Below are 57,395 nucleotides of genomic sequence, written 5' to 3'. Positions count from 1 at the left end.
CGAGCAGGCGCCGCCAGCTGAGCGTCGACGCGATCGCGAACGCGACGAGCACGCAGAGGAGCTGGGCGACCATGCTCGCCAGGGTCGCCGCACGCCAGTGCGACCACGCGACGCTGAGCAGGCACCAGCCCAGGAACAACCAGAGCGAGCGCGGCGTGCGGGTGAGCGGCGGGCGGGCCCGCACCACGACCGCGATGCCCCAGCCGGCCAGGGCCGCCCAGACGGCGGCGGCGCCGTACCAGGTGATCGTGTTCGGCACGGCGTCGCCGGCGAACAGCACCCCGACGACCGCGGTGGCGAGCGCGAACGCCTCGCGCTCGGGCACGGTCCCGCGGGCCAGCGGCCAGGTGTTCGTCACGGCGACCAGGCTACCGCCGGTCAGCGTCCGAGCGAGTCGAGCGCGCGTGCGAGGTCCGCGCCGAGGTACGGCGCGAGCGTGGTGGCGAAGGTCGCGGTCAGGTGGGTCGGGTCACGGTGGACGAGCACGCCCCCGACCACGGCCGGGCAGCTCGTCGCGGTGCAGTACCAGTCGGTCAGGTCGACGAAGCGCGCGCGGTCGCCGAGTTCCCGGACCGCCTGCTCGGAACCGTCGAAGGAGGCCAGTGCCTCGCTGCGCGGGACGTCGCACGCCGTCGTCGTCGGGCCGGACATCCGACCGAGGCAGGTCATCACGTCGTCGCGGGCGACCGGGTTGTCCCGGATCGCGATCACCGGCACACCGACGTCGGTGGCCGACCGCCAGGCGCCGACGAGTCCGTCGACGGTGGCCTGCTCGGTGGTCGTCCCGGCCGGCGCGACGACCGGGGACTTCGTCGTCGCGTGGGTGACGACGACGGCGTCCAGGTCCGGGTGCGCCGCGATCCACGTCGTCGCCGACTGCTTCCACGCGTTGCAGGAGTCGGTGTACGCCTGCGACGGGGCCTCCTGCACGGCGGTCGTCAGGTAGCAGCCGATGTGCCCGGCGACGTCGATGCGCCAGTTCCGCTGTTCCGCGATAGCCGCGTAGGCGCTCAGCAGTGCGTTGTTGTGCGAGTCGCCGATCGCCGCGATGTGCTTCGTCCACCCGGTCCGCGGTCCGACCGTGCAGACGTTGAAGGCGGCGGTCGTGTTCGACCAGCACGCGTCGCGGTTGACGTCGTCCTCCGCCGCGGCGGCCGGTGGCGGCACCCGGACGTCGGCGAGCCGCGGATCCGTGCACGGGTCTGCCGAGCCGATGCGCGCGGCCGCTCCGAAGCAGGGGACGTCGCCGCGCTCGAGCGAGCGCTGGAACGCCGCTGCCTGCGCCTGCTGGACCTGCAGTGCCCCGAGCGTCGACCCGCCGAGGGCGACGACCAGGAGGGTGCTCACCGCGCCCCACACGGCGACCCTGCGGGGCCGGAGGGACCGGAAGCGGGCGGAGAAGCGGAGCGGTTCCTCGACCAGCAGCGTCGTGACCGTCGCGAGGACGGCGGTGCCGAGCAGGACGAGCAGCTTGTCGCGCGTGCCCAGGGGGTGCCCGGTCGCGATCGGCAGCAGGACGACCCCCGGCCAGTGCCAGAGGTAGACGGCGTAGGAGATCCGCCCGACGAAGGCCACCGGGGCGAGCCGACCGACGGCCTGCAGTCCGCTCCGGGCGCCGAGCAGCACGACGAGGGCCGCCCCCGCGACCGGCAGCAGCGCCGCGGTGCCGGGGAACGGGGTCGCCGGGGTGATGACGACGAGCGAGGCGACCAGCAGGGCGGCACCCAGCCACGCGCCTCCCGTCCGGATCGACCGGGCCGCGGGACGGACACGGGACGACAGGACGACCGTCGACGCCAGCCCGCCCAGGGCGAACTCCCACGCTCGCGTGGCCGTGGAGAAGTAGGCGATGCCCGGGGCCGAGCGCGTCTCGACGACGCTCCAGACGAGCGAGACGACGACCACCGCGCCGAGCAGCACCCGAGCGGTCCGCACCGGCGTCCACCACCGAGCGTGCCGGAGCAGGACCGCCAGGGCGACGAGCAGCACGGGGAGCGCGATGTAGAACTGCTCCTCGACCGAGAGCGACCAGAAGTGCTGGAACGGCGACGGTTGGTTGTCCGACGCCAGGTAGTCGACCGAGTCCGACGCCAGCTGCCAGTTCTGCACGTACAGCGTCGAGGCGATGAGCTCGCGACCGTACTGCCCCCAGAGGGTGCTCGGGACGAGCACGAGGACCGCGGCACCGGTCGCGAGCAGGGTGAGCGAGGCACCGGGCAGCAGCCGCTTCGCGCGTCGTGCCCAGAACCGACCGAGCGCGATCCGCCCGTTCGTGGCCTGCTCGCGCAGCAGGTGCCCGGTGATGAGGAAGCCGGAGATGACGAAGAACACGTCCACCCCGACGAACCCGCCCGGCAGGCGGTTCGGCCACAGGTGGTAGACGACGACCGCCAGGACGGCGAAGGCGCGGAGCCCCTGCACGTCCCACCGGGTGGCGTCGGACCGGCGCGGGCGCGTGGGCTGCTCGGACATCGCGACGAGTCTACGTATCGCGGATCGTGCGTCCCGCCCGTCGACGGTCGCCCGGGTGCCGTCGCGGCCCGCACGGGGCGGTCGGTGCGGGCCGGTACGCTCGGCCCATGTTCCTCGGCATCACGAACACCCCGCGCGACTACGCTTGGGGATCGGTCTCCGCGATCCCCGAACTCCTCGGCCGCACCGTCACCGGAGCACCGCAGGCCGAGCTCTGGCTCGGCGCGCACGCGGGCAGCCCGAGCGTGGTCGTCAACCCGGCGATGGTGGGCGGCGCCGACACCCTGCGCGACTGGATCGACGCCGAGCCCGAGGCCGCCCTCGGCCCGGACCGCACCGGGCTGCCGTTCCTGCTGAAGCTCCTCGCAGCGGCGGCACCCCTGTCGCTCCAGGCCCACCCCACGCCGGAGCAGGCCCGCGAGGGCTTCGCGCGCGAGGAGGCGGCGGGCATCCCGCTCGACGACCCCGCGCGCAACTACAAGGACCCCTTCCCGAAGCCCGAGCTCGTCGTCGCGCTCAGCGATCGCTTCGAGGCGCTCAGCGGCTTCCGCCCGGTCGCCGACACCGTGGCAGAGGTCGAGGCGCTCGACGCAGGGAGCGGCCGGCTCGGCCCCCTCCTGGCGCACCTGTCGCAGGGGCTCGAGGACACCGTGCGCTGGCTCGAGACCGCCGATGCGTCGGCGCTCGCCGTGGTGCAGGCGGCGTCCGACCTCGCCGTGGCGCTGCCGGAGGACGACCGCAGCCCGAACGTGCAGACCGTGGTCGACCTGGCGGACGCGTACCCGGGCGACCCCGGCGTCGTCGTGTCGCTGCTCATGCACCGCGTCACGCTCCGGACCGGCGAGGCGATGTACCTGCCCGCGGGCAACGTGCACGCCTACCTCGACGGGCTCGGCATCGAGCTGATGGCCCCCTCGGACAACGTGCTCCGGGGCGGCCTGACCGCGAAGCACGTCGACGTCCCCGAACTGCTGCGGGTGCTCGACTTCACCGCGTACCCGGCACCGGTCCTGACGCCGGAGCACCTCGACCAGGGCGTCGACCGGTTCGCGCCCGAGGGCGTCGGCTTCGCCCTCGTCCGCGTGACGGGGGACGGCCGCCCGGTCGGTCTCGGCACCGGCGGTGTCGCCCCGCTGCACGGTCCGAGCATCGCGGTCTGCACCACCGGGGCCGTGACCCTCGTCGGCGCGCACTCGGCGACCCTGCTCCGGCAGGGGGAGTCCTGCTACGTCACGCCGGACGAGGGCGACGTGACGGTCGAGGCCGACGCCGCGGCCGGGCTGACGTCGACGGTCTTCATCGCGACGGGTGCGTGAACACGCAGCACCCTGCGCCCCGACGGGACAGTACGGTCCGCTAGCGTGACGAGCATGAGTTGGCTGGTCACCGGCGGTGCCGGGTACATCGGGTCCCACGTCGTCCGCGCCCTGCGCGCAGCAGGGATCGACACCGTCGCGTTCGACGACCTGTCGAGCGGGTTCCGGGGGTTCGTGCCCGAGGACGTGCCGTTCGTCGAGGGCACGATCCTCGACGGCGAGCTGCTCACGACCGCCCTGCGCGAGCACGCCGTCACCGGTGTCGTGCACGTGGCCGGCTTCAAGTACGCCGGGGTCTCGGTCGAGCGCCCGCTGCACACCTACGAGCAGAACGTCACCGGTACCGCGACCCTGCTCCGGGCGATGGCGGAGAACGGCGTCACCAAGGCCGTGTTCTCGTCGAGCGCGGCGGTGTACGGCACGCCGGACGTCGACGTCGTGGTCGAGGACACCCCAAAGGCGCCGGAGTCGCCGTACGGCGAGTCGAAGCTCATCGGCGAGTGGCTGCTCCGCGACATGGAGGTCGCCGCCGGGTTCGCCACCACCTCGCTCCGCTACTTCAACGTCGTCGGGTCGGGGGAGCCGGACCTGTACGACGCGAGCCCGCACAACCTGTTCCCGCTCGTGTTCGACGCGCTGCTCGCCGGTCGTGTGCCGCGGATCAACGGCGACGACTACGACACCCCGGACGGCACCTGCGTCCGCGACTACATCCACGTCGCCGACCTCGCGCACTCGCACGCCGTCGCGGCGCGGAAGCTCGAGGCGGGCGAGCAGCTCGAGCGTGCCTACAACCTCGGCAGCGGCGACGGCGTCAGCGTCCGGCAGATCATGGACGCCATGGCGTCGGGCACCGGCATCGCGTTCGAGCCCGAGGTCGCCCCGCGCCGCCCGGGCGACCCCGCCCGGATCGTCGCGACCGGCGAGGCCGCGGCGCGCGACCTCGAGTGGGCGATGCGGCACTCGCTCGACGAGATGGTCACCAGCGCCTGGGAGGCCCGTCGCCGGGTCGGCTGAGGCCCGTGCTCGGCGATCGGGGAGCGCTCGCGTGTCCCCCGATCGCTGGACAGACGGCCTGCGACACGCCCGTACGGGGGACATGACACGCCGCGACGCTCGGCACCTCCTATGATCCGCGACTTGACGGAACGGAATCACACCGCTGTAATTACAGGCAGCGGCTTCGGTCGTTGCAGGCCGTCGTCGACATGTCAGGGGTGATCAGGGTGAACGGTTCCGACTTCCACGCCGGCGTGCCGGAGGACTGGCACGTCGATCCGGTGTCGCTCGGCGTCCCCGGCGTCCGCCGGCCCGAGGGCGACGAGGAGAACCCCCTCTCGTGGCAGGTCGACTCGCTCTGCGCGCAGACCGACCCCGAGGCCTTCTTCCCCGAGAAGGGCGGGTCCACCCGCGAGGCGAAGAAGATCTGCGGCTCGTGCGAGGTCCGGTCGCAGTGCCTCGAGTACGCGCTCGAGAACGACGAGCGCTTCGGCATCTGGGGCGGGCTCTCCGAGCGCGAGCGCCGGAAGCTCCGCCGCCGCGCCTGACGCGCTCGGTCGCGCGCAGCGCGACCGGTTGCGACCGGCCTGGAGGAGCGTCCCGCCTCCGCCACCCACCGACCGTTGATGGAGCGCACAGGTTGACGGCGCGCCGTTCCGGCGGGCCGGTCCCGCGCCTCCAGACCGTAGAGTGACGCGCGTCATGCAGCCCAGTCCCGCGCAGCCCCGGTCCGCCCAGCCCCGCGTCACCGCGGTCCTCGTGACCGCGAACGGCGGCGAGCACCTCGACCGGACACTGGACGCCCTCGTCGCCCAGACCCGGCACCCCGACAACCTGGTCGTCGTCGACGTCGGTTCCACCGACGGGTCGACCACCGAGCTCGCCCTGGGTGGCTCCGCCGGACTCGTGCGCCTGCCCGCCGGACGTCCCTTCGGCGAGGCCGTCGCGGCGGCGGAGCGCGAGGCGCCGACTGCGGACGCCGCACCGGACGCCGAGACGGCACCCGACGAGTGGCTCTGGCTGCTCGGACACGACAACGCGCCCGCGCCGACCGCGCTCGCCGACATGCTCTCCGCGGTGGAGATCGCGCCGTCCGTCGTGGTCGCCGGACCGAAGCTCGTCGACACCGACGACCCGTCGTACATCCGCGCCTTCGGCGAGAGCACGACGCGCGGCGGACGCTCGCTCGCGCTCGTGCAGGACGAGCTCGACCAGGGCCAGCACGACCGGCACACCGACGTGATGGGCGTCTCCGCGGCCGGCATGCTCGTGCGCCGCTCGGTCTGGCGGGAGCTGCGCGGCTTCGACCCCGCGCTGCCGGACGTCGACGCCGCCCTCGACCTCTGCATCCGCGCACGCCTCGCGGGGCACCGCGTCGCCGTGGTGCCGGAGGCCCGCGTGACGAGCGCGGGGCCGATCGAGGAGTTCGGCCGCAAGCGCGTCTCCGAGGGGCGACGCGTGCGCCTGCACCGCCAGGCCGAGCTGCACCGGCGGTTGACGTACGCGCCCGCCGGGCTGCTCTGGCTGCACTGGCTGCTGCTCGTCCCGACAGCCGTCGTGCGCGCCGTCGGGCACCTCGTCGCGAAGCACCCCGCCGCGGTGTCCGGCGAGCTCGCCGCCGCCCTCGCGGTGGCGTTCGGGGGCGGCGTCCGTCGAGCGCGGGCGAACGCAGCGCGGACCCGTCGGGTCGGCTGGGCCGCGGTCGAACCGCTGCGGGTCAGCTGGCGCCGGGTGCACGAGCACCGGACCACCTCGCGCGACGTCGAGCTCGCACGGGTCGAGGACGCCCCGATCGCGCGGGCGTCGTTCCTGGGCGACGGCGGCGTGTGGGTCGTGCTCGCCGCTGCCGTGCTCAGCGTCGTCACGCTGTACCCGCTGCTCGGCAGCCCCGCCGTCACCGGTGGCGGCCTCCTGCCGCTGAGCACCTCGGTCGGGCGGCTCTGGCAGAACGTCGGGTACGGCTGGCACTCGATCGGCACCGGCTCCACCGGACCGAGCGACCCCTTCGCAGCCGTGCTCGCCGTGCTCGGGTCGATCACCGCCTGGTCGCCGTCGACCTCGGTCGTGGTCGTGCTCCTGCTCGCGTTCCCGCTGTCGGCCCTCGGGGCGTGGTTCGCGGTGCGCAAGGTGACCACCCGCACCTGGGTGCCCGTCGTCGGCGCCGCGCTCTACACGATCGCGCCGGCCCTCGTCGGTGCCGTCACGACCGGACACCTCGGCGCCGTGATCGCCCACGTGCTGCTCCCGTGGCTCCTGCTCGCCGTGCTCGAGGCGCACCGCTCCTGGGCGTGGGCGTCCGGCTCGTCGCTGCTCTTCGCGGTCGTCGCGGCCTCGGCGCCGTCGCTGCTGCCGGTGCTCCTGGTCGGCTGGGTCGTGTCCCTCGTCGTCGGCTGGCGGCGCGCGCACCGTCGGGTCTTCATCCCGGTGCCCGCCGCCGTGCTCTTCCTGCCGCTCGTCCTGGCGCAGGTCGCGCGCGGCAACCCGCTCGCCGTGTTCGCGGACCCGGGCGTGCCGTCGGCCACGCGCGCCCCCTCCGCGCTGCAGCTCGCGATCGGGCAGCCGCTGCCGGACTGGAGCGGGTGGCTCCCCGCGACGTCGCCCCTCGGGCTCGCCGCGTCGGTCCTGCCCGTCGCCATGGCCGTCCTCGCGCTGCCGGTCGTCCTGCTCGCGGTCGGGGCACTCCTCGGGCACCGCTGGGCCGTGGCCGGTGCGGCGCTCCTGCTGGCGCTCCTCGGCTACGCGACGGCCTTCGGGGCGACGCACCTCACCGTCACCGGGGTCGGGTCGACCACGACGATCGTCTGGCCCGGCAGCGCGCTGTCCGTGATGGCCCTCGGCATCGTCGTCGCCGCCTCGATCGGCATCGACGTCCTGCCACGCACCGCTCCGGTCGCCGGACTCGTCGCAGCGGTCCTCGCCGGGATCGCGGTCGCGCCCGCCTTCGCCGCGTCCACCCTCGGCGACACGCTCCTGCGTCCGACGACGGGACGGGTCCTGAGCGCCTACGTGAACGCGGAGGCCCAGGCGAACCCGGACGTCGGCACGCTCGTGGTCGAGCCGCAGACCGACGGCTCGCTCGCGGTGTCGCTCGAGCGTGGCCAGGGGTCGACGCTCGACGACCAGACGACCCTCGACTCGACAGCGCTCCGTCTCAGCCGGTCGGGCGCGCAGCTGGCGACCCTGGCCGGCAACCTCGCGAGCCGCAGCGGCTACGACCCCGAACCGGCGCTGCGCCAGCTCGGCATCTCGTTCGTGCTGCTCGACGACGGGCCGGACGCCGACGGCGCGCAGGAGGTGCACGACCGGGCAGCCGGGGCGATCGGCCAGGACGCCCGCTTCACGAGCATCGGCGAGACCGCCTCCGGGAGGCTCTTCCACTACGAGGGCGACGTCGACCGGGTGTCCACCGGCTCGGCCGCGACACGGGCGACGCACGTGCTGTACCTCGTCGTGCTCGGCGTCGTGTTCGGGGCAGCGGCCCTGCTCGCCGTCCCCACCGCGCCGCGCCGACGCCGTGCCACCTCGAACGTCATCGAGGCCGAGGAACCCGCCACCACCTTCGACGAGGAGCGCGACGAATGAGCACCGAGCACCGGTCCGTCCGACGGTGGGTCGTCCGCGGCACCGCGACCGCGGTGGCCGTGGTCGTCGCTGCCGGGGCCGTGACGGCCGCCCACGCGATCGGCACCGAGAGTCCCGCCGTGCGACCGGCCGGCCGGCTCGTCACACCGGTGCCCGCCGACGCCGAGCGGGTGTGCGCCGGCAGCGCGCTGCGTCTGTCCGACGAGTCCGGGAACGACGCGACGACGGCCAGCACCGTCGGGTCGTCGGAGGTCGCCACCGGCACCACCGGCAGCACCGTCGACCGCTCGACGCTCCGCGCGTCCACCACCGGGGGCAGCGACCCGCAGCTCCTCACCGCACCCGCCGGCGACAGCACGCCACAGGTGGCGGGCAGCACCTCGCAGAGCGTGTCCTCCGGCGACCTGGTCGGCTTCGGCGCGGCGTCGTGCGACGACCCGACCCAGTCGACCTGGCTGGTGGGCGGTTCGACCGAGACCGGACGGACCAGCCTGATCACGCTGTCCAACCCGACCGACGTCAACGCCACGGTGGACCTCGACGTGTACGACGCCTCCGGCACCGTGCAGGCACCGGGGACGACCGGCATCGTCGTCGCACCGAACACGCAGAAGGTCGTGCCGCTGTCCGGCTTCGTGTCCGACCAGGGGTCGACGGTCGTGCACGTGACCTCGTCCGGCGGGCAGATCGTCGCGCACATGCAGGAGAGCATCGTGCGGACCCTCACCCCGGGTGGCTACGACGTCGTCTCCGGCGGGGCCGCGCCGTCCCGGACGCAGGTGATCCCCGCCGTCGTGCTGCAGGGCGCCGAGGAGGCACAGCGCGGCGACGACTCCGAGGACGCCGCTCCGGTGCTCCGCCTGTTCGTCCCCGGTGACCGTGCCGCGCGGGTGACCGTCGGGATCACGACCGCGGACGGCGGCGGCTCGACCGTCAACGCGACCGCCGAGGCCGGGGTCGTCACCGACGTCGCCCTCGACGACTTCCCGGACGGGCGCTACTCGTTCACGGTGACGTCGACCGAACCGCTCGTCGCCGGTGCCCGCACCACGAAGCCGACCGACGACGGCCGCAGCGACCTCGGCTGGTTCGCGTCGGCCGAGCCCCTCGGCGACCGCGTCGTGACGGCCGTGGCACCGGGCGGCGGTGCGCGGATGAACCTCGTCAACCCGACGCGCTCGGACGCGACCGTCACGATCACGTCCGGGGACCGCGAGCAGGAGGTCGACGTGGCCTCGGGCAGCACGGCGACCGTGCAGGTGCCGGTGTCGACGCAGCTCGTCATCGAGGGCGCCGAGGGGCTCGTCGCGGGCGTGAGCTACGACGCGGACGACGGCATCGGCGGGTTCCCAGTGCGTCCGGCGACCGAGGTCTCGACCCCGGTGCGCGTCTACCCCTGACGCCCCTCGGTCACCAGTGGCGGTAGCGGTCCGGCGCCAGGTCCCACGGGTCCTTGTCGATCAGCTCGCCGACCGCGCGGAACACCGCCGTCTCGACGATCACCCGGCGGTCGGTGTCGTCCTTCTCGGGACTCCGCGTGACCCGCTCGACGGGGACGCGGAACAGCGTCACCCGACGCCCGTCACGGTCGACCCGCCACCGGGGGAGCCGGTCCGGCAGTGCCTGGTCCGTCGGCATGTCGGCCACCTGGAACACCACGCCCGCGAGCTCGTCCGGCCACAGGCCGACCAGGTAGTGCGCGGTGTCGCCGACGATCCGGTCGAAGGTCTCGGCGCGGGTGATCACGGGCGCCAGGTCCGGTCCGGTCACGCTCGAGCGGCCACCGCGTCCGTGCCGGGAACGACCGCGGGCACGGTCGACGGGGGTGACGGTGGGGTGCTTCCGACGCATCCCGCCATCGTACGCGTCGGGTGCGCGGCGGACCGTGCCGCGGCCGGCAGGTGGTCCCGGTGCTCCGACCGGTAGGGTCGGTGCCGGTATGGAGGACGTACGGATCTGCAGCAAGGTCGCCTGTGGCGCGAGCGCGTCGGCGACCCTCACGTACGACTACGGCGACTCCATGGTCGTCGTCGGGCCCCTGTCCACGCGCGTCGAGCCGCACGGGTACGACCTCTGCGCCCGGCACGCTGCCGGCCTGCGCGTCCCGCGCGGCTGGGACGTCGTCCGGCGTGAGCCGATCCGGCGGGACGCAGCGCCCGCCGACTGAGGCGGCCCGCGGCGGTCCCGGTGGGGTGCGCCGCCGCCCGCCCACCCGACGCGATCCGGCCCGTCCGCCGTCTCCCGGTGCGGTCTGGAGGCCCACCCCGCGTCCGTGACGTCGTCTGACGATCCGCGCCTCCCGGCGTGCCAGACTGACGCCATGTCGACCGAGACCAGCACCGTCGCCCCGTTCCGCGTCGCCGACCTGACCCTCGCCGAGGCGGGTCGCCACCAGATCCGCCTGGCCGAGAACGAGATGCCGGGGTTGATGGCCCTGCGCGAGGAGTTCGGCGCGTCGCAGCCGCTCGCCGGCGCGCGCATCGCCGGCTCCCTGCACATGACGGTGCAGACCGCGGTCCTCATCGAGACCCTCGTCGCCCTCGGTGCGCAGGTCCGGTGGGCGAGCTGCAACATCTTCTCCACCCAGGACGAGGCGGCCGCCGCGGTCGCGGTCGGCCCGACGGGGACCCCGACGTCGCCCGCGGGCGTGCCGGTCTTCGCGTGGAAGGGCGAGACGCTCGACGAGTACTGGTGGTGCACCGACCGCGTCTTCGACTGGAGCGCCGAGGCCGCTGCCGCGGGGGAGTCGTGGACCGGACCGAACCTGGTCCTCGACGACGGCGGGGACGCGACGATGCTGCTGCACACCGGTGCGGACGCCGAGGCAGCGGGCCGCGCTCCGGAGCCCGGCGCCGACGCGAGTGCCGAGTGGCGGATCGTGCTCGCGACCGTGGCCGCGTCGCTCGAGCGGTCGCCCGACCGGTGGACCCGCATCGCGGCCGAGGTGCAGGGCGTCACCGAGGAGACGACCACGGGGGTGCACCGGCTGTACGAGCTCGCGCGGAAGGGTGAGCTGCGCTTCCCGGCGATCAACGTCAACGACTCGGTGACGAAGTCGAAGTTCGACAACAAGTACGGCATCCGCCACTCGCTGCCCGACGGGTTGAACCGTGCGACCGACGTGCTCATCGGTGGCAAGGTCGCGTTCGTCGTGGGCTACGGCGACGTCGGCAAGGGCGCGGCAGAGGCACTGCGCGGTCAGGGCGCCCGGGTGATCGTGTCCGAGGTCGACCCGATCTGCGCACTGCAGGCGGCGATGGACGGGTACCAGGTGGCGCGGCTCGCGGACGTCGCGGGCGAGGTCGACATCGTCGTGACGTGCACCGGCAACCTCGGCGTCGTCGGGGTCGAGGAGGTGCTCGCGCTGAAGCACCTTGCGGTGGTCGCGAACGTCGGGCACTTCGACAACGAGATCGACATGGCGGGGCTCGAGGGGCTCCCCGGGGTCGAGAAGGTCGAGATCAAGCCGCAGGTGCACGAGTGGCGGCTGCCGAACGGTCGCTCGGTCCTGGTGCTGAGCGAGGGGCGGTTGATGAACCTCGGCAACGCGACCGGGCACCCGTCCTTCGTGATGAGCAACTCGTTCACGAACCAGGTGCTCGCGCAGATCGAGCTGCACACGAAGCGCGAGGAGTACCCGACCGGGGTGTCCGTGCTGCCGAAGCACCTGGACGAGAAGGTCGCGCGCCTGCACCTCGACGCCCTCGGGGTGCGGCTGACCGAGCTCCGGCCGGAGCAGGCGGCGTACATCGGCGTGCCGGTCGAGGGGCCCTACAAGCCGGACCACTACCGGTACTGAGGCGCGGGCCGCGCTGCGGCGCGGCTCACGTCGGGGCGGACGCCGCGCCTCAGCGCGGGAAGCCCGGCGGCCGCGCCCCCGCGACCGCGGCGGCACCGTCGAGCAGCGCGGCCCGGGCGCGCAGCGCCCGCACGTCGCGCTCCCGCCGCACGGCGACCACGCCCGCCAGGAACACCTCGGGGTGGACGTCGGGCACCGGGGACGCGTACTCCGCGACCGCCGCAGCGAGCGTCCGCGCCGTCGTCTCGCGGGCCTCCGGCCGCAGGTCGGCGACGGAGCGGAAGAACGCGCCGAGTCGGTCCTCCAGCCGCTGCGGGAGCGCCGACACGTCAGCCACCGCCGCCCACGGCACGAGCTCCACCGGCAGCATGACCTGCACGTCCCGCCGCCGTGCCCCGCGCTCGTGCTGCACGAAGGTCCCGGCGAGCAGGTCACCGAGGCGTCGGGGCCGCGAACCGAACAGCGCCACGACGAACGCCACCGATCCCAGGGTCGACCAGAGCTCGAGCAGCCCGACCAGTGCGCGGGTGAACGCGTGCCGGAAGCCGATCGCGCCGCCGTCCACCCGGACCACACGGGTCCCGGCGGCGTACCGCCCGACGCTCTTGCCCCGTGTGACCGTCTCGACCCCGGCCGGGACGAGCACGAGCACGAATACGGCGGAGACGATCACGACGGGCATGACCCACGCCGGATCGGTGCCGTCCGGCCACACCCGCGCGAGCCCGAGGAGCAGCATGCCGAGCAGTGCCACGAGGCACACGCCGTCGAGCAGCGCCGCCGCCAGCCGCAGCGCGATGCCGGCCGGCTGGACGTCGAGCGCGACGGCCTCGCCGACGACGAGCTCGTCGGCGGTCTCGTCGAGCGTCCCGCCGAAGCGGGCGTCGGACAGGTCGCGTGGCACGCGCGTCTTCCCCATGGGATCATTCTGTCGTGAGCGCGTCCCGACGGGGGCGCGGGTGCACGATCGGGGGAGGCACGTGGACCTGGAGGCCTACAGCACGGTGCACGGCGACCGCTGGGACGAGGTCGACCGTCTGGCACGTGCCCGTCACGGATCCGGTGCCGACGCCGATCGGCTCGTCAGCGGCTACCAGGAGGTCGCGACCGACCTCGCGCGCATCCGCGGCGTCGCGCCGGGCTCGCCGACGGGGGACCGCCTGTCGCGCACCCTCTTCCGCGCACGCCTCCGCTTCACCGGGACACCGGTCGACCCGGTGACCGCCGTCACGACCTTCTTCACGAGGCACCTCCCGGCGGCGCTGTACCGCATCCGCTGGGTGACGATCTGGGTGGCAGCGGCGACCGTCGCGATCAGCGCGATCGTCGGCGTCTGGATCGGTTCGACCCCGGGGGCGGTCGCCACGTTCGGGAGCCCCGAGGCCCTGCGGCAGTACGCGACCGAGGACTTCCAGGCGTACTACTCGGACCACGGCCTCGGGACGTTCACCGCACAGGTCTGGTCGAACAACGCCTTCATCGCCGCCCGGATGGTGGCCTTCGGCATCACCGGACTGTACGTCCCGGTGTCGATCGTCCAGAACGCCGTGAGCCTCGGTGTCTCCGCCGCGATCATGCACTCGCAGGGGCGGCTGGGTGACTTCTTCCTCTGGATCGCCCCGCACGGCCAGCTCGAGCTGTACTCCGTGTTCCTCGCCGGCGCCGCCGGACTGATGATCTGCTGGTCGTGGATCGCCCCCGGTGTGCGCACACGGGCGCAGGCCCTGGCGGAGGACGGCCGGGCGCTCCTCACCGTGGCGGTCGGCCTCGTGCTCACCCTGCTGCTCTCCGGCCTCGTCGAGGGCGTGGTGACCCGCCAGGAGTGGCCGTGGCCGGTGAAGATCGGCATCGGCACGGTCGCACTGGCCGCGGTGCTCTGGTACCAGTGGGTGCTCGGCGGCCGTGCGTACCGCGCGGGGGAGCGCGGCGACGTCGAGGAGTTCGAACGCGGCGCGACGGCGCTCACCGCCGGCTGAGCCGCGGCCGCCTGCGGCTCAGAGCCGCCCGGCCGCCTTCGCGCAGATGTACGCGTCCGCGACGTCCGGTGGCACCGCAGCGGGGCCGCCGCGCACGACCTCGGCGCCCGCGCGGCGTGCCACGTCCCCGACGCCGTCGGCGTCGAGCAGGCTGCGCGCCGCGGCCGCCCGTCGGTACACGTCACGCTCGACACCGGACCCGGCCAGGAGGCTCGACACCGGCCCGCCCCGCTCCTCCGGTACCCCGTGCCCCGGCTCCGGGACACCGCTCGCCATCCGCTCGACGGCCGGGTCCGCGATGCTGGTGACGACGACGGCGTGCCGCCGGGTCAGCCGGGGGAGCACCGCGAGCAGGTCGGCAGAGGCACCGACCGAGTCCAGGCTCGACAGGAGCACGACGAACGCGCGCGAGGTCGTCACCTGATCGACGAGCGCCGGGAGGGCGGACCAGTCGGTCGCGGCGAGCCCGGGCTCGGCGAGCGCGAGCCGTTCGCCGAAGCGTCGGACGACGTCGGTCCGCGTCGCACCGTGCACCCGGTCGCGGACGGTGTCGTCGAGCACCACCAGGTCGACCCGGTCGCCGGCGGCCGTGGCGAGGGCGCCGAGCAGCAGCGCGGACTCGATGGAGGTGTCGAGCCGGGGTTCGTCGTCGACCCGTCCGGCACCGGCACGTCCCGCGTCGACGACGATGACGACGCGGCGGTCGCGCTCGGGTCGCCAGGTCCGGACGACCAGGTCCTGCCGCCGGGCGGTCGCCCGCCAGTCGATCGACCGGACGTCGTCGCCGCGGACGTAGTCGCGGAGCGAGTCGAACTCGGTGCCGTGCCCGCGGAGCTGCAGGGTGGTCTCCCCGTCGAGCTCGCGGAGCCTGGCGAGCCGCGAGGGCAGGTGCCGACGCGACCGGAAGGGCGGCGTGACGACCAGTTCGCCGGGGACCGCCAGCACGGACTGCCGGGCGGCGAGGCCGAGCGGACCGGCCGACCGGATCGCGACCCCCGCGCTGGCGCGGCGGCCACGGCGGAACGGTGTGAAGCGGACCCGGGCGGTCCGGCGCTCCCCGGCGGGGACGGTCGTCCGGATCCGGTGCGGCTCGTGGCCGGCGGAGGGCTCCCACATGTCGCGGACGGTGGCGCGCAGCGGCCGCTGCCCGTCGTTCGCCAGCACGAGGGTGCCGTCGGTGGTGCTGCCCCGGCGCGCCAGGTGCGGCATCCGGCGCTCGACGCGGACCGTGCGCGGATCGGCGGCGAGCAGCACGTCGAGTCCGGCGGCGAGCACCACGACGACCGCCCAGGCCACGCCGGCCCAGGCGCTGCCGAGCAGCACCGTGGGGACGATCGCGACCGCCAGGAGTGCGACGAACCGACCGGAGACCGCCACTAGAAGGGCACCCGGACCTGCTCGACGACCTGCTGCAGCACGCCGTCCGCCCCGACGCCCTCGAGCTCGGCGTCCGCGGCCACGCGCAGTCGGTGCCGCCAGACGGGCAGGAGCATCGCCTGCACGTGGTCGGGCGTGATCGCGTCGTAGCCGGTGAGCCAGGCCCACGCCTTCGCGGCGGCGAGGAGTGCCGTCGCGCCGCGGGGACTGACGCCGACGCGGACCGACGGAGCCTGCCGGGTGGCGCGGGCCAGGTCGACCACGTACGCCAGGACGTCGTCGCGCGCCCCGACCGAGCGGACGGCCCGCTGCGCCCGGAGGACCTCGTCGACGCCGAGCACCGGCCGGACCCCGGCGGACCGCACGTCCCGCGGGACGAACCCGTCCGCGTGCCGGCGGAGCACCTGCCACTCGACGTCCCGCGGCGGCACGTCGAGCGTCAGCTTCATGAGGAAGCGGTCGAGCTGCGCCTCCGGCAGCGTGTAGGTGCCCTCGAACTCGATCGGGTTCATCGTCGCGGCGACGAAGAACGGGTCGGGCAGCGGCCGTGCCGTACCGTCCACGCTGACCTGGCGTTCCTCCATGGCCTCGAGCAGTGCCGACTGCGTCTTCGGCGGCGTGCGGTTGACCTCGTCGGCGAGCAGCACGTTCGTGAAGACCGGGCCCTCGCGGAACGGGAACGTGCCGGTGGACGCGTCGTACACGAGCGAGCCGGTGACGTCGCCGGGCATCAGGTCGGGCGTGAACTGGATTCGCTTCGTGTCGAGCGACATCGCCGCGGCGAGGCTGCGCACCAGCAGCGTCTTCGCGACGCCGGGGACGCCCTCGAGCAGTACGTGGCCCTGTGCGAGGATGCCGACGATCATCCCGGACACAGCGCCCTCCTGACCGACGACGGCCTTGCCGACCTCGGCGCGGAGCCGGCCGAAGGCGTCCCGGAGCGCGTCGGTGCCGGCCGGCGACGGCACCGCGCCGGCCGGCCCGGAGGCGGCCGACGTCGTGCCGGTCGGGGTCGTGCTCGTCGGGGTCGTGCCCGTCGGTTCCTGGGCGGGTGACGGATCGGTCACGGTCGTGCTCCTCGTCGGTTGCGGTGGGACGTGCGCGGGGTCGCGGAGTGCGGGGTGGTGGGGTGTGCGTCGGGGGCGCCGGTCGCGGTGCGGACGGCACGCTCCAGCTCGTCGAGTGCCGCAGCGCCGTCGACGAGCGCCCGGTCGTCGGTGGTCGGGCCCCCGACCAGGACGGCTCCGACGGCGGCGTCGGGGCGGCCGGTCACGCGGGCCGCGGAACGGACCACCTCGTCGACGTGGGTGTCGCGGGGGAGTCCGAGCCGCTGCCCGATCCGGCGCAGTGCCGCGAGCCGCAGGGTGTCGAGCGCGTGGGTGCGGTCGCGGGTCCTGGCGTACAGGCGTGCGCGCCCCTCGGTCGTTTCGGCCGCACGGACGACGACGGGCATCCGCTCGACGACGAGCGGCCCGAGCCGACGCCCCCGCCAGACACCGGCCGCGACCGCGACGAGGCCGAGCAGCAGCAGGGCGCCGGGCACCCACCGCGGGGCGAGCGAACCGATCGTGGGCGCGGCGTCGGCCGAGGTCCGGGTCGGCGTGTACCAGACGAGCCGGTCGCCGGACCCGAGCAGCTCGAGCGCGAAGGCGGCGTTGCCGGCGGTCGTGATCGTGTCGTTCCGCAGCGCGCCGGTCGTGCCGACCAGGGTGACGTCCCCGCCGGGGGTGGCGGTTCGGACGATCCCGGCGACGCGGTCGTCCCCGCTGCCGGTCGTGACGCAGAGGTCGGTGCCGCGCCCCACCGGGCCGTCCGTCGACGGACGGTAGCCCTGACCGGTCACGGTGAGACGTCCTGCGGCGGCCACGGCCGGGACGGCACAGCCGGACGTCGGGACGGTGCCGTCCCCGAGGACGGGCCCGGCCGCGACGACGTCGAGGCCCAGGGCGTCGAGCGCGGCCCGGTCGGTGGAGAGCAGGACGACGTGCTCGGCCGAGCGACCGAGGCGACGCGCGACCCCGGCGTCGAGGGCGCCGGCCGAGTCGTCGACGAGGACCGTCGCGCCGTCGAGGGCGGCCCGGTCGAGGCCGTCCACCCGGTCCACGACGTCCACCCTGGTACCTCGCTGCTCGAGCACGCGCACGAGTGCCCGCGCTCCGCTCGCCGTCGTCGACCCGGGGTCGAGCGGCTCGCGGGTCCGGGCGGTGGTGGACTGCACCGCGGCCGTGAGTCCCGCGAGCAGCAGGCCCACGAGGACGATGACGACCCAGAAGCCCACCCGGCCGGCACGTCCGGGGGAGCGGACGACACCGGTCGCGGCCGGGGCGGCGCTCACGTCGGCACCGCCGGCGCGGTCGCGGGACGGGCGGTGCGGACGGACGCCTCGGTCTCGAGGACCGAGCGCGCGGCGGTCTCGTCGGCCTCGGCGCCGAGGTAGCGGACGGCGTCGAACGAGCCCGCCGCCAGGTCGATCCGGTCCGCGTGCTCCGGGAACCACGGCGCTGCACGCCCGGCGACGGCACGGGCGGTCGCACCGGGGACCTCGCGGACGAGGTCGCGTTCGGCGAGCCCGCGGGCGAGGGCACGGTAGCCGTCCAGCACCGCGGCGGACCAGTCGCCCGCGCGCAGGGCGGACCGTGCGGTGTCGCCGAGCTCACGGGCGGACCGCAGGTCGTCGCCGTCGAAGACGCTCCCGTCGTCCGACCGTGCGGTGCGGGCCCGGCGGTGCGGCAGCCCGCGCGCGACGACCACGACGACCACCACCGCCACGAGCACGACGACGGCGATCCAGAGCACGGTCGTCCCGAGCGCCGGGGAGTCCAGCCCGCCGCCCGGGCGGAAGGACCCGAGCCACTCGAGCAGGTGCCGGGACGCCCGGTCCCACCACGTCGCGCGCGCACCGTCGTAGTCGGCACGGTCGAGCTCGCGTTCGAGCAGCCGACGCGCGTCGTCCGGGCTGATCGTCACGAGCCGCCCGGCCACGGCTGCTGTCCGGGCCACTGCTGCTGCTGTCCGGGCCACTGCTGCGTCGGCCAGGCCGACCCGGGGCCGGGCTGTCCCGGCCACGGGGCACGGGGGACCGCGGGTGCCGGTGCGAACGGGTCCGCCGGCGCTCCGGTCTCCAGGTGCGCTGCGATGCGCTGGTCGAGCGCCTCGGTCCGGATGCGGCGGTCGACGGCCAGGAGGGTCAGGACCGAGGCGCTCAGCACGTCGGTGACGCACTGCACGGCGATCGACAACAGCGCGCCGAGGACGATGGCCACGACGGCCCCGGCGCCGACGCCCGCTGCCGTGCCGGTCTGCCCGAGCGGGTCGAAGGCACCGATCGCCAGCGCCGTGCCGAAGGAGAGCGGGATCGAGGCGATCGACCCCGCGACCCCGAAGGCGACCTGCACCAGCAGGACGATGCCGAAGGTGCGCCAGAACGCCCCGCGGGTGAGCCGCCACGACTGCGCGGCGGCGGAGAACACGCCCCGGCCCTCGAGGGCGATCGTCGGGACGGTGAAGGCGAACCGCGTGCCCAGCCAGGCGATCACGACGAGGGCGCCGATCGCGAACAGGAAGAACGCGCCGATGAACCCGCCGATGCCGGCGCGACCCGCGGTCAGGCTCACGGCCATGCCGACGGCGATGCCGCCGAAGACCGCTGCGAGGACGAGCCCCGCGGCGAGCTGCAGCAGGATCCACGCGACGACCGGCCACCGCCGACCGGCGAGGAGTGCCCAGAGCCCGCCGAAGCTGGCGCGCCGCCCGAGGATCCGCTGCCCGGTGTCCGCCGCGACCGGGGCGACGAGGAACGCCCGGCCCAGGTAGGCCAGGAACGGCAGCCCGACCGAGAGCACGAGGAAGAGCGTCACGGTACCGGCGACGACGTCCCCGGCGCCGCTCCCGCCGGTCTCGACCGCCGACGACAACCGCGTCTGGAGCGACTGCTGGCTGAAGGTGCTCGCCAGGGTGGCGAGGAGTCCGAGCACACCGCTGAGGAGCAGGCTCCAGAGGAGCAGGACACGCGGGTTCCGACGGAACACCGTGAAGGCCCCGGCGAGCACGTCCCCGAGGCCGAGCGGTCGGAGCGGGACGACCGGCCGCTGCGGTGCGGGAGCGGGACGCCCCGGACCGGACTGCTGCTGCCACCCCTGCTGACCCGGCCACCCCTGCTGACCCGGCCACGGCTGCTGACCCGACCACCTGTCGGCCGAGGGCTGCCCCGCAGGGTGGGACGGGCCTCCCGTCCGGTCGTCGCCCCCACCGGAACCCGGAACCTGCCAGTCGGCCATCGCCGCCCCCTCGATCATGCGCAGCCGCGCAGCGGAACGCGCGACCACCCCATCATGTCGCACGAACCCCGCTCGACGGGTGCTCGGCTATCGTGACCCGTGGGTGCCGGTCCGGTACCTCCCGCCCGTCACCCGGAGTCCACGCACATGACACCGCGCATCCTCGTCGTCGACGACGACCAGGCCCTCGCCGAGATGATCGGCATCGTCCTCCGCTCCGAGGGCTACGAGCCGGCGTTCAGCGCCGACGGTAACGACGCCGTCGAGACGTTCCACAGCACGAAGCCCGACCTCGTGCTGCTCGACGTCATGCTGCCGGGGATCGACGGCATCGAGGTCTGCAAGCGGATCCGCGCCGACAGCGGTACCCCGATCATCATGCTGACCGCGAAGGGCGACACCGCCGACGTCGTCGCCGGCCTCGAGAACGGCGCCGACGACTACGTCGTGAAGCCGTTCAACCCGAAGGAGCTCGTCGCGCGCATCAAGACGCGACTGCGTCCGACGGCCGGCGACGCCTCGGTGCTGCACGCGGGCGACCTGACCGTCGACGTCGCCGCGCACGAGGTCCGTCGCGGCGAGACGGTGATCGCGCTCACGCCGCTGGAGTTCGACCTGCTCCGGGCGCTCGCCGAGAAGCCGAACCAGGTGTTCACGCGGGAGATGCTCCTCGACCAGGTCTGGGGCTACCACTACAAGGCGGACACCCGGCTCGTGAACGTCCACGTGCAGCGTCTCCGCGCGAAGATCGAGCACGACCCGGACAACCCGAAGATCGTCACGACCGTGCGCGGTGTCGGCTACCGGGCCGGAGGAGCCTGAGCACCGTGCCGTCGGCGTCGTCGGACACCAGCACCAACGGCCCGGACGTCGGGGCCAGCCGGCCCGGCGATCCGTCTGACGGCCGTCCGTCGGCGCGACCTCCGTCCGGCCAGCGGTGGCCCGGGCGCCGCCCGTCCGGACGCGCCGCCCGGCTCCGGCGTCGGCTCCGCCGCTGGGTCCGCCGCGGCTGGTACGCCGTCGCGTGGCTGTGGCGCCGCTCGCTCATGGTGCGCAGCGTCGCGATCACCGTCGCGACCACCGGCCTCGCGGTCGCGGTGATCGGCACCGCGGTCATGATCAGCATCTCGAACAACGTCTACGCGCAGCGTCGCGACCAGATCGAGTCCGAGTCGGCCCGAGCGACGATCGTCGCGCAGGGCATCTTCGACGCCGCCACCGCGGCCGAGGACAACAACCAGACCGAGCTCGAGACCCTGCAGAGCGAGGCGCAGCAGGCGATCCTGTCGAACACGACGAGCCCGGGCGGCACGAGCATCGCCATCGAGCGGACGCCGGGGCAGTCGACGCCGCAGACGCTGCAGAACCTGGCGAGCCAGGACTTCCCGGACGCCGTCATCACCGACGCGCTGCGACGCGAGGTCGCGAAGGACACCGGTCGGCTGAGCCTGCAGCCCGTGCAGCTCGACGACGGCGGCCGGCGCGAACCGGGCCTGGCGGTCGGGTCCGTCCTGCAGGTCCCCAGCGCCGGGCAGTACGAGCTCTACATCGTGTACGACCTGTCCGACGCGCAGCAGACCCTCGACTTCGTGTCGCAGACGCTCTCCGTCGGCGGCGTCGCCCTCATCGTCCTCATCGCGCTCGTCACCTCGCTCGTGGTGCGGCTCGTCGTCGTGCCCATCCGCGGCGCTGCGGAGACCAGCCGCAAGATCGCCGCCGGACGACTCGACGAACGCATCCCGGTCCGCGGTCACGACGACATCGCGATCCTGGCGCGCAGCTTCAACGACATGGCGGACGCGGTCAGCCGGCAGATCACCCAGCTGGCCGAGCTCTCCCGCGTGCAGCAGCGCTTCGTGTCCGACGTCTCCCACGAGCTCCGCACGCCCCTGACCACCATCCGTCTCGCCGGCGACATGCTCTACGACTCCCGACACGCCTTCGAACCGTCGGTGGGTCGCTCCGCCGAGCTCCTGCACGCGCAGGTCGAGCGCTTCGAGCTGCTGCTCGCCGACCTGCTCGAGATCTCGCGCTACGACGCCCAGGCCGTGCAGCTCGACACCGAGCCGGTCGTACCCGCGGCGCTCGCCGCCGACATCGTCGAGGAGTTCCAGCCGCTCGCCGACCGCGCCGGCGTCGACCTGCAGCTCGTCACCCCCGGCGGCCACACCACGATGCAGCTCGACGCGAAGCGCATCCGTCGGATCCTGCGCAACCTCGTCGGCAACGCGATCGAGCACGGTGACGCGAAGCCGGTCCAGGTCGTCGTCGACAGCGACTCCCGCTCCGTCGCCATCGCCGTGCGCGACCAGGGCGTCGGCATGCCCCCGGAGGACGCCGCCCGGGTCTTCGACCGGTTCTGGCGGGCCGACCCGAGCCGCAAGCGCACCATCGGCGGCACGGGGCTCGGGCTCGCGATCTCGCTCGGCGACGCCAACCTGCACGGCGGTCGGATCGACGTCTGGTCGCGCCCGGGCGAGGGCTCGACGTTCGTGCTGACGCTGCCGCGCGGCGAGGCGCTCGGCACGGCGACGTCGGCGATCCCGCTGCCCGAGCTCGACGAGACCTACGACGGACCACGCGCCGTCCGGGAGGACCGCTGATGCGTGCACGACTCCGGACCCTGGTGGCGACGACGCTCGCGGCCCTGACGGTCGTCGCCCTGACGGCGTGCGCGGCGATCCCGACCGGCGGCGGCGTGCGCACCGGGCAGTCGGTGAAGGACGAGGCGATCTCCGGCTTCGAACTCCGCCCGGACCGACCGGTCGCCGGCGCGGACCAGACCGCGATCCTGCGCGGCTTCGTCGCAGCCGGCACCGGTGCGCAGGACGACTACGGCACCGCACGCGAGTTCCTCGCGAAGGGCTTCGCCGAGAAGTGGAACCCCCGCCGCGGCGTCACCGTCCTGCAGGGGAGCGGCGCGATCGAGCGCGTCGCCGACCGCGAGCTCACCTACACGCTGACCGCCAGCGCGACCGTCGACGCCGACGGCGAGTACACCCAGGCGGTCCGGCCGACGACGTCGACCCTGACCTTCCAGTTCGTCCGCGAGGACGGCGAGTGGCGCATCGCCTACGCCCCCGACGGCATCATCCTCACCCCGGTCAGCTTCGAGTCGCAGTTCCAGCAGCACGCGCTCTACTTCTTCGACCCGACGTACCGGTACCTGGTGCCGGACGAGCGGTGGTTCCTCGCCCGGTCGTCCACGAGCACGCGCATCGCGAGCGCGCTGCTCGCCGGACCGTCCGACTGGCTCAAGGGCGCGGTGGTCTCGGCCTTCCCCGAGGGCACGCAGCTCTCGCTCAACGCGGTGACGATCGAGAACGGCTCCGCCCTCGTCGACCTGTCGAGCGACGCCCTGCGTGCGAGCAACGACGACCGGGTGCGGATGCGCGAGCAGCTCACCCGGTCCCTCGCGTCGGTCGCCTCGGTGTCGTCGGTCTCGATCACGAACGAGGGGGCGCCGTTCGCCGTGCCGGAGCAGCAGGGCACGCAGGCGCGGCTCAACCCCGACGTCGACCCGCGCCCCCTCGTCGACCACGACGACGAGGTCGGGTACGCGACGACCAACGGTCGGGTCGCCGGACTCGGCGGCGACACGAGCACGACCATCGCCGCCCTCGACCCCCGGTCGTTCTCGCTCTCGGGCTCCGGCACGGTCGCCGCGGTCGGCAACGCCAGCGGTGTGGTCGTGGTCCGCGGCCGGGACGCGTTGCGCATCGACGCGACCCAGGGACTCGTCCCGCCCACCCTCGACGACCTCGGGTTCGTCTGGGTCGGACAGGGCGGCGACACCGGCAGGGTGACCGCCTACGGACTCGGTGGGGACCCGCACCCGATCGCCACGACGCTGCCGCTGGGCAACCTCGTGTCCTTCCAGGTGTCCCGCGACTCCACCCGGGCCCTCGCGCTCATCGAGACGTCGGACGGGCCGGCGCTCTACGTGATGGCGATCGTCCGGAGCGGTGACCGCACGCCCACCGGGCTCGGGTCGCCCGTCCGCGTGCAGGCAGCCACCGGCGACGCCGTCGGTGCGGCGTGGGTGAACGACAGCGACGTGGTGTCGGTCGGCCAGACGGACACCGGCCCCGAGGTCGTCCGGTCGACGGTCGGCGGCCAGTCGACGACGCTGCCGAAGCCGGACGGGACCGCCGTGTCGGTCACCGGCGGCAGCGGGGGCTCGGTGCTGCTCCGGATGTCGGACGGGACGGTCCTGCAGTCCACGGGTGGTCGCTGGGACACCACGGGCGTCACCGCGGACGTGCTCGGCACGCAGCGTTGACCGCAGCCGTCCCTGCACAGGCGGCACGGCCTGGAGGCGCGTCCACCGTCCGCCTCGTCGGCCCACCCGGTCCGACGATCCGTCCCCACGATGGACGCATGTCCTCGACGAACTCCCGTCCCCGGCGCACCGGCGCCCCGGCCGGTGCCTGGGCGGACGCCGTCCTCGCCCTGCTCGGACTCGTGCTCCCGGTGACGTGTCCCGGGTGCGGCGCTCCTGACCGCGCGGTGTGCCTGCCCTGCCGTGACGCCCTCGACGCGGAGCCGCTGCGACGACGCCTCGTCGCCGGGGTCCGGCTCGACGCGGCCTTCGCCTACCGGGACACGGTCCGGGCACTCGTCCTCGAACTGAAGCTGCGTGGCCGGACCGACCTCGTGCCGGTGCTCGCGCCCCGCTTCGGCGCGCTCGTCGACCGCGCGCTGGCCGACGTCCCGGGCGCGCTGCTCGTCCGGGTGCCGCCGTCGAGGACCGGCGCCCGGCGTCGTGGGTTCGACCCGGTCGTCCTGCTGCTGCGCCGGGCGCACGCGGCACGACGGCGCTCCTGCCGTGCGCCGCGGGGTGCGCTCCGGCGGGACCGCCGGCCGTGTCGGGGAACGAGAGGGCCGTACTCGTCCGGCACCCCGGCCGCCCACGGGCAGAAGGGACGGACCGCACTCGAACGGGTCGAGGCCACGGTGGGGACCCTCCGCGCCGCGCACGTGGCGGGCCGCGACGTGGTGGTGGTCGACGACGTCGTGACGACGGGCGTCACCATGGCCGAGGCGGTGCGCGCGGTCCGGGCGGCCGGGGGTCGGGTGGTGCGGTGCGTGGCGCTCGCCGAGGTCGAGGAGTGACTGCCCGCCGCGGCCCGCGGCCCGCGGCCTGCCGCCGGGTCGCCGTGTGGACGCCGGGTGTCCGGACGGTGACGGCTGAGCATCCGGTGGGTGTCCGGTCGGATCCGCCGGTCGGCCGTGACGCCACCTCGTCGCGGGGTCTAGCCTCGCGGCAAGGCGTTCGGGATCGCCGGATGGAGGCGACGCGCCGAAGTACGGATGGGAGCCGCCACATGGACGTGACGATCACGGGCCGGAACGTCGGGGTCACCGATCGATTCCGCACCTACGTGGAACAGAAGTCCGAGAAGATCGACGTGCTCGCCGACCGCGCCCTCGCCTTCGAGGTGCGCCTCAGCCGCCACAACGAGAAGTCCGGGGGCTCCGGGGGTGAGGACCGCGTCGAGCTCACCCTGATCGGTCCCGGGCCACTGGTGCGGGCCGAGTCCGCCGCGTCGGACAAGTACGCGGCGTTCGACCTGGCGTTCGCCCGCATCACCGAGCGTCTGCGCCGTGCGCGCGACCGCCGCAAGGTGCACCGGGGACGCCACCGCCCGACCTCGGTGGCCGAGGCCGCCGGGACCGGGTTCGAGCACATGGGCGTGACACCGGCCGACGGACGGCTCATCGAGACCGTCGCGACCGGCGCCGTCCCCGTGGTGGAGGAATCGCACGACGACGACGCCGAGGTCTACTCGCCGGTGGTGATCCGCCACAAGGTCTTCGCCGAGGCCCCGATGACCGTCGACGACGCGCTCTACCGCATGGAGCTCGTCGGGCACGACTTCTACCTGTTCGTCGACGCCGAGACCCGACGCCCGAGCGTCGTGTACCGCCGCAAGGGTTGGGACTACGGCGTGATCGGCATCGACCAGGACGGCGAGACCGGCACCGACACCGGAGCCGCGACCGCCGACGACGAGCGGAGCCGCTCGGCCGCCGTCGCGTGACCGACCCCTCGGCATGACACGGGCGTGCGTGGTCTGCGGACCGCGCACGCCCGTCCGTCTCCCAGCGCACGGCTCCGCCGGGTTGCTAGCATGACTGGCTGTTCGGATCGCGCAGGTCGCGCGCGACGACCCCGTAAGGAGCTCACGTGGCAAACGTGCTGGAGAAGGTCCTCCGCATCGGCGAAGGACGCACCCTCCGACGGCTGAAGGCGTACGCCTCGGCCATCAACGACCTCGAGGACGACTTCGCGAGCCTCACCGACGAGGAGCTCCAGGACGAGACGAAGGAACTCCGCGAGCGCTACGCCAACGGGGAGTCCCTCGACGACCTCCTGCCCGAGGCGTTCGCCGCGGTCCGCGAAGCGGCCAAGCGCACCCTCGGCATGCGGCACTTCGACGTGCAGCTCATGGGTGGCGCGGCCCTGCACCTGGGCAACATCGCGGAGATGAAGACCGGTGAGGGCAAGACCCTCGTCGCGACCACCGCCGCGTACCTGAACGCGATCCCGTCGCGCGGCGTGCACGTCATCACCGTCAACGACTTCCTCGCGTCGTACCAGTCCGAGATCATGGGCCGCGTCTTCCGTGCGCTCGGCATGACCACGGGCTGCATCATCGCGAACCAGTCGCCGGCCGAGCGCCGCGAGCAGTACGCGGCGGACATCACGTACGGCACGAACAACGAGTTCGGCTTCGACTACCTGCGCGACAACATGGCGTGGCAGGCGTCGGACATGGTGCAGCGCGGCCACTACTTCGCGATCGTGGACGAGGTCGACTCGATCCTCATCGACGAGGCCCGCACGCCGCTCATCATCTCCGGTCCGTCCTCCGGCGAGGCGAACCGCTGGTTCACCGAGTTCGCGTCGATCGCCACCCGCCTGATCCCGGGCGAGGACTACGAGGTCGACGAGAAGAAGCGCACCGTCGGTGTCCTCGAGCCCGGCATCGAGAAGGTCGAGGACTACCTCGGCATCGACAACCTGTACGAGTCGGCGAACACGCCGCTGATCTCCTTCCTGAACAACTCGATCAAGGCCGTCGCCCTGTTCAAGAAGGACAAGGACTACGTCGTGATGAACGGCGAGGTGCTCATCGTCGACGAGCACACCGGCCGCATCCTGATGGGTCGTCGCTACAACGAGGGCATCCACCAGGCGATCGAGGCGAAGGAGGGCGTCGAGGTCAAGGCCGAGAACCAGACCCTCGCGACCGTCACGCTGCAGAACTACTTCCGCCTCTACCAGAAGCTCTCCGGCATGACCGGTACCGCCGAGACCGAGGCGGCCGAGTTCATGTCGACGTACAAGCTCGGCGTCGTCCCGATCCCGACGAACAAGCCGATGCAGCGCATCGACCAGACCGACCTCGTCTACAAGAACGAGAAGGCGAAGTTCGAGCAGGTCGCCGTCGACATCGCCGAGCGCCACGAGAAGGGCCAGCCCGTCCTCGTCGGCACCACGAGCGTCGAGAAGTCGGAGTACCTGTCGAAGCTCCTCGCGAAGAAGGGCGTCAAGCACGAGGTCCTCAACGCGAAGAACCACGCACGCGAGGCCGCGATCGTCGCCCAGGCAGGTCGACTCGGCGCGGTGACGGTCGCCACGAACATGGCCGGCCGCGGTACCGACATCATGCTCGGCGGCAACTCCGAGTTCCTCGCCGTGCAGGAGATGCACGACAAGGGCCTGTCCCCGACGGAGACGCCGGAGGAGTACGAGGCCGCGTGGGACGACGTCTTCGCCGCGGTCAAGAAGACCGTCGAGGAAGAGGGCGACAAGGTCCGCGAGGCCGGTGGCCTCTACGTGCTCGGCACGGAGCGGCACGAGTCCCGCCGCATCGACAATCAGCTGCGCGGCCGTTCCGGCCGCCAGGGCGACCCCGGTGAGAGCCGCTTCTACCTGTCGCTGACCGACGACCTGATGCGCCTGTTCAACTCCGGTGCCGCCGAGAGCCTGATGGGCCGCTCGAACGTGCCGGACGACATGGCGATCGAGAACAAGCTCGTCAGTCGCGCGATCCGGTCCGCCCAGGCGCAGGTCGAGGGCCGCAACGCCGAGATCCGCAAGAACGTCCTGAAGTACGACGACGTCCTCAACCGGCAGCGCGAGGCGATCTACAGCGACCGCCGCCACATCCTCGAGGGCGACGACATCAACGACCGCGCGCAGTCGTTCCTCAAGGCCGTGATCGACGACGTGATCGACACGCACACCGGCGAGGGTTCCCCGGACGACTGGGACCTCGACGCCATGTGGACCGAGCTCGGCACGCTCTACCCGATCTCGATCTCCATCGACGAGGTCATCACCGAGGCCGGGTCGAAGGGCAAGGCGACGCGTGAGTTCCTGGCGCGCGAGATCCTGTCCGACGCCAAGCTCGCCTACCAGCAGCGCGAGGAGGTCCTCGGCGACGAGGCCATGCGCGAGCTCGAGCGCCGCGTGGTCCTCTCGGTGATCGACCGTCGCTGGCGGGACCACCTGTACGAGATGGACTACCTCAAGGACGGCATCGGTCTCCGTGCGATGGCGCAGCGCGACCCGCTGGTCGAGTACCAGCGCGAGGGCTACGCGCTCTTCCAGAGCATGATGGGCCAGATCCGCGAGGAGTCGGTCGGCTACCTGTTCAACCTCGAGGTCCAGGTGCAGTCGGACGGCGACAACGCGGTCATCGAGGCGAAGGGGCTCGGGGAGTCCGAGGCGACCGGTCTCGAGTACTCGGCACCGTCGATCGACGGCGAGGTCGAGGTGCGCGACGAGCGCGGTCGCCTCGAGCAGGCCGCGACCGCACGGGCGCAGCGCGCGCAGGCCGAGGCCGAGGCCGCTGGTCCGGAGCAGGGCTCTGCGTTCGGCAACGCGGCGACCGCGTCCGGTCAGGCCGCTGCAGCGGGGAACCGGGCCGAGCGTCGTCAGGCCGCCAAGAAGGGCTGACCCACCCTCACGACGGGAGGCGCGGTGCCGGCTGGCACCGCGCCTCCCGTCCGTCTGCCCCGTCCGCCGTCGGCCGTTGGCCGGTCAGAGCACGCCGATCGCGGTCGCGCGCCAGCGCCCCTGCCGCAGCTCCAGCCGCAGCGCGACCGCGCGGGCGTGGCTGCGGGTGTGCACCACCACCGCCGCCTCGGCGACGCCCGGCGCCGGTTCGCACACCCGGACACTGCCGACCTGCAGGAGCGGACGTGCTCGGGGGCGTCGTCCGACCGACCGCGCGCGAGCCGCCACCGCAGCGCGTTGCAGGAGGTGCCGCTGCACGTCCTCGGTGATCCACCGTGCGATGCTGTCGACCTCACGCCCGCCGGTCAGGACCTCGACCACGCACAGCCCGAGCGCACGTGCGGTGTCGACGACGTCCGGTGTCGGCGGCGCGGCGGGATCGTCCGTGACCGCTGCCGCCGGCGCGGGCTCGTCGGTCGGTGCGACGCCCGTCACGGGGACGAGCGTCCTCGTGACCGGCTCCTCCTGCTCGTCGTCCGTGATCGGACGTGCTTCTCCTGCCGCCATGTCCCCTCCGGACCCGAGCGTACGGACGAGTGGAACATCTGAAATGTTCATGACTCGTGGTTGTGGAGGAGCGTCGTTCTCCACAGATCGGCGCACCTAGACTGGCCGGGTGTCGACCCTCAGTGACCTCGTCCTCGCGCAAGGCCGATCCTCGGAAGCGGACGTGGAGTGGCTCCACCTGCTCGTGGGGGACTGGCAGCTGCTCGCCGACCTCTCCTTCGCGGACATGGTCCTCTGGGTGCCGACGGCCGAGGACGGCTCGTTCGTCGCCGTCGCCCACGCACGGCCCAGCTCGGCGGCGACGCTGTTCTACCGCGACATCGTCGGGCAGGAGATGCGCGAGGAGTGGCGCGACCAGGTGACCCAGTGCTTCGCGAGCGCCACCGTCGTCGACTCGGCCGAGCCGGACTGGTACGAGGACACCCCGACCCGCGTCCGTGCGATCCCGGTGCTCCGTCGGCTGAACACGAACAGCACGGAGACGACCGACCGACCGATCGCCGTCGTCACCCGGCACTCGAACCAGGACGAGATGCGGACGCCGAGCCGCCAGGAGCTCAACTTCACCGCGAGTGCGAACGACCTGTTCGGCATGATCGCCACCGGGGACTTCCCGGACCTCGGGGCGCCGGCCGGCCCGCGGCGTGGGGCACCCCGTGCGAGCGACGGGCTGCTGCGCCTCGACACCAACGGGACCGTGACCTTCGCGAGCCCGAACGGCCTCAGCGCGTTCAACCGGATGGGCTTCGAGGGGGAGCTCGAGCGGAAGTCCCTCGCCGAGGTCACCACCGAGCTCATCGGCTCCAAGCTCGACGTCGACGAGTCCCTCCCGCTCGTCGTGACCGGACGTGCGCCGTGGCGTGCCGACGTCGAGTCGAAGGGTGTGACCGTGTCGCTCCGGTCGATCCCGCTGCGCGACCACGGTGAGCGCATCGGCGCGATCGTGCTCTGCCGCGACGTGACCGAGCTGCGCCACCAGGAGCGCGAGCTCATCACCAAGGACGCGACGATCCGCGAGATCCACCACCGCGTGAAGAACAACCTGCAGACGGTCGCGTCGCTGCTCCGGATCCAGGCCCGACGGACCCACTCCGACGAGGCCCGCACCTCGCTGCAGAACGCCATGCGCCGTGTCGCCGCGATCGCCGTCGTGCACGACACCCTGTCGACCGGTCTCAGCCAGAACGTCGACTTCGACGAGGTGTTCGACTCGGTGCTCAAGCTCGTCACCGAGGTCGCCGCGTCGCACAACACGACCGTCCGCCCGAAGAAGACCGGTGAGTTCGGCGTGCTGCCCTCCGAGGCTGCGACGCCCCTCGCCCTCGGGCTCACCGAGCTCGTCACGAACGCCGTCGAGCACGGTCTCGACGGACGTGACGGCGAGGTCGAGATCGTCGCGAACCGTGCTGACGACCACCTCGACATCGAGGTCCGCGACAACGGCGTCGGCCTGCCGGAGGGCAAGGTCGGGTCGGGGCTCGGCACGCAGATCGTCCGGACGCTGATCCAGGGCGAGCTCGGCGGGACGATCGACTGGCACACCCTCACCGGCAGCGGGACCGAGGTCACGATCACGATCCCGTTCCGCTGGCTGACCGCCGCCGGCGCCGCCTGACCCGACCCGGCGCGGCGAGCAGCGCCGCATCGAACCACGGATGCGACATCGAACCAGCCCCGCGCGCTGGTTCGATGTCGGATCGCTGGTTCGGAACCGGGCCCTGCGCCCGCCGCGCACACGACGACGCCCGCCGCTCCGCAGGGGAGCGACGGGCGTCGTGGTGTCAGGTGCGCTGGGTCAGGAGGCGCGGCGGGCGCGGGCGGCGCGACGCTTCAGCGCACGGCGCTCGTCCTCGCTGAGGCCGCCCCAGACGCCCGAGTCTTGGTTGTTCTCGAGGGCGTACTGCAGGCACATCTCGGTGACGGTGCAGCGAGCGCACACCGACTTCGCCTTCTCGATCTGGTCGACGGCCGGTCCGGTGTTCCCAACGGGGAAGAAGAGCTCGGGGTCCGCGGTGAGGCAGGCTGCCTGGTCACGCCAGTCCATGTGTGGTGCTCCTTGATGTCGATGCTCGAACGGCAGGCCGGGGCCGCGGCTCGGGGATCGGAACGCTGGCATGCACAGGGCACGAGGGGAACCTGTGGGGGAGGCTTCCGCTGGGAGCGAGTCTGACGCCCGCTGGACGCTCGGGGGAGAAGCGTCGAACCGCGGGAGACGCACACCACATCGTGCCGTCCAAACGACCTCGAATATCGTTCCATACTGGGATGACCAAATCAAGGGTCCCGATGCTGGAGGCTTGCTGTGCCCGACACCACCCCGACCGCTCCGGACCACGTCCCGGGTCGCCCGCCGGCCGTCACGACCCTGCTCGTCGTGGTGGGGCTCGAGGCACTCGCGCTCGTCGTCACGACCGTCGTCCTGCTCGTGGAGTCGATCGTCGCCCCGTCGTCGAGCATCGCGTCGGCGATCGCGCTCACGCTGCTCTGCGCCGTCGCCGCGCTCTGGCTGGTCTCGCTCGTCGTCGGCCTCCGCAACCGCCACGCCTGGGTGCGCGCCGGCATCCTCGTCTGGCAGGTGATGCAGGGCGCCCTCGCGATCGGCGCGTTCCAGGGCGTCTTCCGCGTCGCCTGGGTCGGCTGGGTCCTCCTGGTCCCGGCGCTGCTGGGGCTCAGCCTGGTGCTGTCCCGCGCGGTGACCGGCTGGCTCGTCCCGCGCGACGCACGCGACGAGTAGTCGGGACCGTGTGACGGACGGGAGGCGCGCTGCCAGCTGGCAGCGTCCCTCCCGTCCGTCGTGGGGCCGGGTCTCAGACCAGGCCGAGCTTCTTCCGCAGGCTCGCGACGTGCCCGGTCGCCTTGACGTTGTAGAGCGGCAGCTGCACGGCGCCGTCCTCGTCGACGACGATCGTCGACCGGATCGTGCCGGTGACGATCTTCCCGTAGTTGTTCTTCTCGCCCCAGGCGGCGTACGCCTGGTGCACGGTCAGGTCGGGGTCGCTGAGCAGCGGGAAGGTCAGTGCCTGCTCGTGCTGGAAGGTCTTGAGCTTCGCGGGCTCGTCCTTCGAGATGCCGAGGACCTCGTACCCGGCCGCCTGGAGCGACGACATGTTGTCGCGGAAGTCGCAGGCCTCGGTCGTGCAGCCCGGGGTCGACGCTGCGGGGTAGAAGTACACGATCACCTTGCGGCCGCGCAGGTCGGCGAGGCGGTGCTGCACGCCGTCCTGGTCCGGCAGGGTGAAGTCGGGGGCGGTGTCGCCGGCGGTGAGACGGTCCGTCATGGGGCTCCTGTTCGGTCGCGGTGCCCGGGTGGTCGTGAGCACGCGAAAGTCATGCTAATGTTGTTTCCCGTTGCAGCACGGAAGTGCGGGAGCGACAGACAACTGAACACCATGCGCCTCTAGCTCAATTGGCAGAGCAACTGACTCTTAATCAGTGGGTTCTCGGTTCAAGTCCGAGGGGGCGCACCAGCAAGGCCCGGTCGGATCACTCCGACCGGGCCTTCGTCGTTCCCCCGGAGCTGCCGATCGGCGCCGCTCGCGGGCGACACGCGCGGGGTGCCTTCGGAACGCAGATCCGTGCGACCTATCGCGGAGCCCGACCCGGACCCGTGCCGGACCCGTGCCCGGCCGCGATCGACCGTGGCGCCGTCAGCGGGTCGGCACGTCGACCACGCGCGTCCCGCCGACGACGGGCGTCAACCCGCCTCCCGACGCCGCTGCGAGGTCGGCCTGCAGGAGGTCGACGGCGTCCTGGGGGACCCAGAGCGTGAAGTCGACCGCGCTGCCGTAGGTCGGGTCGTCGAAGGTGGCTCCGTGCTGCTGCACCCACTGCCGCAGCACGTTGTCGATCCGGCCGGCGTCGGCGTGGGGCGCCGTGACCGCGACGCGGGTCAGTTCGACGCGGTGCACGAGGGCGACGCGGTCGAGGGTCTCGGACACCGAGGTCGAGTACGCGCGGACCAGTCCGCCCGCCCCCAGCTTCACGCCACCGAAGTACCGGGTCACCACGGCGACCACGTCGGTCAGGTCGCGACGGCGGAGGACCTCGAGCATCGGGACACCGGCGGTGCCGGACGGCTCCCCGTCGTCGGAGGAACGCGCCTGGTCGCCGAGGACCCCGGTGACCATGGCGGAGCAGTTGTGCCGCGCGTCCCAGTACCGACGCCGGACGTCGGCGATGACACGGTCCGCGTCCTCGACCCCGGTCACGGGGACGATCGTGGTGAGGAACCGCGACCTGGTGACGACGATCTCGTGCTCGACGGTGCCGGCGACGGTCGACGGGAAGTGGCGGGGCACGTCGTCGAGGGTAGCCGCGTGTCGTCGGTGCCCCGCGCTACCATGGCCTGCACAGCCGGCGACTGGGGAGGAGTCCGATCGACATGACGACCGCGGATCCCAAGGGTGGCGCGCTCGACGCAGCCGAGCTCGCCCGTCGACTCAACCTGCTGCTCGACTTCGAGGAGTCGCAGCGCGGCGCTCCCGTGCCGTTCGCGGCGATCGAGGAGTACGTCGCGGCACAGGGTGGTTCGCTCTCCCGCGCCAAGTGGACGTACATGCTGTCCGGCGACGGCCGCCGCAACCGGGACACCGACCTCCTGCGCCTGCTCGCCGGGTTCTTCGAGGTCGACGAGCGCTTCCTGCTCGAGGACAGCGCCGTCCCCGAGCGCATCGGCGCGCAGATCGAGCTCGTGCGCGCACTCCGGTCGGCCCGGGTGAGCGGGTTCGCCGCCCGCACGTTCCCGGGGGAGCTCTCACCCGAGGCCCTGCGGCGCATCGCCCGGGTGCTCGAGGAGGAATCGGCACGAGGGGGTGCGGCGTGACGGACGCCTCGGTCGAGGCCTTCTGGACCCGTGGCGCGGCCGAGGGCTGGTCGGACATCGACCAGGCCGTCGCCGCTGCCGCTGACCACGTCGGCAAGCCGGTCGTCGTGCGCGAGGAGTCGTTCCTCAGCGCGGAGCCGGTCTGCGGCTTCGTGGCGACCCTCGAGCACCAGCACCTCGTGATGATCTCGCCGACGACCTCGGCGACCTTCCGCTCGTTCGTCATCGGGCACGAGCTCGGGCACGTGCTGCACCGGCACTCGGAGCACGCGGCCCAGTCGGCGTACGTGCGCGACGTGATCCCGGACGTCCCCGAGTACAAGGTCGAGCGTGCCCTCGCCCGTGGGCTGTTCTCGAACGCCTACGAGCACGAGGCCGAGCTCTTCGCCGACCGCCTCGCCGCCCTGATCCGGTCGAACCGGGGCCGTCCGAGCGCCTTCCGCGGGGTCTTCGGGTGATCGTCTCCGTCGCGATGGCGGTGGTCCTCGTCGTCGGGACGGTGGTGCTCTTCCGCCTGCAGCGCGGCCAGGACCGCACGCTCGCGGTGACGTTCCTGCTCTTCACCGCGACGATCGTCGCGAACGTCGACCCGCTGTACCGCTGGCTCGACCCGATCGTCGGCGGCCGCAACGTGGTCACGGTCGTCAGCGACTGCCTGATGGTCGCCGGGACGAGCACGCTCCTGTGGGGGGTCGCGAAGGCCGTCGGCGCCGCGTGGCGGTGGCTGCGGACGGCGATCATCGTCGCGTTCGTCGTCGTCGTGGTGGTGGTCGTGGCGGCGTTCCTCGCGCTCGACCGGCCGCCGACCACGACGACGTTCATGCTCGTCGCGGGGGACCAACCTGCGGCGGCCGTGTACTCGATCGCGCAGACCACGTACCTGGGCACCGCGGTCGGTGCCACGGGCGTGATCTGCCTGATGCGCCTGCGCGAGGCCCGGACCGCCGCGGACCTCGTCGGCCTGTGGGTGATCGTGCTCGGCGGGGTCCTCGGTGTCGTGCGGATGGTGGTCGTCGCGGTCATGGACGTCGCGCACGTGGTGGGGCGCCTCGACGTCACCCGTGCGCTCACGCCGCCCTACGACGTCACCACGCCCGGTGCGGTGCTCTGCATGGCGTCGGGGATGCTGTTGCTCGTCATCGGTCACCAGCTCGCCCGTCGGCGCCGTGCTCGCCGCCTCGACGCAGCCCTGGCCGCCCTCGAGCCGTTGCACGACCGCATCGGTACCGACAACGCGTACCCGGCGACCGAGGACACCGCGACGCGGCTCAGCCGGACCATCGTCGAGATCAACGACGGCGCCCGACGCTCGCGCCGACCCCTGGAAGCCGACGAGCGGGTCGTCCTCGCCGAGGCGGAGTCCGCACTCGACGAGGTGCTCGACGCTCCCCGCGACACCGTCTGAGCCAGCTCGTCTGCATCGGTCCGGTCACGTTCCCGAGCAGCGCTCGACGATTCGGCGCGCGGCCGTGTAGGGTCTGTAGCACGTGCTACACGACGGGGCTCCTCGTCGTCCGGCACACCGGGGAGGTCTCGGCCGCGTTGGGGGCGGCCGAGCACCCCCGGGCTCTCGCTCCGGCAGCGCTCGGGTCAGGGGCCGGTCCGTCCTCGCTGGCTAGGATCGTCGCGTGACCGTCTTCGCCGCCATCGTCCTGTTCGTCGCCGCCGTGTTCAACGTCGTGACCTGGCCGCGCTTCTTCCAGCGGGTCGCGAAGGACGGCCGTGCGCGCGACGCAGCCGGGAAGCCGACGACGTTCTACACCGTGCACCTGGTGCTGCTGCTCATCGCGTTCGCGATCGCCCTCGCGGCCGTGGTGGCGGGGGTCCTGCTGCTGCTCTGACGCGGTCCTCGGGACCACCTGACGGACGGGAGGCGCGGTGCCGGCTGGTACCGCGCCTCCCGTCCGTCCGTCCTCACCCCGCGGTCGACCGGCGCGCCGACGGGACGCCGGTGTGTGCGCGGGACGCCGCCGTGCCGGCGAGACGCCGCCCTGCCTGCGAGACGCCGGTGTGTGTGCTGAACGCCGCCCTGCCTGCGAGACGCCTTCGGATCCGGCGTCGTCTCCCGGCGGACGCGGCGTCTCGCACCGACGCCGGCGTCTCGCCGCCGACGCCGCCGACGCCGCCGACGCCGCCGACGCCGCCGACGCCGCCGACGCCGCCGACGCCGCCGACGCCGCGGACGCCGCCGACGCCGCCGACGCCGCCGACGCCGCGGACGCCGCCGACGCCGCCGACGCCGAGCACCGATCCCGACTCAGGAGGCCGGCGGCAGCGGCGCCCCGAGCGCCCGCTCGAGCCCGAGCCGGGCCACCCGCTCGTCACCGGTGTCGAGCAGCAGGCGGAAGGTCTCGTCCGCGCACACGAACTCCACGCACACGGCGTCGAAGTCGCACGGCTCGATGCGCCAGCCGGTGACCCGTTCGGTCGGGACCTGGGTCAGCCCGTCGCGCTCGAAGCTCGTCTCCGCACGGACGGTGTCGTCGTAGACACGGATCCTGCCGAACGTCCCACGCCAGGTCAGCTGGAGGTCGAGCGTGGGGGAGACAGAAGGGTCCGGCACGCGCCGATCGTACCGGCGCGCACCGGACCCTGTCCGGAAGGCGCGATCAGCTGCGGTTGCTGCCCTCGCCGGTGCCGTCGTGTCCGTCGCGGCGGACCTGGTTCGCCGGGTCGCGGACGCCGATCGGGAACGGTCCGGTCACGCCCTCACGCAGCGCTGCGATGCGGAGGATGCGGTCGCGCTGCAGGAACCAGCCGACGACCAGCAGCGGGATGATGACCACGAGCGACGCGATCGTGTACGTGCCGACGGGGTAGTCGATCGCCATGAGCACGATCACCGACGCCAGGAACGCGAGCGTCAGCCACGAGGTCACCGGGGCGCCCGGGAGCTTGAACGACGGCTCCTTCGCGAGTCCCTGCTTCGCCCACTGCCGCAGCTTCATCTGGCAGAGGATGATCGTGCCCCAGGCGGTGATGATGCCGAGGCTCGCGACGTTCAGCGCGATCTCGAACGCCTGTGCCGGCACGAAGTAGTTCAGCGCGACGCCCGCGACGGTGAAGGCCGCGGTGAGCAGGATGCCGGCGTACGGCACGCCGCCCTTCGACATCTTCGTCGTCCACTTCGGCGCGGAGCCGTTCATGCCCATCGAGTGCAGTGCGCGACCGGTCGAGTACAGGCCCGCGTTCAGCGACGAGAGCGCCGCGGTCAGCACGACGAAGTTCATGATCGACCCGGCGACGACGCCGACCTGCGGGTTGCCGAGCGACGAGAAGAAGGTCACGAACGGGCTCTGTCCGTCCTTGTACGACGTGTACGGCAGGAGCAGGGAGAGCAGGACGACCGACCCGACGTAGAAGACCGCGATGCGGAAGACGACGGAGTTGATGGCGCGGGGGATGACCTTCTCGGTGTCCTGGGTCTCGCCGGACGCGGTGCCGACCAGCTCGATCGCGGCGTAGGCGAACACGACGCCCTGGACGACGAGGACCGCGGGCAGCACACCGTTCGGGATGAGTCCGCCGTTGTCGGCCCAGATCGAGAAGCCCGTGCGGACCGCCTCGCCACCGGTCTCCACCGGGAAGGCGAAGACCAACCAGACGAGCGCGATCACGAGGAACGCGACGAGCGCGGCGACCTTGATGAGCGCGAACCAGAACTCGAGCTCGCCGAACACCTTGACGGCCACCATGTTGGCGGCGAGCACGACGACCAGGGCGATGAGCGCGAGGAGCCACTGCGGTGCGGCGGTGAACGCGCTCCAGTAGTGGAGGTACAGGGCGACGGCGGTCGTGTCGACGATCGAGGTCATCGCCCAGTTCAGGAAGTACATCCAGCCGGCGGCGTAGGCGAACTTCTCACCGTAGAACTCGCGGGCGTACGAGATGAACGACCCGGAGGACGGGCGGTGCAGCACGAGTTCGCCGAGGGCGCGGAGGATGAAGAACGCGAAGACGCCGGCGATCAGGTAGGTGACCGCGAGCGCCGGACCCGCGGTGTTCAGGCGTCCACCCGCGCCGAGGAAGAGCCCGGTGCCGATGGCCCCGCCGATCGCGATCATCTGCAGTTGCCGGGGCTTCAGACCGTGCTGGTAGCCCTCCTGCTCGTGCGAGAAGTCGTTCGCGGGCTTCGCAACACCCGTGTCGTTCTGCGCTGTCATGCGCGCCAACCTACATGCGCGAACGGCCCGGGGTGGAACGGAACCGCTCCCTGAACGACACCACAGGTCCGCCGACGCTGAACGCGCAGCGGGGCCGGTCCGACAGCATGGACGGATGGACACCCTCCTCCGACTCCTCGTCGCGATCGGGATCGCCCTGCTCGTGACCGCCGCCGCCGCACTCGTCCTGCACCTGGTGCTCCGGACGATCGCGCGCCGGGAACGCTGGGCCGCGGTGCTGTCCCGACGGACGAAGCACCCGGCGCGCTCGCTCCTGCTCACCGCCCTGCTCTGGACGGCGTTCACGTCGAGCATCCCGCGCGACCCGGACGCGTACCCGTGGCGTGACGAGGTCTCGCACGCGTTCCTCATCGTCACGATCGCGGTCGGGTGCTGGCTCGCCTGCCAGATCGCGATCTTCCTCGAGGACCTCGGCCTGCACCGCTACCGCGTGGACGTCCCGGACAACCGGGTCGCCCGACGCATCCGCACCCAGGTCCTGATCATCCGCCGGCTCACGGTCGCCGTCCTCGTCATCATCGCCGTCGGCGCCATCCTGCTCACCTTCCCCGGGGTCGAGGCAGCCGGGGCGAGCGTCCTGGCGTCTGCCGGGCTCATCTCCGTCGTCGCCGGCCTCGCCGCGCAGTCAACGCTCGGTAACGTCTTCGCCGGGATGCAGCTCGCGTTCTCCGGGTCGATCCGCGTCGACGACGTCGTCGTGGTCGAGCAGCAGTGGGGGCGCATCGAGGAGATCACCCTGACCTACGTCGTCGTGCACCTCTGGGACGACCGCCGGTTCGTGCTCCCGTCGACCTACTTCACGTCCACGCCGTTCGAGAACTGGACCCGCACCGGCAGCGAGCTCCTCGGTGCCGTCGAGTTCGACCTCGACTGGCGGATCAGCCCGACCGAGATGCGCGAGGAGCTCGACCGCATCCTGTCCACGTCGACGATCTGGGACGGCCGCACCAAGGTCCTCCAGGTCACCGACGCGGTGAGCGGACTCGTGCGGGTCCGCATCCTGGTCTCCGCACCGGACGCCGGTGGCCTGTTCGACCTGCGCTGCTACGTCCGCGAGGAGATGGTCGAGTGGGTGCAGCGCGAGCACCCGGACGCGCTGCCCCGTCAGCGGGTGCAGGTCACGCAGGGCACCGAGCGGGTCGGCGAGCGCCGCCCCCGCACCGAGGAGCAGGACGCGGCGCTCTTCCGCGAGGGCGACGAACGCACCGCGCTCTTCACCGGCCCGATCCAGACGTCCGGCATCCGCCCGGAGGACGTCCCGCCGGAGCGCTGACACGGCGGTCCGCGACGCCACCACACGACGGACGGGAGGCGCGGTACCAGCCGGTACCGCGCCTCCCGTCCGTCTCCCGGTCGCGTCCGAGACCGAGACGAGCGTCCTAGCGCTGGCGCGCCTTCACCGCGCGGTCGTCCTCGACGACCGTGCCGAGCGCGACGATCGTCGTCGCGAGCCACGCGATCCACGTGAGGGCCAGTCGCCAGTCGCGCGGCCCCTGCCTGGTGGTCTGCACGACGCTGTAGCCGCTGATGATCGAACTCCACACCGCACCGCTGAACATGAACTTCCGCACGGGTTCCTCCTCCTGGTCGTCCCCGCCACGCTACCGGCCGCTACATTGGAGCGCCGCCGGTCGCCCTGCCGGTGTGCAGAGCGAGGAGTCACCGTGCGTCAGGCCGTCATCGGGGGAGTCCTGCTCGTCGTCGGCGCCGTGTGCGTCGCGCTCGGCCTGCTGCCCCTGTCGGACCTCGGCGTGCTGGCTGACCGGGTCGTCCCGGTGCTCGCGTTCGTGCTCGGACTGACCATCGTGTCCGAGCTCGCGGCCGACGCCGGCGTCTTCGACCGGCTCGCCGACCTGGCAGCACGGGTCGGCGGCGGGCGCACGATCGGGCTCTGGGCCGCGGTGGTGGTGCTGGCCGTGGTCTGCACGGTGTTCCTGAGCATCGACACGACGGCGGTGCTCCTCACCCCGATCGTCATCACGCTCGCCCGTCGGGTCGGGCTCCCGCCGATGCCCTTCGCGCTCACGACCGTCTGGCTCGCGAACACGGCGTCGCTCCTGCTGCCGGTGTCGAACCTGACGAACCTGCTCGCCGTCGACGGGATCGGCCTCGACGGTCCGATCCCCTTCGCGGGCCTCATGGTGTGGGCGGCGCTCGCCGGGGTCGTCGTGCCGTGCGCGGTGCTCCTCGTGGTGTTCCGCGGGAAGCTCTTCGGCCGGTACACGCCGGTCGACGTCCGACGGCCGCGCGACCCGCTGTTCTTCTGGGCGGCGTCGGTCGTGCTCGTCCTGCTCGTGGCCGCGCTGACCGCCGGCGTGACGGTGTGGGTCGCGGCGCTCGTCGCGGCGGCGCTGCTCGTCCTGGTCGCCGCCTTCCGCGCGCCGTCCGAGCTCCGGCCGTCCCGCGTGCCCTGGTCGACGCTGGTCTTCGCGGCGGGGCTGTTCGTCGTCGTCGAGACCCTGCACGCCACGGGCCTGACCGACCCGATCGTGCAGGCGGTCTCCGGTGGGACCGACACCGGGTCGCTCCTGCTGCTCGGCGGCGCCGGCGGTGTCGCGGCGAACGCGATCGACAACCTGCCCGCCTACCTGGTGCTCGAGCCGGCCGCCGGGCACGAGGCCCTGCGGTACGCCGCGCTCCTGGTCGGCGTGAACGCGGGCTGCCTGATCACGCCGTGGGCGTCGCTCGCGACGCTGCTGTGGCACGCGCGGCTGTCGGCCGAGGGCGTGCACCTGTCGTGGGGTCGCTACATGGCGCTCGGGTGCGTCGTCGCGCCGCTCACCGTCGTCGCGGGCGTGCTGGCCCTGCAGCTCTGACGCGCAGCGGGCGCCCGTCCGCTACAGCCAGTCCTTGCTCTTGAACACGCGGTAGAGCACGAGGGACGTCGCGACGATGAGCGACACCGACGCGGCCAGCCCGCTCCAGTGCCCCTCGCCCGGGAACGTCACGTTCTGCCCGAAGAAGCCCGTGATGGCGGTCGGGATCGCGATGATGGCCGCCCAGCTCGTCACCTTCTTCATCACGGTGTTCTGCCGGTTCGACGCCAGGTTCAGGTTCGTGTCGAGGACGCTCGACACCGAGTCGCGGAGCTGCTCGACCGAGTCCGCGATCGTCACCAGGTGGTCCTCGACGTCCCGGAAGTACGGTCGGACGCCGTCGACGATCGTCTCGGCGTCACCGTGCAGCAGGGCCCCGACGCTGTCCCGCGTCGGCACGACCTGACGACGCAGCACCCCGAGGGCCTTCCGCAGCCGGAAGGACCGGCGCTGGATCTGCTGCTCGCGCGGGTTGCCGTGCTCGAAGAGGTCGTCCTCGAGGTCGTCGATGCGCGCCTCGATGTCCTCGACCGCCGACGTGGCGTGGTCGACCACGGCGTCGAGGAGCCCCCACACGAGCCACGGCACCCCGCGGTCGGACAGGTCGGTGTTCGCGTCGAGGCGCCGCTCGACGGAGCGCAGGTCGACGTCGGGACCGTGGATGGTGACGAGGGCGTGCCGCGTGACGAAGGCCTTCACCTCGTGGGTCACGAGGTCGCCCTCGGCGTCGAGGCCGTCGACGTCGTAGACCACCAGGAACAGGCTGTCGCGGTAGCGGTCGAGCTTGGGACGCTGCCCCCGCTCGAGGGCGTCCTCGACCGCGAGCGCGTGCACGCCCAGCTCGTCCTCGACCTGGCCGAGCTCGGCGGGCGTCGGGTCCACGTGGTCGACCCACACGAAGGTGCCGTCGTCGCGGTCGAGCAGGTCGGACACCCGCTCGACGGGGAAGTCCCGCTCCACCGCGGTGCCGTCCCGCCACGCCCGTGTCATGACCATGCCGACGAGCCTAGTGACGACGGACCGAGAGCCCGGTGGCCCTCCGCTGGTACCGTCGGCGTCGATCCCGGCGCACCAGCCGGGGGGAACGGAGACACCACCACCCCATGGCAGCAGACACCGACCCGGACCGCTACGCCTTCGTCGTCGCCTCGAACCGCCTCCCCGTGGACCGCGTCGTCGACGCGGACGGCAACGAGGGCTGGCGGCACTCGCCCGGCGGCCTGGTGACGGCGCTCGAGCCGGTCATGCGCGCCAACGACGGCGCCTGGGTGGGCTGGGTCGGCCAGCCGGACGTCGAGGTGGCTCCGTTCGACAACGAGGGCATCCACATCGTCCCGGTGCCGCTCAGCAGCGAGGACGTCGAGGAGTACTACGAGGGCTTCAGCAACGACACGCTGTGGCCGCTGTACCACGACGTCATCGAGCACCCGAGCTACCACCGCGACTGGTGGAACGCGTACAAGCGCGTCAACGCCCGCTTCGCCGACCAGATCGCCGAGATCGTCGAGCAGGACGGCATCGTGTGGGTGCAGGACTACCAGCTGCAGCTCCTGCCCGCGATGCTCCGCGAACGCCGCCCCGACCTGACCATCGGGTTCTTCAACCACATCCCGTTCCCGCCCGTCGGCATCTACGCACAGCTGCCGTGGCGCGCGCAGATCCTCGACGGGCTGCTCGGCGCCGACGTCATCGGCTTCCAGCGGCAGGACGACGCGAGCGACTTTCTCCGGGCCGTCCGGCACATCAAGGGCTACACGACCAAGGGCTCGACGATCGACGTCCCGGTGGACGACCCGGCCGCCCCGCGGAGCCGCAAGGGCATCACCGTGCGGCACGTCGAGGCGCGCCACTTCCCGATCTCCATCGACGCCGAGAGCTTCGAGGCGATCGCACACCGGCCCGAGGTGCAGGAACGTGCGCGGGAGATCCGCGAGAGCCTCGGCAACCCGACGACCGTGCTGCTCGGCGTCGACCGACTGGACTACACGAAGGGCATCCGGCACCGGATCAAGGCGTTCGGCGAGCTCGTCGAGGACGGCCGGGTGAAGGTCGAGGACGCCACGCTCGTGCAGGTCGCGAGCCCGAGCCGCGAACGGGTCGACACCTACGCGGCGCTCCGCGACGAGATCGAGCTGACCGTCGGCCGGATCAACGGCGACCTCGGCGTGATCGGACACCAGCCGATCGCGTACCTGCACCACGGGTACCCGCGCGAGGAGATGGTGGCGCTGTACCTCGCCGCCGACATCATGCTCGTCACGGCCCTGCGCGACGGCATGAACCTCGTCGCGAAGGAGTACGTCGCGGCCCGGTTCGACAACGACGGCGTGCTGATCCTGTCCGAGTTCGCCGGAGCCGCGGACGAGCTGAAGCAGGCGGTGATCGTCAACCCGCACGACATCGGCGCGCTGAAGGACTCGATCCAGCGCGCGATCGAGATGCCGCGCCGGGAGCGCTCGACGCGCATGCGTGCGCTCCGGAAGCGGGTCCGCGACAACGACGTGGCGCGCTGGTCGCGCTCGTTCCTCGAGGCGCTCGACCGGCACGCCCCGCGGGGGTCGAGGATCGACCCGTCCGAGGACGGCGCCGAGCGGCACCGCGAGGCGGAGGACGACGGGATGTCGATCTTCGACCAGGACGCGCAGAAGGCGCGCGCGGCCGAGGACACCCGGGAGGCGCGCGGTGCCTGAGACGTCCACCGACCGGTCCGCCCTGGGCTCGGCCCTCGAGACGCTCGCGGCTGCGCCGCGACTGCTCGTCGCGCTCGACTTCGACGGCACGCTCGCACCCTTCGCCGACGACCCGGCGCAGGTCGGGGCGCTGCCCGGCTCGTGGGCTGCGGTGCTCACCCTGCAGCGCGCCCGCGACACCGAGGTGGTCCTCGTGTCCGGCCGTCCGCTCGACGGGCTCGCCCGGGTGTCGCACGCGCCCGAGGGCATGGCGCTCGTCGGGTCGCACGGTGTCGAGTGGCGCGTCGACGGCCACGACGAGGCCGCGCTGAGCGACGACGAACGCGCCCGGGTCGACCGGGTCGGCGCAGCGCTCGACGAGGTCGGTGCCCGCTTCCCCGGCGTCGTGGTGGAGCACAAGCCCGCCGGGCACGGCATCCACACGCGTCGGGTGGGCGCCGAGGTCGCGGCCGAGGCGAACGCCGCCGCGAGCGAGGCCGCGCACGAGGCCGACCCCGAGGTGCTCGAACGCGGCGGCAAGGACATCGTCGAGTTCGCCGTCCGGCACGTCACGAAGGGCGACGCGATCGACCGGCTGCGCGAGCTCCGGGGCGCGGACGCGGTGTTCTTCGCCGGCGACGACGTGACCGACGAGGACGCCTTCCGGGTGCTCCGCGACGGCGACGTCGGCGTGAAGGTGGGGGAGGGTGACACGCTCGCCGGACACCGCGTGGCGGACCCGGCGGCGCTCACCGACGTCCTGAAGCAGCTGGCCCGGGCGCGGTTTGCTCGGTGAATCGCGCCAGCGATTCGCGACGCGCCCCGAAGGAGCCTGCGACTGAGGTCGCGTGAGGCGACGCGCTGACGACCCGGCCCCGCGCCTCCCGTCCGGGGGTCGTGTCACGGGTGGTATCCCAACTGGTCCTAGACTGCCTCCATGCCTGACATCGACGTGAAGCCGCGCAGCCGGGTCGTCACCGACGGGATCGAAGCGACCACCTCGCGTGGCATGCTCCGGGCCGTCGGGATGGGCGACGCAGACTGGGACAAGCCGCAGATCGGGATCGCCTCGTCCTGGAACGAGATCACCCCGTGCAACCTCTCGCTCGACCGCCTCGCGCAGGGCGCGAAGGAGGGCGTGCACTCCGGCGGCGGGTACCCGCTGCAGTTCGGCACCATCTCCGTCTCCGACGGCATCTCGATGGGCCACGAGGGCATGCACTTCTCGCTCGTCTCGCGTGAGGTCATCGCCGACAGCGTGGAGACCGTCGTGAACGCCGAGCGCCTCGACGGCACGGTGCTGCTGGCGGGCTGCGACAAGTCGCTCCCCGGCATGCTCATGGCCGCTGCGCGCCTCGACCTCGCGAGCGTCTTCCTCTACGCGGGCTCGGTCATGCCGGGCTACGTGAAGCAGGCCGACGGCTCCTTCAAGGAGGTCACGATCATCGACTCCTTCGAGGGTGTCGGTGCGTGCAAGGCCGGCACCATGAGCGAGGCCGAGCTCAAGGAGATCGAGTGCGCGATCGTCCCGGGCGAGGGCGCCTGCGGCGGGATGTACACGGCGAACACGATGGCGAGCGTCGCCGAGGCCCTCGGCATGTCGCTGCCGGGGTCCGCCGCTCCGCCGAGCGCCGACCGCCGCCGTGACTACTACGCCCGCCGCTCCGGCGAGGCCGTGGTGAACATGCTGCGCCTCGGGCTCACCGCTCGCCAGATCCTGACGAAGGAAGCGTTCGAGAACGCCATCGCCGTCGCCATGGCCCTCGGAGGCTCGACCAACGTCGTCCTGCACCTCCTCGCCATCGCGCACGAGGCCGAGGTCGACCTGAGCCTCGACGACTTCAACCGCATCGGCTCGAAGGTCCCGCACCTGGCCGACATGAAGCCCTTCGGCAAGTACGTCATGGTCGACGTCGACCGCAACGGCGGCATCCCGGTGATCATGAAGGCGCTGCTCGAGGCCGGTCTGCTGCACGGCGACGTGATGACCGTCACGGGCAGGACCCTCGCCGAGAACCTCGCCGAGATCGACCCGCCCGAGCTCGACGGCGAGGTCTTCCGGAAGCTCGACAACCCGATCCACGCGACCGGTGGTCTGACGATCCTCAAGGGCTCGTTCGCGCCCGAGGGTGCCGTCGTGAAGACCGCCGGCTTCGACGCCGAGGTGTTCGAGGGCCCCGCGCGGGTGTTCGACCGCGAGCGCGCCGCCATGGACGCCCTGACCGAGGGCAAGATCGCCAAGGGCGACGTCGTGGTCATCCGCTACGAGGGTCCCAAGGGCGGCCCCGGCATGCGCGAGATGCTCGCCATCACCGCGGCCATCAAGGGCGCTGGACTGGGCAAGGATGTACTACTGTTGACGGACGGACGATTCTCAGGCGGCACAACCGGCCTGTGCATCGGCCACATCGCACCGGAAGCCGTGGACGCAGGTCCAGTGGCATTCGTGCGCGATGGCGACCGCATCCGTGTCGACATCGCGGCTCGCTCGCTCGACCTACTGGTCGACGACGCCGAGCTGGAGGCCCGCCGAGAAGGCTGGGCCCCGCTGCCCCCGCGCTACACCCGCGGAGTCCTCGCGAAGTTCGCGAAGCTCGTCCAGTCCGCCGCCAAGGGCGCGGTCACGGGCTAGCGTCGACACGTTCGAACCGCCATCCCTCCAGGCAAGGACCACCTCATGCCCACGGAAGCCACTCCGCTGTCCGCCGCAGCCGGTGCACGCCGGTCGCCGGAGATCCTGACCGGCTCGGGAGCCGTCCTCCGGACGCTCGAGCACCTCGGGATCACCGACGTCTTCGGCCTGCCCGGCGGCGCCATCATCCCCTTCTACGACGAGCTCATGGCGTCGACGACGATCCGGCACATCCTCGTCCGGCACGAGCAGGGCGCCGGCCACGCCGCCGAGGGCTACGCCTCGGCGTCGGGCAAGGTCGGTGTCGCCATCGCGACGTCCGGCCCCGGCGCGACGAACCTCGTCACCGCCATCGCCGACGCCTACATGGACTCGGTACCGTTCATCGCGATCACCGGCCAGGTGTTCTCGACGCTGATGGGGACGGACGCCTTCCAGGAGGCGGACATCGTCGGCATCACGATGCCGATCACGAAGCACTCGTTCCTCGTCACGGACCCGGCCGACATCCCCGCGACCCTGGCGGCGGCGCACCAGATCTCCACCACCGGTCGCCCGGGCCCGGTGCTCGTCGACATCACGAAGGACGCCCAGCAGAAGTCGGCGCCCTACGTGTGGCCGCCGAAGATCGACCTGCCCGGCTACCGCCCGGTGACGAAGGCCCACGGCAAGCAGATCACCGCGGCCGCGCAGCTGCTCGCCGAGGCCGAGCGCCCGGTGCTGTACGTCGGCGGCGGTGTCGTCCGCTCCGGTGCGTCCGCCGAGCTCCTGCGCTTCGCCGAGGCCACGGGCGCGCCGGTCGTCACGACCCTCATGGCCCGCGGCGCCTTCCCGGACTCGCACCAGCAGCACCTGGGCATGCCGGGCATGCACGGTACGGTGCCCGCGGTGCTCGGCCTGCAGGAGAGCGACCTCATCGTCGCCCTCGGCGCCCGGTTCGACGACCGCGTGACGGGCAAGGCCGACGAGTTCGCGCCGCTCGCCAAGGTCGTGCACGTCGACATCGACCCCGCCGAGATCTCGAAGATCCGCTACGCCGACGTGCCGATCGTCGGCGACGCCCGCGAGGTCCTCGTCGACCTGCTCGACGCGTGGGGCGACGTGGCCGCCGACCGCGCCGACACCAGCGCATGGTGGGCGAAGCTCGACCAGCTCCGACGGGACTTCCCGCTCGGGTACACGGAGCCGACCGACGGGCTGCTCGCACCGCAGGCGATCATCAAGCGCATCGGCGAGCTCACCGGTCCGGAGGGCGTGTTCGCGTCCGGGGTCGGCCAGCACCAGATGTGGTCCGCACAGTTCATCCAGTACGAGCGGCCGAACGCCTGGCTGAACTCCGGCGGCGCCGGGACCATGGGCTACTCGGTCCCCGCGGCGATGGGCGCGAAGGTCGCCGAGCCGGACCGCGTGGTCTGGGCGATCGACGGCGACGGCTGCTTCCAGATGACGAACCAGGAGCTCGCGACCTGCGTCATCAACGACATCCCGATCAAGGTCGCGATCATCAACAACTCCTCGCTCGGCATGGTGCGGCAGTGGCAGACGCTGTTCTACGACGGGCGACACTCCTTCACCGACCTGCAGACGGGGCACGGGACGCGCCGTGTCCCGGACTTCGTGAAGCTCGCCGACGCCTACGGTGCCCTCGGCATCCGTGTCGAGCGTGCCGACCAGGTGGACGACGCCATCAGGCTCGCGCTCGAGACGAACGACCGACCGGTCGTCATCGACTTCGTGGTCAGCCGCGACTCGATGGTGTGGCCGATGGTCCCGCAGGGAGTCAGCAACTCGTCCATCGAGTACGCCCAGGCCCTCGCCCCGACGTGGGACGACGAGGACGCCGACATGACGGGGGAAACCGCATGAGCCACGTCCTCTCGCTCCTCGTCGAGGACAAGCCGGGTCTGCTGACCCGCGTCGCCGGCCTCTTCGCCCGCCGGGGCTTCAACATCGAGTCGCTCGCCGTGGGCGGCACCGAGGTCGAGGGTCTGTCCCGGATCACGGTCGTCGTCGACGTCGAGGACCTGCCGCTGGAACAGGTGACGAAGCAGCTCAACAAGCTCGTCAACGTCATCAAGATCGTCGAGCTCGACTTCTCCCAGTCGGTGCAGCGCGAGCACATGCTCGTGAAGGTCCGCGTCGACAACCAGACCCGGTCCGCCGTGCTCGAGGCCGTGACGCTCTTCCGCGCGCAGGTCGTCGACGTGGCGACCGACTCGCTGATCGTCGAGGTGACCGGCGACCCGGGCAAGATCCAGGCGATCCTGCGGGTGCTCGAGCCCTACGGCGTCAAGGAGCTCGCCCGCGCCGGCCTGCTCGGCATGGGCCGCGGGCCGAAGAGCATCACCGACCGCGTGCGCTGAGCGCACCCGTCTTCCGGACAGGAGGCTCGTGGCGGCCCCGCCACGCGCCTCCCGTCCGCACACCACAAGCCACCAGAACCAAGGAGACAGACCCTCGTGACTGACATCGTGTACGACGCCGACGCCGACCTGACGCTCATCCAGGGCAAGAAGGTCGCCGTGATCGGCTACGGCTCGCAGGGCCACGCCCACGCGCTCAACCTCCGTGACTCCGGCGTCGAGGTCGTCATCGGCCTCAAGGAGGGCTCGAAGAGCCGCGAGAAGGCGACCGAGGCGGGCTTCGAGGTCCTCACCCCGGCCGAGGCCACGAAGAACGCCGACGTCGTCGTGATCCTCGCGCCGGACCAGGTGCAGCGCATCGTCTACAAGGACGACATCGAGCCGAACCTCAAGCAGGGTGCGACGCTCGTCTTCGGCCACGGCTTCAACATCCGCTACGGCTACATCCAGGCGCCCGAGGGCGTCGACGTGTCGCTCGTCGCGCCGAAGGGCCCCGGTCACACCGTCCGCCGCGAGTACGAGGCCGGCCGTGGCGTCCCCGTGATCGTCGCCGTCGAGGTCGACGCCTCGGGCAGCGCCTGGGACCTCGCCTGGTCGTACGCCAAGGCCATCGGCGGCCTCCGCTCCGGCGGCATCAAGACCACGTTCACCGAGGAGACCGAGACCGACCTGTTCGGCGAGCAGGCCGTCCTGTGCGGTGGTACCTCGCAGCTCATCCAGTACGGCTTCGAGACCCTCGTCGAGGCGGGCTACCAGCCCCAGATCGCCTACTTCGAGGTCCTGCACGAGCTCAAGCTCATCGTCGACCTGATCTGGGAGGGCGGCCTCACCAAGCAGCGCTGGTCGATCTCCGACACCGCCGAGTTCGGTGACTACGTCTCCGGCCCCCGCGTGATCTCGCCCGAGGTCAAGGAGAACATGAAGGCCGTGCTCTCCGACATCCAGGACGGCACCTTCGCCAAGCGCTTCATCGAGGACCAGGACGCCGGCGCACCGGAGTTCAAGGAGCTCCGTGCGAAGGGCGAGGGGCACCCGATCGAGGCCACCGGTCGCGAGCTCCGCGCGCTGTTCGCGTGGAAGTCGAACGACGCCGACTACGTCGACGGCTCGGCCGCGCGGTAGTCTGCGCAGCGACCACTCGATGACGAGGCGGCGGTGCGGACGCACCGCCGCCTCGCGACGTGACCCGGACCACATGCACCCGTACTCCTCCAGCTCCAGCGCCAGCACCCGGCGCCCTCGTGGCGTCCTCGTACCCGGGCGCTCCACTCCCGCGACCCGTTCCGCAGCGCTGCTCGGCGGCGTCGCGAGGAGTGGTCACGACCGGGTCCTCCGACGTGGGAGGATCGTCGGATGGCGGTGACGAAGCGAGCGGTCCACATCGGCGCCGGCAAGATCGGGCGCGGGTTCGTGGGTCAGTTCCTGGTCGCGAGCGGGTACGAGCTCACCTTCGTCGACGTCGACGACCGTGTGGTCTCGGCACTCAACGACGCCGGCCGCTTCGTGGTGCACGAGGTCGGCGAGCAGCCCGTCGAGCACCTCGTGTACGGGTTCCGCGCCCTCAGCAGCAAGACCGACCGCGAGCGCGTCGTCCGGGCGATCGCCGAGGCCGACGTCGTCACGACCGCGGTCGGAGCACGCACCCTGCCGCTCGTCGCCCCGGTGATCGCCGAGGGACTCGCGGCACGCGCACCCGAACGCGGCGACGTCACCGTGGTGGCGTGCGAGAACGCCTTCAACGCGACGGACTCGCTACACGCCAGCATCCGACGCGCCCCGATCCTCGAGGACCGCCACGTCGCGGCCGTCTTCGCGAACTGCGCGATCGACCGCATCGTGCCGGACCAGTCCGGGGTGCTCGGCCAGTCCGGTGGACTCGACGTCGTGCTCGAGCCCTTCTACGAGTGGGTCATCGAGCGCACCCCCTTCGCCGACTCGCAGGCCGAACCGCCGCAGATCGACGGCGTGACCTGGGTCGACGACCTGCAGCCGTTCGTCGAGCGGAAGCTCTACACGGTGAACACCGCCCACGCGACCGCGGCGTACCACGGCTTCGTCCGCGGGATCCGGCTCATCCGCGAGGCCCTCGAGGACCGCGAGGTCCGCGCCGAGGTCGACGGGGTCCTCGCCGAGACGACCGCACTGCTCGTCGCCAAGCACGGCTTCGACCCGGCCGACCACGCCCGCTACGTCGCAGCGAACCTCACGCGCATCGCGAACCCGCTGCTGCCCGACACCACGGCCCGTGTCGGGCGCAACCCGCTGCGGAAGCTCGGGCGGCGCGAGCGCTTCATCGGTCCGGCATCGCAGCTCGCCGAGCGCGGGATGCCCGTCGAGCACCTGCTCGGCGCCGTCCGCGTCGCCCTGGCGTTCGACGACGAGAACGACCCGGAGTCGATCGAGCTGCACGCGCTGCTCCGTTCCGGTGCGACGGCGCACGCCCTGACCGAGATCCTGACCGGGCTCGTCGAGAGCCACCCGCTGTTCCCGGCGGTACGCGGGGTCGTCGCCGAGGTGCTCGAGACCCAGCCGGCGGACGTCTGAGCGACGCCGCCTGGTGTCGGCGGTCGCGGGTCCCTCGTAGAATCGTCCCCATGACCACGGCAGCATCCCCGCCCGACGGCTCGGTCGACCACGACGACGACGCCCTCAGCTGGGGCGACGCCGACGACGCGACCCACGTCGACGCGGCCCACAACCCGGTCACCGTGACGAGCCGTGGGCGCCGCGACCCGGAGCGCCCGGAGACCTCCGGCGCCCTGGTCGGGTTCGGTGTCTTCGGTGGGCTCTACCTGCTGTACACGGTGGCGTGGCTGCTCACCGCGTCGACCTCGTACGTCGCGAACGTCGACACCGTGCTCACCGTCTTCGTCGAGGTGCTGCGCTTCCTGTCGATCGTCGCGCCGGCCCTCTGGTTCACCGTGGTGCTCTGGGCGGGCCGCGGTCGCCGCACCCGCACGCGCCTGCTGTGGATGCTGCTCGGCGCCGCCGTGCTCTTCCCCTGGCCGTTCCTCATGACCAGGAGCTTCGGGTGACCGCCACGACACCGGCGGCCCGCCGGACTCCGTCCCCGCTCGTCGGCCGTGTCGTCGTCTGGGTGGTCTTCGGCGCGCTGTTCGCGTACATGACCGTGCAGAGCGTCGGGAACCTGGTGACCGTCTCGCAGTCGGTGCGCGCCTTCAACACGTTCCTCGAGACGACCTCGGGCGGCTCGTCGCTGCAGCGCAGCACGCCGTGGGGCTGGCTCGTGCTCGACATCGCGATCGCCCCCGTCGCGTTCGCGGTCGCCCTCTGGGCGACGCGCGGCTCGCGGCTGTCGGTGACGATCGGCGTCTTCCTCGTCGCGTTCGCCGCGGCGGGCGCGCTCTGGCTCGACCTGCAACTGTTCGTGCCGCGCCTGCTCGACTTCTGACGTTCGTCGCGACCGTCCCTCGGACGGGAGGCGCGGTGCCCGCCGGTTCCGCGCCTCCAGACCGGTGTGTGGTTCCGTCGGGGACCGATGGTGCGGTCGTAACCGGGTCGCGGCGTCGATACGATGGTGGGATACCGCCCGTCTCGTGTGAGGAACTGCAGCTGTGCCGAAGCCGGTCGTCCTGATCGCCGAAGAACTCTCGCCCGCCACCGTCGACGCCCTCGGGCCCGACTTCGAGATCCGGAACGTGGACGGTACCGACCGCGCCGCGCTCCTGTCCTCCCTCGCCGACGCGCACGCCGTGCTGGTGCGGTCCGCCACGAAGATCGACGCCGAGGCCATCGCGGCGGCGCCGCAGCTGAAGGTCGTCGCCCGCGCGGGCGTCGGCCTCGACAACGTCGACATCAAGGCGGCGACCACCGCCGGCGTGATGGTCGTCAACGCGCCGACGTCGAACATCATCTCGGCCGCCGAGCTCACGGTCGGCCACATCCTGTCGCTCGCGCGGCACATCCCCGCGGCGCACGCGTCCCTGGCGGCCGGCGCCTGGAAGCGCTCGTCGTACACCGGCGTGGAGCTCTACGAGAAGACCGTGGGCATCATCGGCCTCGGCCGCATCGGCGCGCTCATCACGCAGCGCCTGCAGGCCTTCGGCGTCTCGGTCATCGCGTACGACCCGTACGTCACGACGGCCAGGGCGCAGCAGCTCGGCGTCGAGCTGGTCTCGCTCGACGACCTCCTCCGGCGCGCGGACTTCACGACGATCCACATGCCGAAGACCCCGGAGACGGTGGGCATGATCTCCGACGAGCAGTTCGCGCTCATGAAGCCGACCGCGTTCGTCGTGAACGTGGCCCGCGGCGGCCTGATCGACGAGGACGCCCTGCACCGCGCCCTCACGTCCGGCGCGATCGCCGGTGCCGGCCTCGACGTCTTCGTCTCCGAGCCGCCGAAGGACTCGCCGCTCCTCGCGCTGCCGAACGTCGTCGTCACACCGCACCTCGGGGCGTCGACGGACGAGGCCCAGGAGAAGGCGGGCGTCTCCGTCGCCAAGTCCGTGCGACTCGCCCTCGGCGGTGAACTCGTGCCGGACGCGGTGAACGTCGCCGGCGGTGTCATCGACCCCTACGTCCGCCCGGGGATCCCGCTCGTGGAGAAGCTCGGCCAGGTCTTCACCGGCCTGGCGACCTCGCCGGTGACGAGCATCGACGTCGAGGTGCACGGCGAGCTCGCGCAGTACGACGTCAGCGTGCTGAAGCTCGCGGCGCTCAAGGGTGTCTTCACCGACGTCGTCAGCGACCAGGTCTCGTACGTCAACGCCCCGCTCATCGCGGAGCAGCGCGGGGTGAGCGTCCGGCTCATCACGGACGCCGACAGCCCCGAGTACCGCAACGTGCTCACGATCCGTGGCGCCCAGTCCGACGGCCCCGCGATCAGCGTCTCGGGAACGCTCACCGGTGCGAAGCAGGTCGAGAAGCTCGTCGAGATCAACGGCCACGACGTCGAGGTCGCCCTCGACGCGCACCACGTCGTGATGGTCTACACCGACCGCCCCGGCATCGTGGCGGTCTACGGCAAGGAGTTCGGCGACGCCGGCATCAACATCGCGGCGATGCAGATCTCCCGACAGGAGGCCGGTGGCCAGGCGCTCAGCGTCCTGACGGTGGACTCGCCGGTGCCCGCGGAGATCCTCGAGCACGTGCGCTCCACCATCGACGCGACCTCGCTCCGCGAGATCGACATCACGCTGTAGGGAACGACATGGCACAGACGGTCAAGCTCGCGGTCGTTCGCGGTGACGGCATCGGGCCCGAGGTGGTCGACGAGGCGCTGAAGGTCCTGCACGCCGTGCTGCCGGACGACCTCGTCGTGCAGGAGACCGCCTTCTCGCTCGGTGCCGCGCGGTACCTCGAGACGGGCGACGTCCTGAGCGACGCCGACATGTCCGCCCTGACCGAGCACGACGCGATCCTGCTCGGCGCCGTCGGTGGCGACCCGCGCGACCCGCGTCTCGCCGGCGGGATCATCGAGCGCGGTCTCCTGCTGAAGCTGCGCTTCGCGTTCGACCACTACGTCAACCTCCGGCCCACGACCGTGCACTCCTCGGTCGCGAGCCCGCTCGCCGACCCGGGCGAGGTCGACTTCGTGGTCGTGCGCGAGGGCACCGAGGGCCCGTACGTCGGCAACGGCGGCGCGATCCGCGTCGGCACGCCGCACGAGATCGCCACCGAGGTGTCCCTCAACACCGCGCACGGCGTCGAGCGGGTCGTCCGGTACGCGTTCGACCTCGCCTCCCGCCGCCCGCGGAAGCACCTGACGCTCGTGCACAAGAGCAACGTGCTCGTGCACGCGGGGTCGCTCTGGCAGCGGACGGTCGCGGCGGTCGCCGAGGAGCACCCGGACGTGACGGTCGACTACCAGCACGTCGACGCGGTGACGATCCACATGGTCCGCGAGCCCGGTCGGTTCGACGTCATCGTCACCGACAACCTGTTCGGGGACATCATCACCGACCTGGCCGGCGCCATCAGCGGCGGCATCGGTCTGGCGGCCTCGGGGAACATCAACCCGGACGGCACCTTCCCCAGCATGTTCGAGCCGGTCCACGGTTCCGCGCCCGACATCGCAGGCCAGCAGGTCGCCGACCCGACCGCCGCCGTCCTGTCCGTCGCCCTGCTGCTCGACCACCTCGGTCGGGCGGACCTGGCAGCGGCCGTCACGCAGGCGGTCGAGGCCGACCTCGCGAGCCGGGGCACCACGCCGCGCAGCACGGCCGAGGTCGGCGACGCCATCGCCGCCGCGGTCGCAGCACGCACCACCACCGCCTGACAGGAGTCACCCCGATGCACAACGACAGCGCGAGCACCGACACCGACACCGACTTCGCCCTCGAGTTCGCGAGCACGCCGTCGCCCGAGCGCCGGGCCGCGGCCGAGCGCGAGGAGATCCTCGCCGACCCGGGCTTCGGCAAGCACTTCACCGACCACATGGCCACCGTCGAGTGGTCGCTCGACGGTGGATGGCACAGCGCCTCGATCCACCCGTACGGGCCGCTCACCCTCGACCCCAGCGCCAGCGTGTTCCACTACGCGCAGGAGATCTTCGAGGGCATGAAGGCCTACCGCCACGCGGACGGCTCGGTGTGGTCCTTCCGCCCGGACGCGAACGCGCGCCGCTTCCAGCGCTCGGCCCGTCGACTCGCGCTCCCGGAGCTGCCGGTCGAGGTCTTCGTCGAGTCGGTGCGGCAGCTCGTCCGTGCCGACGTCGACTGGGTCCCCTCGGCGCCGGAGACCAGCCTGTACCTGCGTCCGTTCATGATCGCGACCGAGTCGTTCCTCGGGGTCCGGGCCGCACAGGAGGTCGCGTACCACTGCATCGCGAGCCCGGCCGGCGCGTACTTCACGTCCGGACCGAAGCCGGTGAGCATCTGGCTGTCGACGAAGTACGCACGTGCCGCCCGGGGTGGCACCGGTGCCGCGAAGACCGGTGGCAACTACGCGGCGTCCCTGCTCCCGCAGCAGGAGGCCTACGAGCAGGGCTGCCAGCAGGTGATGTTCCTCGACTCCGAGGAAGGCAAGTACCTCGAGGAGCTCGGCGGCATGAACGTCGTGCTCGTCAAGGCGGACGGCACCCTCGTCACGCCGGACTCGGAGTCGATCCTCGAGGGCATCACGCGCGACTCGATCCTGCAGCTCGCCGAGGACCGCGGGCTCCGGGTGGAGCGACGCCGGGTCACGCTCGACGAGTGGCGCGACGGTGTCGCCGACGGTTCGATCACCGAGGCGTTCGCCTGTGGGACCGCCGCCGTCGTGACGCCGATCGCGGAACTCCGCGGCGAGGGCTTCACGATCGGCTCGCCGACCATCGGTGCGGGCGAGCTGACGATGTCGCTCCGCCAGGAGCTGACCGACATCCAGTACGGCCGACGTCCCGACCCGCACGGGTGGATGACGCGCCTGACGGACCCGGCCTGAGCCGCGGATCGGTAGGGTCGAACGGTGAAGATCGCACGGTTCAGCAGCACGGGTGAAGACCCGCGGTACGGCATCCTCGACGAGCGCCACCTGGTCGTCCTCGCGGGGGACCCGATGTACCAGGGGTTCGAGACGACGGGGGAGCGGGTGCCGCTCGCCGACGCCAAGCTCCTCGCGCCGGTGATCCCGCGGTCGAAGGTGATCGGCGTCGGGCTGAACTACGCCGAGCACGCGTCGGAGATGGACGAGCGGTCGGGCGACGACCCCGTGGTGTTCCTCAAGCCGAACACCGCGGTGATCGGTCCGGACGACCCGATCCGTCTGCCGGCCGAGGTCGGTCGGGTCGACCACGAGGGCGAACTCGCCATCGTGATCGGGTCGCTCGCGAAGAACGTCCGTCGTGAGGACTTCGCCAGCGTGGTGCTCGGGTACACGATCGCGAACGACGTGACCGCGCGCGACCTGCAGGCCCGCGACGGTCAGTGGGCTCGGGCGAAGGGCTTCGACACGTTCTGCCCGCTCGGCCCGGTCATCGAAACCGAGATCGACCCGTCGGACATCCGGCTCGAGACCCGTGTGGACGGCGAGCTGCGTCAGGCGGCGTCGACCAGCGAGATGGTGCACGACATCCCGTCCCTGATCGAGTTCGTCTCGTCCATCTGGACCCTCCTGCCCGGAGACGTCATCCTCACCGGGACCCCGGCCGGCGTCGGCGCGATCCGCGACGGCGAGGTCGTCGAGGTCCTCATCGAGGGGATCGGGTCGCTCAAGAACCCGGTCATCGCTCGCCACTGAGCGCACGCGACGCTCGCTACTGAGCGCACGCGACGGCCGAACGGCCCGTTCCCGCAGGGGAGCGGGCCGTTCGCCGTTCCGCGAGTCCTCGGGGAGGTCGGGGGACGACACGCCCGGGATGTGAGCGGTGTTGGCGGTGTGGGTCGGGCGAACGTAGAGTAATCACTCGTTGCCGCTGAGGCGGAGAACGGAACGGCCGAGACGGTCACCGGGTTCACCCGGGGATCTTGTCCGCCACGGTTCTTCCCCGGCAACGAACTTCCAGCCCCTCTGATGAGGTGCCACTTGGGTGGTGCTGAGTGGGGGGTGCGTCTGGTCCTTGAGAACTCAACAGCGTGCACATTGTCAATGCCAATTTATTGACCCCGTGCGATTGCAGCTTTGGTTGTGGT

Annotated in this window: 52 protein-coding genes and 1 tRNA gene (1 of these 53 running past the window's edge); 36 read left to right on the top strand and 17 right to left on the bottom strand. The window is 72.3% G+C overall.

The window, feature by feature from the left end; genetic code table 11:
• A protein-coding gene (locus tag ABIC52_RS14590) for an O-antigen ligase family protein (protein WP_354027657.1) crosses the window boundary here: on the bottom strand, positions 1-358 show its 5' portion. Its footprint begins 1,022 nt before the window's first position; only the first 358 of its 1,380 coding nucleotides appear in the window; its start codon is at positions 356-358; its stop codon lies off the left edge, out of view.
• A gap of 20 nt (positions 359-378) precedes the next feature.
• On the bottom strand, positions 379-2,472 hold the full coding sequence (locus tag ABIC52_RS14585) for an acyltransferase family protein (RefSeq protein ID WP_354027656.1): 2,094 nt from the start codon (positions 2,470-2,472) through the stop codon (positions 379-381).
• A 107-nt stretch (positions 2,473-2,579) separates the two neighbouring features.
• Here ABIC52_RS14585 and manA point away from each other — a divergent pair, with 107 nt between their 5' ends.
• The 5 genes from manA (at position 2,580) to ABIC52_RS14560 (ending at position 9,769) form a co-directional block, all read left to right on the top strand.
• Positions 2,580-3,788, top strand: a complete 1,209-nt coding sequence (gene manA / locus ABIC52_RS14580; protein ID WP_126892517.1) for a mannose-6-phosphate isomerase, class I — start codon at positions 2,580-2,582, stop codon at positions 3,786-3,788.
• Positions 3,789-3,842: 54 nt separating this feature from the next.
• Positions 3,843-4,805 (top strand): UDP-glucose 4-epimerase GalE, encoded by a 963-nt coding sequence (galE, locus tag ABIC52_RS14575; protein ID WP_126892516.1) that lies wholly within the window; start codon positions 3,843-3,845, stop codon positions 4,803-4,805.
• A gap of 191 nt (positions 4,806-4,996) precedes the next feature.
• Positions 4,997-5,335: a WhiB family transcriptional regulator gene (locus tag ABIC52_RS14570; RefSeq protein WP_394586528.1), complete on the top strand. Its 339-nt coding sequence runs from the start codon at positions 4,997-4,999 to the stop codon at positions 5,333-5,335.
• A 154-nt stretch (positions 5,336-5,489) separates the two neighbouring features.
• On the top strand, positions 5,490-8,369 hold the full coding sequence (locus ABIC52_RS14565) for a glycosyltransferase (RefSeq protein ID WP_354027655.1): 2,880 nt from the start codon (positions 5,490-5,492) through the stop codon (positions 8,367-8,369).
• The gene (locus tag ABIC52_RS14560) at positions 8,366-9,769 is read left to right on the top strand and encodes a DUF5719 family protein (RefSeq protein WP_126892630.1); all 1,404 of its coding nucleotides are present in this window, start codon (positions 8,366-8,368) and stop codon (positions 9,767-9,769) included. The genes ABIC52_RS14565 and ABIC52_RS14560 overlap by 4 nt, the downstream gene beginning before the upstream one ends.
• Positions 9,770-9,779: 10 nt before the next feature.
• Here the strand turns inward: ABIC52_RS14560 and ABIC52_RS14555 are convergent, their stop codons facing one another.
• The gene (locus ABIC52_RS14555) at positions 9,780-10,220 is read right to left on the bottom strand and encodes a metallopeptidase family protein (protein WP_126892631.1); all 441 of its coding nucleotides are present in this window, start codon (positions 10,218-10,220) and stop codon (positions 9,780-9,782) included.
• Positions 10,221-10,308: 88 nt separating this feature from the next.
• On the opposite strand from ABIC52_RS14555, the gene ABIC52_RS14550 reads away from it, so the two are divergent.
• Both ABIC52_RS14550 and ahcY read left to right on the top strand, forming a co-directional pair.
• The gene (locus ABIC52_RS14550) at positions 10,309-10,536 is read left to right on the top strand and encodes a DUF3499 family protein (protein ID WP_126892632.1); all 228 of its coding nucleotides are present in this window, start codon (positions 10,309-10,311) and stop codon (positions 10,534-10,536) included.
• Positions 10,537-10,689: 153 nt separating this feature from the next.
• On the top strand, positions 10,690-12,168 hold the full coding sequence (gene ahcY, locus ABIC52_RS14545) for an adenosylhomocysteinase (RefSeq protein WP_209678271.1): 1,479 nt from the start codon (positions 10,690-10,692) through the stop codon (positions 12,166-12,168).
• A 49-nt stretch (positions 12,169-12,217) separates the two neighbouring features.
• On the opposite strand, the gene ABIC52_RS14540 is transcribed toward ahcY, so the two are convergent.
• Positions 12,218-13,087, bottom strand: coding sequence for an RDD family protein (locus ABIC52_RS14540; RefSeq protein ID WP_354027654.1), 870 nt, complete (start codon positions 13,085-13,087; stop codon positions 12,218-12,220).
• A gap of 61 nt (positions 13,088-13,148) precedes the next feature.
• Here ABIC52_RS14540 and ABIC52_RS14535 point away from each other — a divergent pair, with 61 nt between their 5' ends.
• Positions 13,149-14,144 carry a stage II sporulation protein M gene (locus ABIC52_RS14535; RefSeq protein ID WP_354027653.1) on the top strand — a complete coding sequence of 332 codons (996 nt, stop codon included), beginning with the start codon at positions 13,149-13,151 and terminating at the stop codon, positions 14,142-14,144.
• A gap of 18 nt (positions 14,145-14,162) precedes the next feature.
• On the opposite strand, the gene ABIC52_RS14530 is transcribed toward ABIC52_RS14535, so the two are convergent.
• The 5 genes from ABIC52_RS14530 to ABIC52_RS14510 all read right to left on the bottom strand — a co-directional run bounded on the left by ABIC52_RS14530 (position 14,163) and on the right by ABIC52_RS14510 (position 19,798).
• Positions 14,163-15,521 carry a DUF58 domain-containing protein gene (locus ABIC52_RS14530; RefSeq protein WP_354027652.1) on the bottom strand — a complete coding sequence of 453 codons (1,359 nt, stop codon included), beginning with the start codon at positions 15,519-15,521 and terminating at the stop codon, positions 14,163-14,165.
• Positions 15,521-16,489, bottom strand: coding sequence for an AAA family ATPase (locus ABIC52_RS14525; RefSeq protein WP_354027664.1), 969 nt, complete (start codon positions 16,487-16,489; stop codon positions 15,521-15,523). The genes ABIC52_RS14530 and ABIC52_RS14525 overlap by 1 nt, the downstream gene beginning before the upstream one ends.
• 95 nt (positions 16,490-16,584) lie before the next feature.
• Positions 16,585-17,856, bottom strand: a complete 1,272-nt coding sequence (locus ABIC52_RS14520; protein WP_354027651.1) for a DUF4350 domain-containing protein — start codon at positions 17,854-17,856, stop codon at positions 16,585-16,587.
• Complete coding sequence (locus ABIC52_RS14515; RefSeq protein ID WP_209678252.1) at positions 17,853-18,521, bottom strand: DUF4129 domain-containing protein; 669 nt, start codon at positions 18,519-18,521, stop codon at positions 17,853-17,855. The genes ABIC52_RS14520 and ABIC52_RS14515 overlap by 4 nt, the downstream gene beginning before the upstream one ends.
• Positions 18,485-19,798 (bottom strand): glycerophosphoryl diester phosphodiesterase membrane domain-containing protein, encoded by a 1,314-nt coding sequence (locus tag ABIC52_RS14510; protein ID WP_161972700.1) that lies wholly within the window; start codon positions 19,796-19,798, stop codon positions 18,485-18,487. Before ABIC52_RS14510 ends, ABIC52_RS14515 begins: the two co-directional genes overlap by 37 nt.
• Before the next feature lie 147 nt (positions 19,799-19,945).
• Here ABIC52_RS14510 and mtrA point away from each other — a divergent pair, with 147 nt between their 5' ends.
• The 6 genes from mtrA (at position 19,946) to secA (ending at position 28,769) form a co-directional block, all read left to right on the top strand.
• Complete coding sequence (mtrA, locus tag ABIC52_RS14505) at positions 19,946-20,620, top strand: MtrAB system response regulator MtrA (RefSeq protein WP_126892696.1); 675 nt, start codon at positions 19,946-19,948, stop codon at positions 20,618-20,620.
• Positions 20,621-20,826: 206 nt separating this feature from the next.
• Positions 20,827-22,401, top strand: a complete 1,575-nt coding sequence (mtrB, locus tag ABIC52_RS14500; RefSeq protein ID WP_435526080.1) for an MtrAB system histidine kinase MtrB — start codon at positions 20,827-20,829, stop codon at positions 22,399-22,401.
• Complete coding sequence (locus ABIC52_RS14495) at positions 22,401-24,080, top strand: LpqB family beta-propeller domain-containing protein (RefSeq protein ID WP_126892454.1); 1,680 nt, start codon at positions 22,401-22,403, stop codon at positions 24,078-24,080. Before mtrB ends, ABIC52_RS14495 begins: the two co-directional genes overlap by 1 nt.
• A 98-nt stretch (positions 24,081-24,178) precedes the next feature.
• Positions 24,179-24,913 (top strand): ComF family protein, encoded by a 735-nt coding sequence (locus ABIC52_RS14490; protein WP_354027650.1) that lies wholly within the window; start codon positions 24,179-24,181, stop codon positions 24,911-24,913.
• 212 nt (positions 24,914-25,125) lie between these two features.
• Positions 25,126-25,842: a ribosome hibernation-promoting factor, HPF/YfiA family gene (gene hpf / locus ABIC52_RS14485; RefSeq protein ID WP_209678244.1), complete on the top strand. Its 717-nt coding sequence runs from the start codon at positions 25,126-25,128 to the stop codon at positions 25,840-25,842.
• A 146-nt stretch (positions 25,843-25,988) separates the two neighbouring features.
• On the top strand, positions 25,989-28,769 hold the full coding sequence (secA, locus tag ABIC52_RS14480; protein ID WP_209824099.1) for a preprotein translocase subunit SecA: 2,781 nt from the start codon (positions 25,989-25,991) through the stop codon (positions 28,767-28,769).
• Positions 28,770-28,853: 84 nt separating this feature from the next.
• Here the strand turns inward: secA and ABIC52_RS14475 are convergent, their stop codons facing one another.
• Entirely contained in the window at positions 28,854-29,336 is a 483-nt protein-coding gene (locus ABIC52_RS14475) for an Rv3235 family protein (protein WP_209824098.1), read from the bottom strand.
• A gap of 109 nt (positions 29,337-29,445) precedes the next feature.
• Here ABIC52_RS14475 and ABIC52_RS14470 point away from each other — a divergent pair, with 109 nt between their 5' ends.
• Positions 29,446-30,951, top strand: coding sequence for a sensor histidine kinase (locus tag ABIC52_RS14470; RefSeq protein ID WP_209678234.1), 1,506 nt, complete (start codon positions 29,446-29,448; stop codon positions 30,949-30,951).
• Between the two features lie 180 nt (positions 30,952-31,131).
• Here ABIC52_RS14470 and ABIC52_RS14465 read toward each other — a convergent pair whose 3' ends face one another.
• Entirely contained in the window at positions 31,132-31,380 is a 249-nt protein-coding gene (locus ABIC52_RS14465) for a WhiB family transcriptional regulator (RefSeq protein ID WP_022904217.1), read from the bottom strand.
• A 258-nt stretch (positions 31,381-31,638) separates the two neighbouring features.
• Between ABIC52_RS14465 and ABIC52_RS14460 the strand changes: the two genes are divergently transcribed.
• A complete protein-coding gene (locus ABIC52_RS14460) occupies positions 31,639-32,070 on the top strand; it encodes a hypothetical protein (protein WP_209678232.1) in 432 nt (143 codons plus the stop codon).
• A 73-nt stretch (positions 32,071-32,143) separates the two neighbouring features.
• Here the strand turns inward: ABIC52_RS14460 and bcp are convergent, their stop codons facing one another.
• Positions 32,144-32,614, bottom strand: a complete 471-nt coding sequence (gene bcp, locus ABIC52_RS14455; protein ID WP_126892495.1) for a thioredoxin-dependent thiol peroxidase — start codon at positions 32,612-32,614, stop codon at positions 32,144-32,146.
• 113 nt (positions 32,615-32,727) lie between these two features.
• Between bcp and ABIC52_RS14450 the strand changes: the two genes are divergently transcribed.
• Positions 32,728-32,803 (top strand) — tRNA-Lys (locus ABIC52_RS14450).
• 180 nt (positions 32,804-32,983) lie between these two features.
• On the opposite strand, the gene ABIC52_RS14445 is transcribed toward ABIC52_RS14450, so the two are convergent.
• The gene (locus ABIC52_RS14445) at positions 32,984-33,634 is read right to left on the bottom strand and encodes an IMPACT family protein (RefSeq protein ID WP_126892496.1); all 651 of its coding nucleotides are present in this window, start codon (positions 33,632-33,634) and stop codon (positions 32,984-32,986) included.
• A gap of 83 nt (positions 33,635-33,717) precedes the next feature.
• Between ABIC52_RS14445 and ABIC52_RS14440 the strand changes: the two genes are divergently transcribed.
• The 4 genes from ABIC52_RS14440 (at position 33,718) to ABIC52_RS14425 (ending at position 35,999) form a co-directional block, all read left to right on the top strand.
• Complete coding sequence (locus ABIC52_RS14440; RefSeq protein ID WP_126892497.1) at positions 33,718-34,158, top strand: hypothetical protein; 441 nt, start codon at positions 33,718-33,720, stop codon at positions 34,156-34,158.
• Positions 34,155-34,616, top strand: a complete 462-nt coding sequence (locus tag ABIC52_RS14435) for an ImmA/IrrE family metallo-endopeptidase (RefSeq protein ID WP_126892498.1) — start codon at positions 34,155-34,157, stop codon at positions 34,614-34,616. The genes ABIC52_RS14440 and ABIC52_RS14435 overlap by 4 nt, the downstream gene beginning before the upstream one ends.
• Complete coding sequence (locus tag ABIC52_RS14430) at positions 34,613-35,563, top strand: hypothetical protein (protein ID WP_209678229.1); 951 nt, start codon at positions 34,613-34,615, stop codon at positions 35,561-35,563. Before ABIC52_RS14435 ends, ABIC52_RS14430 begins: the two co-directional genes overlap by 4 nt.
• Before the next feature lie 223 nt (positions 35,564-35,786).
• Positions 35,787-35,999, top strand: a complete 213-nt coding sequence (locus ABIC52_RS14425) for an SCO4848 family membrane protein (RefSeq protein WP_126892500.1) — start codon at positions 35,787-35,789, stop codon at positions 35,997-35,999.
• A 416-nt stretch (positions 36,000-36,415) separates the two neighbouring features.
• On the opposite strand, the gene ABIC52_RS14420 is transcribed toward ABIC52_RS14425, so the two are convergent.
• Positions 36,416-36,721 carry a hypothetical protein gene (locus tag ABIC52_RS14420; protein WP_354027649.1) on the bottom strand — a complete coding sequence of 102 codons (306 nt, stop codon included), beginning with the start codon at positions 36,719-36,721 and terminating at the stop codon, positions 36,416-36,418.
• A 46-nt stretch (positions 36,722-36,767) separates the two neighbouring features.
• Positions 36,768-38,321 carry an amino acid permease gene (locus ABIC52_RS14415; protein ID WP_126891691.1) on the bottom strand — a complete coding sequence of 518 codons (1,554 nt, stop codon included), beginning with the start codon at positions 38,319-38,321 and terminating at the stop codon, positions 36,768-36,770.
• 115 nt (positions 38,322-38,436) lie between these two features.
• Between ABIC52_RS14415 and ABIC52_RS14410 the strand changes: the two genes are divergently transcribed.
• On the top strand, positions 38,437-39,615 hold the full coding sequence (locus ABIC52_RS14410) for a mechanosensitive ion channel family protein (RefSeq protein ID WP_126891692.1): 1,179 nt from the start codon (positions 38,437-38,439) through the stop codon (positions 39,613-39,615).
• 106 nt (positions 39,616-39,721) lie between these two features.
• Here ABIC52_RS14410 and ABIC52_RS14405 read toward each other — a convergent pair whose 3' ends face one another.
• The gene (locus ABIC52_RS14405) at positions 39,722-39,913 is read right to left on the bottom strand and encodes a hypothetical protein (RefSeq protein WP_058728987.1); all 192 of its coding nucleotides are present in this window, start codon (positions 39,911-39,913) and stop codon (positions 39,722-39,724) included.
• Between the two features lie 93 nt (positions 39,914-40,006).
• On the opposite strand from ABIC52_RS14405, the gene ABIC52_RS14400 reads away from it, so the two are divergent.
• Positions 40,007-41,158: an SLC13 family permease gene (locus tag ABIC52_RS14400; RefSeq protein ID WP_354027648.1), complete on the top strand. Its 1,152-nt coding sequence runs from the start codon at positions 40,007-40,009 to the stop codon at positions 41,156-41,158.
• 21 nt (positions 41,159-41,179) lie between these two features.
• On the opposite strand, the gene ABIC52_RS14395 is transcribed toward ABIC52_RS14400, so the two are convergent.
• Positions 41,180-42,154, bottom strand: a complete 975-nt coding sequence (locus ABIC52_RS14395) for a magnesium transporter CorA family protein (protein WP_354027647.1) — start codon at positions 42,152-42,154, stop codon at positions 41,180-41,182.
• Positions 42,155-42,261: 107 nt separating this feature from the next.
• Between ABIC52_RS14395 and otsA the strand changes: the two genes are divergently transcribed.
• From otsA to ABIC52_RS14330, 13 genes are all read left to right on the top strand, one after another.
• On the top strand, positions 42,262-43,848 hold the full coding sequence (gene otsA / locus ABIC52_RS14390) for an alpha,alpha-trehalose-phosphate synthase (UDP-forming) (protein WP_126891695.1): 1,587 nt from the start codon (positions 42,262-42,264) through the stop codon (positions 43,846-43,848).
• On the top strand, positions 43,841-44,623 hold the full coding sequence (gene otsB / locus ABIC52_RS14385) for a trehalose-phosphatase (protein WP_126891696.1): 783 nt from the start codon (positions 43,841-43,843) through the stop codon (positions 44,621-44,623). Before otsA ends, otsB begins: the two co-directional genes overlap by 8 nt.
• Before the next feature lie 141 nt (positions 44,624-44,764).
• The gene (gene ilvD / locus ABIC52_RS14380; RefSeq protein ID WP_126891697.1) at positions 44,765-46,459 is read left to right on the top strand and encodes a dihydroxy-acid dehydratase; all 1,695 of its coding nucleotides are present in this window, start codon (positions 44,765-44,767) and stop codon (positions 46,457-46,459) included.
• 45 nt (positions 46,460-46,504) lie between these two features.
• Positions 46,505-48,325 carry an acetolactate synthase large subunit gene (locus ABIC52_RS14375; RefSeq protein WP_354027646.1) on the top strand — a complete coding sequence of 607 codons (1,821 nt, stop codon included), beginning with the start codon at positions 46,505-46,507 and terminating at the stop codon, positions 48,323-48,325.
• Complete coding sequence (gene ilvN, locus ABIC52_RS14370) at positions 48,322-48,822, top strand: acetolactate synthase small subunit (RefSeq protein WP_126891699.1); 501 nt, start codon at positions 48,322-48,324, stop codon at positions 48,820-48,822. The genes ABIC52_RS14375 and ilvN overlap by 4 nt, the downstream gene beginning before the upstream one ends.
• A gap of 96 nt (positions 48,823-48,918) precedes the next feature.
• A complete protein-coding gene (ilvC, locus tag ABIC52_RS14365; protein WP_209678219.1) occupies positions 48,919-49,944 on the top strand; it encodes a ketol-acid reductoisomerase in 1,026 nt (341 codons plus the stop codon).
• 231 nt (positions 49,945-50,175) lie between these two features.
• Entirely contained in the window at positions 50,176-51,366 is a 1,191-nt protein-coding gene (locus ABIC52_RS14360) for a mannitol-1-phosphate 5-dehydrogenase (protein WP_126891701.1), read from the top strand.
• Between the two features lie 50 nt (positions 51,367-51,416).
• Complete coding sequence (locus ABIC52_RS14355) at positions 51,417-51,857, top strand: hypothetical protein (RefSeq protein ID WP_126891702.1); 441 nt, start codon at positions 51,417-51,419, stop codon at positions 51,855-51,857.
• Positions 51,854-52,234, top strand: a complete 381-nt coding sequence (locus ABIC52_RS14350; RefSeq protein WP_354027645.1) for a hypothetical protein — start codon at positions 51,854-51,856, stop codon at positions 52,232-52,234. Before ABIC52_RS14355 ends, ABIC52_RS14350 begins: the two co-directional genes overlap by 4 nt.
• 163 nt (positions 52,235-52,397) lie before the next feature.
• Complete coding sequence (serA, locus tag ABIC52_RS14345) at positions 52,398-53,987, top strand: phosphoglycerate dehydrogenase (protein WP_126891704.1); 1,590 nt, start codon at positions 52,398-52,400, stop codon at positions 53,985-53,987.
• Between the two features lie 8 nt (positions 53,988-53,995).
• Entirely contained in the window at positions 53,996-55,063 is a 1,068-nt protein-coding gene (locus ABIC52_RS14340) for a 3-isopropylmalate dehydrogenase (RefSeq protein ID WP_126891705.1), read from the top strand.
• Between the two features lie 14 nt (positions 55,064-55,077).
• Entirely contained in the window at positions 55,078-56,208 is a 1,131-nt protein-coding gene (locus tag ABIC52_RS14335; RefSeq protein WP_354027644.1) for a branched-chain amino acid aminotransferase, read from the top strand.
• A gap of 24 nt (positions 56,209-56,232) precedes the next feature.
• The gene (locus tag ABIC52_RS14330) at positions 56,233-57,003 is read left to right on the top strand and encodes a fumarylacetoacetate hydrolase family protein (RefSeq protein ID WP_209678210.1); all 771 of its coding nucleotides are present in this window, start codon (positions 56,233-56,235) and stop codon (positions 57,001-57,003) included.
• Positions 57,004-57,395: the final 392 nt, after the last annotated feature.

The organism is Curtobacterium oceanosedimentum, from assembly GCF_040545555.1.
Taxonomy (GTDB): Bacteria; Actinomycetota; Actinomycetes; order Actinomycetales; family Microbacteriaceae; genus Curtobacterium.
The sequence above is the reverse complement of the archived record's forward strand: the minus strand, read 5'-3'. Positions and strand labels throughout refer to the sequence as shown.

What these genes read in the sequence shown, in the direction of transcription:
- ABIC52_RS14565 (WP_354027655.1), top strand. Translation starts at nt 5,490, where the DNA reads ATGCAGCCCAGTCCCGCGCAGCCCCGGTCCGCCCAGCCCCGCGTCACC.
- ABIC52_RS14355 (WP_126891702.1), top strand. Translation starts at nt 51,417, where the DNA reads ATGACCACGGCAGCATCCCCGCCCGACGGCTCGGTCGACCACGACGAC.
- ahcY (WP_209678271.1), top strand. Translation starts at nt 10,690, where the DNA reads ATGTCGACCGAGACCAGCACCGTCGCCCCGTTCCGCGTCGCCGACCTG.
- ABIC52_RS14375 (WP_354027646.1), top strand. Translation starts at nt 46,505, where the DNA reads ATGCCCACGGAAGCCACTCCGCTGTCCGCCGCAGCCGGTGCACGCCGG.
- bcp (WP_126892495.1), bottom strand. Translation starts at nt 32,614, where the DNA reads ATGACGGACCGTCTCACCGCCGGCGACACCGCCCCCGACTTCACCCTG.
- ABIC52_RS14475 (WP_209824098.1), bottom strand. Translation starts at nt 29,336, where the DNA reads ATGGCGGCAGGAGAAGCACGTCCGATCACGGACGACGAGCAGGAGGAG.
- ABIC52_RS14585 (WP_354027656.1), bottom strand. Translation starts at nt 2,472, where the DNA reads ATGTCCGAGCAGCCCACGCGCCCGCGCCGGTCCGACGCCACCCGGTGG.
- ABIC52_RS14415 (WP_126891691.1), bottom strand. Translation starts at nt 38,321, where the DNA reads ATGACAGCGCAGAACGACACGGGTGTTGCGAAGCCCGCGAACGACTTC.
- ABIC52_RS14340 (WP_126891705.1), top strand. Translation starts at nt 53,996, where the DNA reads ATGGCACAGACGGTCAAGCTCGCGGTCGTTCGCGGTGACGGCATCGGG.
- ABIC52_RS14410 (WP_126891692.1), top strand. Translation starts at nt 38,437, where the DNA reads ATGGACACCCTCCTCCGACTCCTCGTCGCGATCGGGATCGCCCTGCTC.
- ilvN (WP_126891699.1), top strand. Translation starts at nt 48,322, where the DNA reads ATGAGCCACGTCCTCTCGCTCCTCGTCGAGGACAAGCCGGGTCTGCTG.
- ilvD (WP_126891697.1), top strand. Translation starts at nt 44,765, where the DNA reads ATGCCTGACATCGACGTGAAGCCGCGCAGCCGGGTCGTCACCGACGGG.
- ABIC52_RS14570 (WP_394586528.1), top strand. Translation starts at nt 4,997, where the DNA reads ATGTCAGGGGTGATCAGGGTGAACGGTTCCGACTTCCACGCCGGCGTG.
- ABIC52_RS14490 (WP_354027650.1), top strand. Translation starts at nt 24,179, where the DNA reads ATGTCCTCGACGAACTCCCGTCCCCGGCGCACCGGCGCCCCGGCCGGT.
- ABIC52_RS14560 (WP_126892630.1), top strand. Translation starts at nt 8,366, where the DNA reads ATGAGCACCGAGCACCGGTCCGTCCGACGGTGGGTCGTCCGCGGCACC.
- manA (WP_126892517.1), top strand. Translation starts at nt 2,580, where the DNA reads ATGTTCCTCGGCATCACGAACACCCCGCGCGACTACGCTTGGGGATCG.
- ABIC52_RS14360 (WP_126891701.1), top strand. Translation starts at nt 50,176, where the DNA reads ATGGCGGTGACGAAGCGAGCGGTCCACATCGGCGCCGGCAAGATCGGG.
- otsA (WP_126891695.1), top strand. Translation starts at nt 42,262, where the DNA reads ATGGCAGCAGACACCGACCCGGACCGCTACGCCTTCGTCGTCGCCTCG.
- ABIC52_RS14540 (WP_354027654.1), bottom strand. Translation starts at nt 13,087, where the DNA reads ATGGGGAAGACGCGCGTGCCACGCGACCTGTCCGACGCCCGCTTCGGC.
- ABIC52_RS14335 (WP_354027644.1), top strand. Translation starts at nt 55,078, where the DNA reads ATGCACAACGACAGCGCGAGCACCGACACCGACACCGACTTCGCCCTC.
- ABIC52_RS14550 (WP_126892632.1), top strand. Translation starts at nt 10,309, where the DNA reads ATGGAGGACGTACGGATCTGCAGCAAGGTCGCCTGTGGCGCGAGCGCG.
- ABIC52_RS14440 (WP_126892497.1), top strand. Translation starts at nt 33,718, where the DNA reads ATGACGACCGCGGATCCCAAGGGTGGCGCGCTCGACGCAGCCGAGCTC.
- hpf (WP_209678244.1), top strand. Translation starts at nt 25,126, where the DNA reads ATGGACGTGACGATCACGGGCCGGAACGTCGGGGTCACCGATCGATTC.
- ABIC52_RS14555 (WP_126892631.1), bottom strand. Translation starts at nt 10,220, where the DNA reads ATGCGTCGGAAGCACCCCACCGTCACCCCCGTCGACCGTGCCCGCGGT.
- ABIC52_RS14395 (WP_354027647.1), bottom strand. Translation starts at nt 42,154, where the DNA reads ATGGTCATGACACGGGCGTGGCGGGACGGCACCGCGGTGGAGCGGGAC.
- galE (WP_126892516.1), top strand. Translation starts at nt 3,843, where the DNA reads ATGAGTTGGCTGGTCACCGGCGGTGCCGGGTACATCGGGTCCCACGTC.
- ABIC52_RS14510 (WP_161972700.1), bottom strand. Translation starts at nt 19,798, where the DNA reads ATGGCCGACTGGCAGGTTCCGGGTTCCGGTGGGGGCGACGACCGGACG.
- mtrA (WP_126892696.1), top strand. Translation starts at nt 19,946, where the DNA reads ATGACACCGCGCATCCTCGTCGTCGACGACGACCAGGCCCTCGCCGAG.
- ABIC52_RS14465 (WP_022904217.1), bottom strand. Translation starts at nt 31,380, where the DNA reads ATGGACTGGCGTGACCAGGCAGCCTGCCTCACCGCGGACCCCGAGCTC.
- ABIC52_RS14495 (WP_126892454.1), top strand. Translation starts at nt 22,401, where the DNA reads ATGCGTGCACGACTCCGGACCCTGGTGGCGACGACGCTCGCGGCCCTG.